The sequence below is a fragment of the Streptomyces sp. a15 genome, assembly GCF_059026085.1.
This window is the reverse complement of sequence record NZ_JBWLKM010000001.1, coordinates 56868-114538: the sequence shown is the minus strand read 5'-3', so window position 1 is coordinate 114538 and position 57671 is coordinate 56868. Positions and strand designations below refer to the sequence as shown.

Annotated in this window: 47 protein-coding genes and 2 tRNA genes (2 of these 49 cut by a window edge); 31 read left to right on the top strand and 18 right to left on the bottom strand. The window is 70.9% G+C overall.

All coding sequences use genetic code 11. From position 1 onward, the window contains the following. From AC5P09_RS00500 to moeZ, 7 genes are all read left to right on the top strand, one after another. Positions 1-947, top strand: partial view of an alpha/beta fold hydrolase gene (locus AC5P09_RS00500; protein WP_493871879.1) — the 3' portion only. 118 nt of this gene lie to the left of the window's left edge; only the last 947 of its 1065 coding nucleotides appear in the window; its start codon lies beyond the left edge, outside the window; its stop codon occupies positions 945-947. Between the two features lie 8 nt (positions 948-955). Further along, entirely contained in the window at positions 956-2470 is a 1515-nt protein-coding gene (locus tag AC5P09_RS00495; protein WP_493871878.1) for a DUF3152 domain-containing protein, read from the top strand. Between the two features lie 222 nt (positions 2471-2692). After that, entirely contained in the window at positions 2693-4396 is a 1704-nt protein-coding gene (locus tag AC5P09_RS00490; RefSeq protein WP_493871877.1) for a DUF3492 domain-containing protein, read from the top strand. After that, positions 4393-5682 (top strand): hypothetical protein, encoded by a 1290-nt coding sequence (locus AC5P09_RS00485; protein WP_493871876.1) that lies wholly within the window; start codon positions 4393-4395, stop codon positions 5680-5682. Before AC5P09_RS00490 ends, AC5P09_RS00485 begins: the two co-directional genes overlap by 4 nt. A gap of 330 nt (positions 5683-6012) precedes the next feature. Further along, positions 6013-6972 (top strand): NAD-dependent epimerase/dehydratase family protein, encoded by a 960-nt coding sequence (locus AC5P09_RS00480; protein WP_266434075.1) that lies wholly within the window; start codon positions 6013-6015, stop codon positions 6970-6972. Then, positions 6960-7709, top strand: coding sequence for a spherulation-specific family 4 protein (locus tag AC5P09_RS00475; protein ID WP_493871875.1), 750 nt, complete (start codon positions 6960-6962; stop codon positions 7707-7709). The genes AC5P09_RS00480 and AC5P09_RS00475 overlap by 13 nt, the downstream gene beginning before the upstream one ends. Positions 7710-7772: 63 nt before the next feature. Further along, on the top strand, positions 7773-8951 hold the full coding sequence (gene moeZ / locus AC5P09_RS00470) for an adenylyltransferase/sulfurtransferase MoeZ (protein WP_493871874.1): 1179 nt from the start codon (positions 7773-7775) through the stop codon (positions 8949-8951). Positions 8952-9037: 86 nt separating this feature from the next. On the opposite strand, the gene AC5P09_RS00465 is transcribed toward moeZ, so the two are convergent. From AC5P09_RS00465 to AC5P09_RS00455, 3 genes are all read right to left on the bottom strand, one after another. Beyond that, positions 9038-10588, bottom strand: coding sequence for an alpha/beta hydrolase (locus tag AC5P09_RS00465; protein ID WP_493871873.1), 1551 nt, complete (start codon positions 10586-10588; stop codon positions 9038-9040). A 139-nt stretch (positions 10589-10727) separates the two neighbouring features. Beyond that, positions 10728-12272 carry an alpha/beta hydrolase gene (locus tag AC5P09_RS00460; protein ID WP_493871872.1) on the bottom strand — a complete coding sequence of 515 codons (1545 nt, stop codon included), beginning with the start codon at positions 12270-12272 and terminating at the stop codon, positions 10728-10730. 89 nt (positions 12273-12361) lie between these two features. Then, positions 12362-15148 carry a lysylphosphatidylglycerol synthase transmembrane domain-containing protein gene (locus AC5P09_RS00455; RefSeq protein ID WP_493871871.1) on the bottom strand — a complete coding sequence of 929 codons (2787 nt, stop codon included), beginning with the start codon at positions 15146-15148 and terminating at the stop codon, positions 12362-12364. Positions 15149-15334: 186 nt separating this feature from the next. Between AC5P09_RS00455 and AC5P09_RS00450 the strand changes: the two genes are divergently transcribed. The 5 genes from AC5P09_RS00450 (at position 15335) to nudC (ending at position 25604) form a co-directional block, all read left to right on the top strand. Next, positions 15335-15721 carry an MGMT family protein gene (locus AC5P09_RS00450; protein WP_493871870.1) on the top strand — a complete coding sequence of 129 codons (387 nt, stop codon included), beginning with the start codon at positions 15335-15337 and terminating at the stop codon, positions 15719-15721. A gap of 317 nt (positions 15722-16038) precedes the next feature. Next, entirely contained in the window at positions 16039-19446 is a 3408-nt protein-coding gene (locus AC5P09_RS00445; protein ID WP_493871869.1) for an ATP-dependent helicase, read from the top strand. A 105-nt stretch (positions 19447-19551) separates the two neighbouring features. Next, complete coding sequence (locus AC5P09_RS00440) at positions 19552-23082, top strand: ATP-dependent helicase (protein WP_493871868.1); 3531 nt, start codon at positions 19552-19554, stop codon at positions 23080-23082. Between the two features lie 10 nt (positions 23083-23092). Next, on the top strand, positions 23093-24505 hold the full coding sequence (locus AC5P09_RS00435; protein WP_493871867.1) for a dipeptidase: 1413 nt from the start codon (positions 23093-23095) through the stop codon (positions 24503-24505). A gap of 154 nt (positions 24506-24659) precedes the next feature. Next, entirely contained in the window at positions 24660-25604 is a 945-nt protein-coding gene (gene nudC, locus AC5P09_RS00430) for an NAD(+) diphosphatase (protein ID WP_493871866.1), read from the top strand. A gap of 67 nt (positions 25605-25671) precedes the next feature. On the opposite strand, the gene AC5P09_RS00425 is transcribed toward nudC, so the two are convergent. Continuing rightward, positions 25672-25914: a mycoredoxin gene (locus tag AC5P09_RS00425; protein ID WP_266434053.1), complete on the bottom strand. Its 243-nt coding sequence runs from the start codon at positions 25912-25914 to the stop codon at positions 25672-25674. Between the two features lie 197 nt (positions 25915-26111). On the opposite strand from AC5P09_RS00425, the gene AC5P09_RS00420 reads away from it, so the two are divergent. The 5 genes from AC5P09_RS00420 to AC5P09_RS00400 all read left to right on the top strand — a co-directional run bounded on the left by AC5P09_RS00420 (position 26112) and on the right by AC5P09_RS00400 (position 30009). Then, on the top strand, positions 26112-28310 hold the full coding sequence (locus tag AC5P09_RS00420; RefSeq protein ID WP_493871865.1) for an ATP-dependent DNA helicase UvrD2: 2199 nt from the start codon (positions 26112-26114) through the stop codon (positions 28308-28310). A gap of 166 nt (positions 28311-28476) precedes the next feature. Further along, entirely contained in the window at positions 28477-28797 is a 321-nt protein-coding gene (locus AC5P09_RS00415; RefSeq protein WP_266434050.1) for a hypothetical protein, read from the top strand. A gap of 175 nt (positions 28798-28972) precedes the next feature. Next, on the top strand, positions 28973-29341 hold the full coding sequence (locus AC5P09_RS00410) for a WhiB family transcriptional regulator (RefSeq protein ID WP_252546277.1): 369 nt from the start codon (positions 28973-28975) through the stop codon (positions 29339-29341). After that, positions 29338-29661 carry a putative WhiB-interacting protein gene (locus tag AC5P09_RS00405; protein WP_266434045.1) on the top strand — a complete coding sequence of 108 codons (324 nt, stop codon included), beginning with the start codon at positions 29338-29340 and terminating at the stop codon, positions 29659-29661. Before AC5P09_RS00410 ends, AC5P09_RS00405 begins: the two co-directional genes overlap by 4 nt. A 138-nt stretch (positions 29662-29799) precedes the next feature. Continuing rightward, entirely contained in the window at positions 29800-30009 is a 210-nt protein-coding gene (locus tag AC5P09_RS00400) for a hypothetical protein (protein ID WP_493871864.1), read from the top strand. Between the two features lie 15 nt (positions 30010-30024). Here AC5P09_RS00400 and AC5P09_RS00395 read toward each other — a convergent pair whose 3' ends face one another. Further along, the gene (locus AC5P09_RS00395) at positions 30025-31401 is read right to left on the bottom strand and encodes an ABC1 kinase family protein (protein WP_493871863.1); all 1377 of its coding nucleotides are present in this window, start codon (positions 31399-31401) and stop codon (positions 30025-30027) included. Further along, complete coding sequence (locus AC5P09_RS00390) at positions 31394-32608, bottom strand: TOMM precursor leader peptide-binding protein (RefSeq protein WP_493872289.1); 1215 nt, start codon at positions 32606-32608, stop codon at positions 31394-31396. Before AC5P09_RS00390 ends, AC5P09_RS00395 begins: the two co-directional genes overlap by 8 nt. 276 nt (positions 32609-32884) lie before the next feature. Here AC5P09_RS00390 and AC5P09_RS00385 point away from each other — a divergent pair, with 276 nt between their 5' ends. The 4 genes from AC5P09_RS00385 (at position 32885) to AC5P09_RS00370 (ending at position 36637) form a co-directional block, all read left to right on the top strand. After that, complete coding sequence (locus AC5P09_RS00385; protein ID WP_493871862.1) at positions 32885-33481, top strand: M48 metallopeptidase family protein; 597 nt, start codon at positions 32885-32887, stop codon at positions 33479-33481. 138 nt (positions 33482-33619) lie between these two features. Continuing rightward, positions 33620-35197: a TerD family protein gene (locus tag AC5P09_RS00380; RefSeq protein ID WP_493871861.1), complete on the top strand. Its 1578-nt coding sequence runs from the start codon at positions 33620-33622 to the stop codon at positions 35195-35197. A gap of 5 nt (positions 35198-35202) precedes the next feature. Next, the gene (locus AC5P09_RS00375) at positions 35203-35880 is read left to right on the top strand and encodes an AIM24 family protein (RefSeq protein WP_493871860.1); all 678 of its coding nucleotides are present in this window, start codon (positions 35203-35205) and stop codon (positions 35878-35880) included. 19 nt (positions 35881-35899) lie between these two features. Next, positions 35900-36637 (top strand): AIM24 family protein, encoded by a 738-nt coding sequence (locus tag AC5P09_RS00370; RefSeq protein ID WP_493871859.1) that lies wholly within the window; start codon positions 35900-35902, stop codon positions 36635-36637. Between the two features lie 81 nt (positions 36638-36718). On the opposite strand, the gene AC5P09_RS00365 is transcribed toward AC5P09_RS00370, so the two are convergent. Together AC5P09_RS00365 and AC5P09_RS00360 are read right to left on the bottom strand one after the other, a co-directional pair. Next, positions 36719-37240 carry an NUDIX hydrolase gene (locus AC5P09_RS00365; protein WP_493871858.1) on the bottom strand — a complete coding sequence of 174 codons (522 nt, stop codon included), beginning with the start codon at positions 37238-37240 and terminating at the stop codon, positions 36719-36721. Then, positions 37237-38688: a zinc-dependent metalloprotease gene (locus AC5P09_RS00360; protein ID WP_493871857.1), complete on the bottom strand. Its 1452-nt coding sequence runs from the start codon at positions 38686-38688 to the stop codon at positions 37237-37239. The genes AC5P09_RS00365 and AC5P09_RS00360 overlap by 4 nt, the downstream gene beginning before the upstream one ends. A 191-nt stretch (positions 38689-38879) precedes the next feature. Between AC5P09_RS00360 and AC5P09_RS00355 the strand changes: the two genes are divergently transcribed. From AC5P09_RS00355 to AC5P09_RS00340, 4 genes are all read left to right on the top strand, one after another. Beyond that, the gene (locus AC5P09_RS00355) at positions 38880-39992 is read left to right on the top strand and encodes an SDR family oxidoreductase (RefSeq protein WP_307677200.1); all 1113 of its coding nucleotides are present in this window, start codon (positions 38880-38882) and stop codon (positions 39990-39992) included. Between the two features lie 132 nt (positions 39993-40124). Further along, a complete protein-coding gene (locus tag AC5P09_RS00350) occupies positions 40125-40586 on the top strand; it encodes a molybdenum cofactor biosynthesis protein MoaE (RefSeq protein ID WP_266434025.1) in 462 nt (153 codons plus the stop codon). A gap of 129 nt (positions 40587-40715) precedes the next feature. Continuing rightward, a complete protein-coding gene (locus AC5P09_RS00345) occupies positions 40716-40880 on the top strand; it encodes a hypothetical protein (protein WP_307677201.1) in 165 nt (54 codons plus the stop codon). Positions 40881-40933: 53 nt separating this feature from the next. After that, complete coding sequence (locus tag AC5P09_RS00340) at positions 40934-42028, top strand: YlbL family protein (protein ID WP_493871856.1); 1095 nt, start codon at positions 40934-40936, stop codon at positions 42026-42028. A gap of 9 nt (positions 42029-42037) precedes the next feature. On the opposite strand, the gene AC5P09_RS00335 is transcribed toward AC5P09_RS00340, so the two are convergent. After that, on the bottom strand, positions 42038-42580 hold the full coding sequence (locus AC5P09_RS00335; protein ID WP_266434019.1) for a PPA1309 family protein: 543 nt from the start codon (positions 42578-42580) through the stop codon (positions 42038-42040). A 163-nt stretch (positions 42581-42743) separates the two neighbouring features. On the opposite strand from AC5P09_RS00335, the gene AC5P09_RS00330 reads away from it, so the two are divergent. The 4 genes from AC5P09_RS00330 to AC5P09_RS00315 all read left to right on the top strand — a co-directional run bounded on the left by AC5P09_RS00330 (position 42744) and on the right by AC5P09_RS00315 (position 48643). Then, positions 42744-45704, top strand: coding sequence for a UPF0182 family membrane protein (locus tag AC5P09_RS00330; protein ID WP_493872288.1), 2961 nt, complete (start codon positions 42744-42746; stop codon positions 45702-45704). 109 nt (positions 45705-45813) lie between these two features. Further along, positions 45814-45887, top strand: a tRNA-Met gene (locus AC5P09_RS00325). A gap of 231 nt (positions 45888-46118) precedes the next feature. After that, positions 46119-47975 carry a tetratricopeptide repeat protein gene (locus AC5P09_RS00320; protein WP_493871855.1) on the top strand — a complete coding sequence of 619 codons (1857 nt, stop codon included), beginning with the start codon at positions 46119-46121 and terminating at the stop codon, positions 47973-47975. Between the two features lie 594 nt (positions 47976-48569). Next, positions 48570-48643, top strand: a tRNA-Met gene (locus AC5P09_RS00315). Positions 48644-48713: 70 nt separating this feature from the next. Here AC5P09_RS00315 and AC5P09_RS00310 read toward each other — a convergent pair. The 4 genes from AC5P09_RS00310 to AC5P09_RS00295 form a co-directional block, all read right to left on the bottom strand. Continuing rightward, positions 48714-49856 carry an ABC transporter substrate-binding protein gene (locus tag AC5P09_RS00310; protein WP_493871854.1) on the bottom strand — a complete coding sequence of 381 codons (1143 nt, stop codon included), beginning with the start codon at positions 49854-49856 and terminating at the stop codon, positions 48714-48716. Beyond that, positions 49853-50713, bottom strand: coding sequence for an ABC transporter permease (locus AC5P09_RS00305; RefSeq protein ID WP_493871853.1), 861 nt, complete (start codon positions 50711-50713; stop codon positions 49853-49855). Before AC5P09_RS00305 ends, AC5P09_RS00310 begins: the two co-directional genes overlap by 4 nt. Then, positions 50710-51477 carry an ABC transporter ATP-binding protein gene (locus tag AC5P09_RS00300; protein ID WP_493871852.1) on the bottom strand — a complete coding sequence of 256 codons (768 nt, stop codon included), beginning with the start codon at positions 51475-51477 and terminating at the stop codon, positions 50710-50712. The genes AC5P09_RS00305 and AC5P09_RS00300 overlap by 4 nt, the downstream gene beginning before the upstream one ends. 188 nt (positions 51478-51665) lie before the next feature. Continuing rightward, positions 51666-52082 carry a Fur family transcriptional regulator gene (locus AC5P09_RS00295; protein ID WP_266434010.1) on the bottom strand — a complete coding sequence of 139 codons (417 nt, stop codon included), beginning with the start codon at positions 52080-52082 and terminating at the stop codon, positions 51666-51668. 108 nt (positions 52083-52190) lie between these two features. Here AC5P09_RS00295 and AC5P09_RS00290 point away from each other — a divergent pair, with 108 nt between their 5' ends. Further along, positions 52191-53411 (top strand): catalase, encoded by a 1221-nt coding sequence (locus tag AC5P09_RS00290; RefSeq protein WP_493871851.1) that lies wholly within the window; start codon positions 52191-52193, stop codon positions 53409-53411. A gap of 81 nt (positions 53412-53492) precedes the next feature. Here the strand turns inward: AC5P09_RS00290 and AC5P09_RS00285 are convergent, their stop codons facing one another. Both AC5P09_RS00285 and hisN read right to left on the bottom strand, forming a co-directional pair. Continuing rightward, on the bottom strand, positions 53493-53885 hold the full coding sequence (locus tag AC5P09_RS00285; protein ID WP_493871850.1) for a CBS domain-containing protein: 393 nt from the start codon (positions 53883-53885) through the stop codon (positions 53493-53495). Between the two features lie 149 nt (positions 53886-54034). Next, positions 54035-54835, bottom strand: coding sequence for a histidinol-phosphatase (gene hisN / locus AC5P09_RS00280; protein WP_307677209.1), 801 nt, complete (start codon positions 54833-54835; stop codon positions 54035-54037). Positions 54836-55011: 176 nt separating this feature from the next. Here hisN and AC5P09_RS00275 point away from each other — a divergent pair, with 176 nt between their 5' ends. After that, positions 55012-55623: a TetR/AcrR family transcriptional regulator gene (locus tag AC5P09_RS00275; RefSeq protein WP_266434004.1), complete on the top strand. Its 612-nt coding sequence runs from the start codon at positions 55012-55014 to the stop codon at positions 55621-55623. A 34-nt stretch (positions 55624-55657) separates the two neighbouring features. Here AC5P09_RS00275 and AC5P09_RS00270 read toward each other — a convergent pair whose 3' ends face one another. The 3 genes from AC5P09_RS00270 to aroA all read right to left on the bottom strand — a co-directional run. Further along, positions 55658-55981 carry a DMT family transporter gene (locus tag AC5P09_RS00270; protein ID WP_493871849.1) on the bottom strand — a complete coding sequence of 108 codons (324 nt, stop codon included), beginning with the start codon at positions 55979-55981 and terminating at the stop codon, positions 55658-55660. Between the two features lie 170 nt (positions 55982-56151). Beyond that, complete coding sequence (gene rsgA / locus AC5P09_RS00265) at positions 56152-57162, bottom strand: ribosome small subunit-dependent GTPase A (protein ID WP_493871848.1); 1011 nt, start codon at positions 57160-57162, stop codon at positions 56152-56154. Between the two features lie 9 nt (positions 57163-57171). Then, on the bottom strand, positions 57172-57671 hold the final stretch of the coding sequence (aroA, locus tag AC5P09_RS00260; RefSeq protein ID WP_493871847.1) for a 3-phosphoshikimate 1-carboxyvinyltransferase. Its footprint extends 817 nt past the window's final position; only the last 500 of its 1317 coding nucleotides appear in the window; its start codon lies off the right edge, out of view — the gene reads right to left on this strand; its stop codon occupies positions 57172-57174.

Sequence of the window (57671 nt, the reverse complement as noted above, 5' to 3'; positions counted from 1 at the left end):
CGGTCCGGTCGAGGCCACCCGCGCGCGAGGGGCTGCCGCCCGCGCTCTACGTCCACGGCCTCGGCGGCTCCTCGCAGAACTGGTCGGCGCTGATGCAGCAGCTGGAGGACGCGGTCGACGGCGAGGCCGTCGACCTGCCCGGCTTCGGCGACTCCCCACCACCGGACGACGGCGACTACTCGATCACCGGGCACGCGCGCGCGGTGATGCGTTATCTCGACGCCTCGGGGCGCGGTCCGGTGCATCTCTTCGGGAACTCGCTCGGCGGCGCCGTCGCGACGCGCGTCGCCGCGGTACGGCCCGATCTCGTCCGCACCCTCACCCTCGTCTCGCCCGCACTGCCGGAGGTCCGCGTCCAGCGCACGGCCGTGCCGACGGGGCTGCTGGCGGTGCCCGGCGTGGCCGGGCTCTTCACCCGGTTCACCAAGGAGTGGACGGCGGAACAGCGGGTCCGGGGGGTCATGGCCCTCTGCTACGGCGATCCCGGGCGGGTCACTCCGGAAGGGTTCCGCAACGCCGTGGAGGAGATGGAGCGGCGCCTGCAACTGCCGTATTTCTGGGACGCGATGACGCGTTCCGCGCGCGGGCTGGTGAACGCGTACACCCTGGGCGGCCAGCACGCGCTGTGGCGCCAGGCCGAACGGGTCCTCGCGCCGACCCTCCTCGTCTACGGCGGCCGCGACCAACTCGTGGGCTTCCGCATGGCATCGAAGGCGACTCGCGCCTTCCGCGACTCGCGCCTCCTCACCCTGCCGGAGTCGGGGCACGTGGCGATGATGGAATACCCGGAGACGGTGGCCGGGGCGGTCCGCGAGTTGCTCGCCGATGTGGCGGCCCGTGACGGTGGGGTGCGGGGCTTCAGCGGGGGCGAGGGTACCTTTGACGCCACAGAAGGAGCCTCCGGCGGTGGGGCCGGAATGTCGGGCAGTACGAACTCGGGGAGCTGAGGGGCGAGGTGGGACGCCACAGTCGACGTGGATCTGCTCCCAAGAGTGGCCCCAAGGGGGACAGCGCCGATCCCGCCGTCCAGGGCCGGACACAGGGCCCACCGGCCGCGCGGCAGGCGACGCCGGCGCCGCAGCCGGGGTACGGAACACCGGCCCAGGGCGTTCCGAGGTACGGCGACGGGACTCCCGCGGGCGGGGTACCGAGGCTTCCTGACGGGACGCCGGCTCATGGGGTGCCCAGGTTTCCCGATGGGACGCCTGCGCACGGTGTCCCCAGGTTTTCCGACGGCACGCCCGCGCACGGTGTCCCCAGGTTTCCCGATGGCACGCCCGCTCATGGCTTCCCGCAGGTTCGTGGCGGGCATCCCGAGCAGCGGGAATCCGGTGGCGCCTGGGGGGAGTTGAGCGGGCGCGGCAGGCCGGGTGGCCCGGGCGTCGGTCTTCCGCGGCAGCGGCAGGCGCCGCCGGTGGGCACGAGGGGGCGGAGAGAGCCGCGGCAGGACTACCTCGACGCCTTCGAGCGGGACGGCGACCTCTTCGAGGGCGACGACGACGTCTTCGCGCCCCGGACGCCCGTCGCCCCGGCGCACCGCGAACCGCTCTCCGCGCACGCCTCCGATCCCTACGGCACTGTCACCGACTGGCCCGCCGAGACCGGTGTCGACCGCCCCGAGGACGACGACGCGCCTCCCACGGGCGAACCGGCGCCCGTCAAGGATGGCAAAGGGCGCGCCTTCACCGGGATCGCGGCCGCCGCCGTCACCACCGTGCTGGCCGTCGTCGTGGCCGGTCAGGTCACGAACGGGCGGGACGACAACGCCGTACAGTCGCAGTCCGCCACCGACCAGGCCCGCGACGCCCGCGACGGGGCCTCGCGCGGGGAGGGCCGGCCGACGCCTTCCGGTTCGCCGAGCGTGGCGGCGTTGACGTACGAGCAGGGGATGGACAAGAGGTACGCGCTCGGTGCCGCGTTCAAGGGGCCGGGCGAGTTCGACGCGATCAAGGGGATCGCCAAGGCGCCCGGCAAGGGGCAGAAGTACACCTACCGCGTGGACGTGGAGCAAGGGCTCGGGCTTGACGGCGGACTCTTCGCCGAGGCCGTGCAGAAGACGCTCAACGACGACCGGAGCTGGGCCCACAACGGCGCTCGCACCTTCGAGCGCGTCTACTCCGGCAAGCCCGACTTCGTGATCACCCTCGCCAGCCCGGGGACCACCGCGACCTGGTGCGCCAAGTCCGGTCTGGACACCACCGTGGACAACGTGTCGTGCGACTCGGCCTCCACCGAGCGCGTGATGATCAACGCTTATCGATGGGCGCAGGGATCGAAGACGTACGGTGATCAGATCCACGCATACCGCCAGATGCTGATCAACCACGAAGTCGGCCACCGGCTCGGCTACAGCCACGTCACCTGCGACAAGAACGGCGAACTCGCCCCGGTCATGCAGCAGCAGACCAAGTTCCTCGACCACGACGGAATCCGCTGCCGGGCCAATCCCTGGCCTTATCCGGGCAGCTGACGGGCGCCGAGCCTCGAGTGGCTCGCGAGTGACGATCCGTACGCGCATGATCTCTTAGCGCGACGGAACGCGACCCGCACGGGAAAGTTACGACCGTTCACCCCTTTTGGTGGTGCGACGGACAACCGTCCGTCGCACCACCGCCTTGTCCGCATACGTTCGTCCCGCTACGAGTCGCCGGGGCAACGGCGGCTCCCCATACGGGAGATCGGGGGTGCGCTGGTGCGCATCGGACTGCTTACGGAGGGTGGCTATCCGTATGTGAGCGGTGACGCCAGGCTCTGGTGCGACCGGCTCGTGCGCGGGCTTGAGCAGCACGAGTTCGACATCTACGCGCTCAGCAGCAGCGAGCGCCAGGAGGACGAGGGCTGGGTTCCGCTGCCGCCGCAGGTCAGCAGGGTGCGCACGGCACCGCTGTGGACGGCCGAGGAGGACGGGGTCGGATACGGACGGCGCGCGCGCCGGCGGTTCGCCGAGTGCTACGGCGAGTTGGCGGCCGCCCTGTGCGAGGGGGGCGTCGCAGAGGCCTCCGGGGAGCCGTCGGCCACCGAGGCGGACCGTTTCGCCAGCGCGCTGTACGGCCTCGCCGAACTCGCCCGCGACGAGGGCGGACTGGTGGGCGCGCTGCGCTCCGAGGCTGCCGTACGCGCCCTGGAACGCGCCTGTCGCGCTCCCGGCGCCCTGCGCACGGCGCGTGAGGCGCGCGTACCGGATCTGCTCACCGTCGCCGCGCATCTGGAACGCGCTCTGCGCCCTCTCTCGCTCGACTGGTACGAGGACGACGACCTCGGCTCCGTCGACCTGTGCCATGCCACGTCCGGTGGTGCGGCGGCCCTGCCCGGGCTGCTCGCTCGGCACTTCTGCGGCGTGCCCCTGCTGGTGACCGAGTACGGCGTGCGGCTGCGCACCCACTACCTGACCGCCACGGAGTCCTCGCCCCCTGTACGCGCCCTGCTCACCGCCTTCCACGGCAGACTCGCCGCCGAGGCATACAGCCGGGCCGCGATCGTCACGTCCGGCAACGCGCACGCGCGCCGCTGGCAGGAGCGCTGCGGCGCCGACCGCGACAAGCTCCGCACGGTCTACCCCGGCATGGACGCCTCCCGCTTCGCGGACGTCGGCGAATCGCCGGAGTGCGCCGACCCGCACACCCTGGTCTGGATCGGCCGGGTGGAACCGGCCAAGGACCTGGTCTCCCTGCTGCACGCCTTCACGGAGATCCGCAAGGAGGAGCCCAAGACGCGGCTGCGGATCGTCGGCACCCCCTCCGGCTCCGAAGGCACGGCCTACCTCGGCCACTGCAAGGCGCTGGCCGCGCAGCTCTTCCCCGACGAGGCGGACGGCCCGCACGCCGTCGGCGACAACCCCGTCTCCTTCGAGGAGATCGGCGGCCCGGAACTGCCGACCCTGGCCGACGCGTACGCCGCGGGCGCGGTGACCGTCCTGTCCAGCGTCGTCGAGGGCTTCCCGATCAGCCTGGTCGAGGCCATGTTCTGCGGCCGCGCGACGGTGTCCACGGACGTCGGTGCCGTCGTGGAGGTCATCGGCGGTACCGGTCTCGTCGTGCCCCCGCGCAATCCGCGGGCGCTCGCCGAGGCGTGCGTGGCGCTGCTGCGCGACACCGAGCGCCGCGAGCGCCTGGGCGCCGCCGCCCGTGCCCGCGCGCTCGAACTGTTCACCGTCGAGCAGAACATCATGGCATTTCACGGCATTTACCTGGACATCGTCTCGCGCACCCCGGTCCGCCGCGTCCTCCTCGACGCCACCGGCGAACCCCTGCCGTTCGCCACCCCCGCCGAGGCCCACGTACCCGGACGCTGGACCGAGCAGGGCGTACGTGTGGTGGCACGCGGCGGGCCCGGCTGGGCCGCGGGACCGCCCGTACGCGCCACGGCTCCGGCCGCGGCCACGGAGGGAGCGTCATGAGCGAACTCGGCGAACTGGACCGCCCCGGGGCCCCGAACAGCGCCGGAGCCTGGGACGAACGCTCGGAGGAGTGGCTCGTCACGGAGACCGACGCAGACCAGGGGCCCGACGCGGACGCCACCACCGACCACGGCCCAGGCCCTGACCCAAGCGCGCGCGGTAAAACCGGAGACGCCCGCTCCACCACCCCCACCCCCCGCCGCACCACAGCGGACCCGGTCAAGGCCCTGATGCACCGTCACCGGGACCTCTGTGAACGAGCTGTGGACCCTTTGGAGATCGCGGCTGGCCTGGAGGCCCACGGCGTCACCGACCGCACCGCCGCCCGCTTCCGCCACCGCGACGTCTTCTCCCTGGCCGAGGAGATGTACGCCCGGATCCCCCGCGACGGCGAAACCCCCAAACCCCGCGCTTCCGAGGCTGACTCTCGCCCACGCGCCGACTGGGTCCTCCTCACCCTCCTCCCCGGCGCCCTGTGCACGGCGACCGTGGTCGGCCTGCACCTCACGCACGGGCAGGCCCGCCCGACGGTCGCCGCCGCAGGCGCCCTCGCCGTGGCCCTGGCCCTGCGTGCGGCCCTCGCCCGAGGCCCGCTCAGCCCCAGATCCGGCACCCCCGCGACCGGCACCAGCACCTGGACGTACTGGCTCATCGCCTACGCCCTCATGGGCGACGGCCTGCTGCGAACCGCCCTGGCCGGCGGCCCCGACGGCCTGCCCGACGGCACCCCGGACGCCCCCTGGCCCCTCGCCACCGCTCCGCTCCTTGCCCTCACCTCGGCCTGCGCCCCAGCGGCCTGGACCACTCACCTCCTCACCGCACGAGCCCGCCGCAAACTGACGGCCAGCCGCGGCCTGGAGGACTTCGCCGCATCCGTACGCCCCCTGCTGCTCGGCACGTTCGCCCTGTTCCTCTGCGCCCTGACCGCCCTCCTCACCCTGACCGCCACGACCCTCGACGAACCCATCACCTACGCCCAGACCACCACCCTGGGCGCCCTTCTCCTCCTCTCCCGCCTCCTCGCCATCCACCGCTTCACCCACGCTCCCGCGGTCATCCTCACGGCCACCGCCACGGCCCAGGCAACGGCCCTGGCCACGGTCTTCGCGGCTCGCCTCCCCGGCTGCGAGGTCCTAGCCCTCCCGGTCCAGACCCTCACCGACACCTGGGGCCCGGGCAGTGTCCAGGCCCTCACCTGCGGCACAGGAGCGCTGATCCTCCTGCTCCACGCAACCCGCACGCTCACCCGGGCCTCGGCCCACGCCCCGGCGGAGAACCAGCGGTGAGGCGGCTGCGACCGGTGTTCCCGAGACGCGGCAGCCGCGTACGGCGAGCAGGGGACGTGTCGGGGGGTGTCCGCCCGCAGCGGATGGCGCGTCAACACGGTCGCCCCTGTAGGAGACCGATTCCGCGCCAGACCGAGGACGGACACCCCCCGACGCGGCCCCGACCCACGCACCCGCCGTAGGCGAAGGCGGCCCCCCCACCGAGCCCGCACCGGCCGCCGCAGGCATCCGGCCCCACCACGGGGCAACCCCACCCGCTTGTGACCTCCCCGAAGGAGACCCCCAAATGATCACCTCCCGACCCGACGCCTCGGCCCCGGGAGCCGCCCGATGAGAGTCCTGCTGATCGGAGCCAACGGCTACCTCGGCCGCTTCGTCGCCGACCGCCTGCTCGCCGACCCGGCCGTCCAGCTCACCGCCCTCGGTCGCGGCGACGACGCGGACGTCCGCTTCGACCTCGCGTCCGGCAGTCCCGGCGCCCTCACCCGCTTCCTCGACGCGGTCCACCCCGGCGTGGTCGTCAACTGCGCCGGCGCCACCCGCGGCGGCGCCCGCGAGCTCACCCGCCACAACACCGTCGCCGTCGCCACCGTCTGCGAGGCCCTGCGCCGCAGCGGCTGCGGCGCCCGTCTCGTGCAGATCGGCTGCGGCGCCGAGTACGGTCCCAGCCAGCCCGGCTCCTCCACCGCGGAGGATGCCGTGCCCCGCCCCGGCGGCCCGTACGGCGTCAGCAAACTCGCCGCCACCGAACTCGTCCTCGGCTCCGGCCTGGACGCCGTGGTTCTCCGGGTCTTCTCACCCGCGGGCCCCGGCACCCCCGCCGGCTCCCCGCTCGGCCGCCTCGCCGAAGCCATGCGCCGCGCCATGCAGTCCGGCGACGGCGAGCTCAAACTCGGCGGACTCGGAGCCCAGCGCGACTTCGTCGACGTACGCGACGTGGCCCGCGCCGTACACGCGGCCTCGCTCTCCGCCGCGCAGGGCGTCATCAACATCGGCTCGGGCCGCGCCGTCCGCCTGCGCGACGCCGCCGCGGTTCTCGCCCGCGTGGCCGGATACGGCGGCGCCCTCCACGAACTCGACGGCCACTCCGGCCCGTTGAGGGCGACCATCGGCCATCCCCGCACCGAGTCGGACCACGCGGCCCCCGTCGCGTACCCGTACCCCGACGGCTGCGGCAGCTGGCAGCAGGCCGATGTGCGCACCGCTCGCGACCGGCTGGGCTGGCGCCCCCGGATCGGCCTCGAAGAGTCCCTCGCCGACATCTGGATGGAGGCGGCATGCCGCATCTGACCCGCGCCAAACCGGGCACGGCGAGCACCGACCTGCGCACCGGCTTCGGCATCCCCAGTTTCGCCCACCCACTCGTCGCCCCGGCCGAGTGGGCCGAACTCACCCGCCCGGGCACCCCTCTGCACTGGGTCGTCCTGAACGTCGCGGACGGTCCCGGCAGCCGCCCCGACCCGCACTGTCTGGAGGCGGCCGGCCGGCTGCGCAACGCGGGCATCCGCGTCCTCGGCCGCCTCGACACCGCGTACGGCGCCCGCGCCTTCGGGGAGGTGATCTCCGAGGCGCACCGCTACATCGACTGGTACAAAGTCGACGGCTTCCTTCTGGATCGCTGTCCGACCGAACGCGCCACGCTGCCCGAGATCCGCCGCACGGTCACCACGCTCCGCGCGCTGTGTGAGGAGGCCCACGTCGTCCTCGGCCACGGCATCCACCCGTACCCCGGCTACGCCGAGAACGCCGACCAACTGGTCACCTTCTCCGGCCCTTGGAGTGACTACCGCTGGTCGCAGGTGGCGGAGTGGACCGCTGACTACCCACCCGAGCGTTTCTGCCACTTCGTCCACGGGGTGCCGCGCCCCCACCTGGAGGAGGCGCTGCGCATCGCCCGTTGGCAGGGGGCGTCGACGATCTACTTCACCGACCGAACGGACCGCGGCGGCCGCACCGATCCCTGGGAGACCATGCCCGGTTACTGGGACGAGATCGTCTCGCGGATCGGAACGGGTGTCTCGGAATGAAAAAGGCCATGGCACTGTTACGGGGAGAACAACCGTAATGATTGACCGACCAACGGAGTCCCCGTGTCGCTGCCACCCCTGGTCGAGCCCGCTGCCGAGCTCACCGTAGACGAGGTCCGCAGGTACTCCCGCCACCTGATCATCCCCGACGTCGGGATGGACGGGCAGAAGCGGCTGAAGAACGCCAAGGTGCTCTGTGTGGGCGCCGGCGGCCTGGGCTCGCCGGCGTTGATGTACCTGGCCGCCGCGGGCGTGGGCACGCTCGGCATCGTGGAGTTCGACGAGGTCGACGAGTCGAATCTGCAGCGTCAGATCATCCACAGCCAGGCCGACATCGGCCGCTCCAAGGCCGTGTCCGCGCGCGACTCCGTCCTCGGCATCAACCCGTACGTCAACGTGGTCCTTCACGAAGAGCGGCTCGAAGCCGAGAACGTGATGGACATCTTCAGCCAGTACGACCTGATCGTCGACGGCACGGACAACTTCGCGACCCGCTACCTGGTCAACGACGCGTGTGTGCTGCTGAACAAGCCCTACGTGTGGGGCTCGATCTACCGCTTCGACGGTCAGGCCTCCGTGTTCTGGTCCGAGCACGGCCCCTGCTACCGCTGCCTCTACCCCGAGCCCCCGCCGCCGGGCATGGTCCCCTCCTGCGCCGAGGGCGGTGTCCTGGGCGTGCTGTGCGCGTCCATCGGCTCCATCCAGGTCAACGAGGCCATCAAACTCCTCGCGGGCATCGGCGAGCCGCTCGTCGGCCGCCTGATGATCTACGACGCCCTGGAGATGCAGTACCGCCAGGTCAAGGTCCGCAAGGACCCGGACTGCGCGGTCTGCGGCGAGAACCCGACCGTCACCGAGCTCATCGACTACGAGGCCTTCTGCGGCGTCGTCTCCGAGGAGGCCCAGGAAGCGGCCGCCGGCTCGACGATCACTCCCAAGCAGCTCAAGGAGTGGATCGACGACGGCGAGAACATCGAGATCATCGACGTCCGTGAGATCAACGAGTACGAGATCGTCTCCATCCCGGGCGCCAAGCTGATCCCGAAGAACGAGTTCCTCATGGGCACCGCCCTGGAGACCCTCCCGCAGGACAAGAAGATTGTCTTGCACTGCAAGACGGGTGTCCGCAGTGCGGAAGTCCTCGCGGTACTGAAGTCCGCGGGCTTCTCCGACGCCGTGCACGTCGGCGGCGGCGTGATCGGCTGGGTCAACCAGATCGAGCCGAGCAAGCCGGTCTACTGACCGCACCAGCCGGTCTACCGACCCGGCATCCCGGCCTGAGCGGCGGGGGCCTCGCGCACCGACGGTGCCCGAGGCCCCCGCCGTCTTCATGAGCAGACCTTGCCGTCCCTCGGCACCGTTCCGGCCAGCAGATACGCGTTCACCGTGGAGTCCACGCAGTCGCTCCCGCTGCCGTACGCACCGTGGCCCTGGCCCTTCCAGGTGAGCACCACGCCTACGCCCTTGCCCAGCTCGTCCGCCATCTTCTGCGCGCCCTCGTACGGCGTCGCAGGGTCGCCCGTGTTGCCGACCACCAGGATCGGCGCCGCTCCGGGCGCGCTCACCTCCGGGCTCTCGTGCTGCCCGGCCACCGGCCAGTTGTGACACCAGCCGGCCGTGTCCCAGCCGAGGAAGGTTCCGAAGACGGGCGAGATCTTCTCGAACTCCGGCAGCAGCTTCTTCGTCTCCGCGGCCGTCGGCCGCTGCTTGTCGTCCAAGCACGATATGACCCGTTGCGAGTGGGTCGTCGTGCCGTAGCGACCCGACGGGTCACGCTCGTTGTAACCGTCCGCGAGCGCCAGGAGCTCCGACCCGTCGCCCTGCTCCGCCGCCTCCAGGGCGCTGGTCAGTGTGGGCCAGCTGTCCTGGCTGTACAGCGGCAGGACGATGCCCGTGACGGCGAGTGTCTGCGTCAGTTCCCGCCCGGAGGACGTCGGCAGCGGGTTCTCGTCGATCTCCTTCAGCAGGTCCGCGATCTTCTGCGAACCCTGCTCCGGGTCCTGGCCGGTGGACTTCAGGTAGTCGTCCAGAGCGCGCTGGAAGCCCCGGGCCTGGTTCTTCGCATGGCCGACCGTGTCGGCACTCGGGTCGACGACCGCGTCCAGGATCAGTCGTCCCACGTTCTTCGGGAACAAGTGGGCGTAGACGCCGCCGAGTTCGGTGCCGTACGAGATGCCGAAGTAGTGCATCTTCCGGTCGCCGAGGACCTGGCGCATCAGGTCCATGTCGCGGGCGGTGTCGGTGGTCGAGACGTGCGCCAACAGGTTTCCGGCGTCCTTCGCACAGCCCTTGCCGAAGTCGGCGGCGTCCTTGAAGTACGCCGACTCCTCGGACGGCGTGTCCGGTGAGACGTCCACCGACTCGGCGGTCTGGATCTCCTTGTCGCTGCGGCAGCGGACGCCCTCGCTGGCGCCCACTCCGCGCGGGTCCCAGCTGACCAGGTCGTACCGCTCGCGGAGGAGGGAAGTGGTGGCGGCATACGCAGGCATCGTGGACACACCGGAGCCGCCGGGGCCGCCGAAGTTGAACAGGAGCGAGCCGATGCGGTTGTCGCCCCGGGCCTTGGTGCGGATCAGTGCGAGGCCGATCGTCTCGTCGTCCGGCTTCGACCAGTCCAGCGGCACCTTGAGTGTCGCGCACTGCCAGTCGCTGCCCGGCGCGGAGGAGTCCGCGGTGGCCTTGCAGCGCGCCCAGTCGAGCTTCTGGGAGGTCAGTGAGGAGGGCAGGGCGGAGTCGGCCGTACCGGAGGATTCGGCCGACGGCTGTGCCCGGCCGGTCTTCCGGCCGCCCTTGTCATCGCTTGACGAGCCGCCGCTGCAACCCGTCACCAGCAGTGCGGCGGCGGCGCCCAGGGCCGTCCACCGTACGAAACGCGTCATTGCACTTCCCCCCTCGCAGGCCGTCCGCCCTGTGCCGCGGATGGCTGTCCGGCCATGGTAGGCGGATCTCGACTCAGCCGCTGCGGCCTGTGGATAACGTTCTGACCTGCGAGTTCTCGCCGATTCGGGGCGAGATGTGTCAGGAGCAGACGGTTTTGGCCGCGGGAATCCTCCCGTCCAGCAGATAGCCGTTCACGGCGTCCTGCACGCACTTGTTCTTGCTGTCGTACGCACCGTGCCCCTGCCCCCGGTAGGTCAGCTCGACACCGACACCCTCGCCCAGAGCGTCCACCATCCTCCTCGCACCCTCGTACGGGGTGGCCGGGTCGCCGGTGTTGCCCACGACGAGGATCGGCGCGGAGCCGGGTGCGCTCACGTCGGGATGGTCGGCGGCGCCCGGCACGGCCCAGTCGGTGCAGCTGACCATGCCCCAGGCCAGGAAGTCGCCGAAGAGGGCGGAGGCGGCCCGGAACTCGGGCAGTTTCCGCTCCACGTGCTCGGCGGTGTACCGCGGCTTGTCGTCGGCGCAGTTGATGGCGATGTTGGCGGCGGTGATGTTGCTGTACTCGCCGTCCTGGTTGCGGCCGTTCATCGAGTCGGACAGCGCCATCAGGATCTGCCCGTTCCCGTCGTACGCCTGCTCTAGGCCCTCTGTGAGGTACTCCCAGAAGTCCTGCGAGTACAGCGCCTGCGCGATGCCGTTGGTCGCGGCGGTCTGGGTCAGCTCGCGCGGGGGGATGCCGAGGATCGGCTTGCGGTCGAGGTCCTTGAGCAGTTTGGCGATGCGGTCCTTGACGTCCTGAGGGGTGTCGCCGACCGGGCAGTCCTCGGCCTTGGAGGTGCAGCCCTCGGCGTAGTTGTCGAGAGCGAGCTGGAAGCCCCTGGCCTGTCCGAGCGAGCCCTGTTCGGCGTTCTGCGTCGGGTCCACGACCGCGTCGAAGACCGCGCGGCCGACGCGCTTGGGGAACAAGTGGGCGTAGACGCCGCCGAGTTCGGTGCCGTACGAGATACCGAAGTAGTGCAGTTCGGCGTCGCCGAGGACCTGGCGCATCAGGTCCATGTCGCGGGCCGCGTCGGTGGTGCGGACATGTGGCAGCACCTTCTTGGAGTTCGTCTCGCAGTCCTCGTTGAACTCCTTGGTGTTGTCCAGGAGCGTGCTGCGCTCGGCCGCGTCGTCGGGAGTGGCGTCCTGCTGGAAGAAGGCGTCCAGTTGGAGGTCGTTCTGGCACTCCACGGGGGCGCTGCGGCCGACCCCGCGCGGGTCGAAGCTGACCAGGTCGTAGCGGGTGCGCAGTTTCGCGTAGTCCTCGCCGAAGGCGGGCAGCGTGGTGACGCCGGAGCCGCCGGGGCCGCCGAAGTTGAAGACCAGCGAGCCGATGCGTTCGCTCTCGTCGCCGCTCGCCCTCGCCCGGATCAGCGCGAGCTTGATCGTGTCGCCCTTGGGCTCGGCCCAGTCCAGGGGCGTCTTCATCGTGGCGCACTGCCACTTGTCGCCGTCCGCGAGCGAGGACGGGGCGTCACCGCCGCCTTCCGCCGGGGACGGTGCCGGACAGTCCTCCCAGCTCAGTTCCTGGGCCGACAGGTCCTCGTCCTGGGAGTCGTCGCCGCAGCCCGCCAGCACGGAGGACAGCAGAAGGGCGGTGGCGGTGAGGGCAGCGGCGCGCAGCCGGGGAGGATTCGGCATGACCCCATCCTGCGGTCGCACACGACGGGACGCTCGGGGCGCGAGCCGTACGAGGTACGCCGCCGGGACCGCCGTACCGGATGCTCGTACTACAGCGCTCCCTTGCGCGTGAGGTGGTTGAAGGCGAGCCAGCCGGGCAGCACCGGCAGCCACAGCGTCAGCAGACGGAAGAGCAGCACCGCCGGCGCGGCGACCTCCTTGGGGAGGCCGACGGCGATCAGACCGACCGTCAGCGTCGCCTCCACCGCGCCCACACCGCCCGGCGTCGGGGCCGCGGACCCCAGCGCGTTGCCGGCGAGGAAGACGACGGCGACGCTGGCGATGCTGATCGAGGTGCCCTCGGTGCCGAACGCCCGGATCGAGGCGTCCAGACACATCACGAAGCAGGCTGTCAGGAGCAGCATGCCGCCGATCCCGGTGATCAGCTTCTGCGGCCGCTGGAGCACGTCGAGCATGCGCGGCACGACACCCGCGAACAGCGACCTCACGCGCGTGACGACGAATTTCCGCAGGAACGGTACCGAGGTCACCACGAGCACGAGCACCGCCACCGTCAGCAGACCCGCGATGACCGTCCGGGACGGCGACAGCGACGGTGTCTTCTCGGTGCCGGTCAGATAGCCGAAGGAGAGCAGCATCAGGATGTGGCAGCCGAGCCCGAACAGCTGCGACGCGCCGACGCTCGCCACCGCGAGCCCGGGCCGCACGCCCGCGCGTTGCAGGAAGCGTGTGTTGAGGGCGACGCCGCCCACGGCGGCCGGCGCGACGATCTTCACGAACGAGCCGGCGACCTGGGCCGCCACGGTCCGCACGAACGGCACCCGCTCGGGCACGAAGCCCAGCAGGGCCATCGCCGCCGCCAGGTAGCTCAGCGCGGAGAAGACCACGGCGGCAGCGACCCAGCCCCACTCGGCGTTCTCGATGAGCGGGCCGAACTCGATGTGCGTGAGCTGCGTCAGCAGGAAGTACGCGCCGATCGCGCCGGCGATGAAACTGAGCAGCGTGCGCAGCCGCACCCGCTCCAGGCGGGCCGGCTCCACCGGGGCCTGCGGCCTGATCAGCAGCACCTCGTGGCGGATCTGCGTGAGCAGGTCCTCCTCGCGCGCCTCTTCCAGGGCCTCGTCGATGGCCCGCTTCTCGGCCCTGGCCTCCGCCTTCACGGCCCTCTTGTCGGGCTTTTCGAGTACGGGCCGGGTCGGGTGCGGCGCTTCCTCCAAGCGGGCCTGCTTGTCCTGCCGGGACCCCTCGAGGACCGCCTCCCGCTCGCGTTCGGCGCGCTCCCGGGCCAGTCTGCGCAGCGTCGCGCGCGTGGAGCGGCTCAGCGCGATGGGCTGCAGCATCGGCAGACAGTCGGCCACGGCGTCCGGACCTAGCACCTCCACCGCCGCGGCCACCGCGCGCTGGGCGCCCACCCTGAGACCGAGCGTCACCAGCAGCTGGGAGGTGTCCATGCGCAGCAGCAGGTCGCCGGCCGCGATCTCGCCGACGCGCAGGTCGGTGAGGATCACCGTGCCGGAACGATCCACCAAAATCGCGTCGCCGACGAGCCTTCGGTGCGCAATGCGCCGGGACTGCAGCGCCCGCACCTGGTGCCAGGTGTCGCGCAGCAGTTCATCGGTGATCTCCTCGTCCGCGAGCGAGTCGAGGGTGCGCCCGCCGGTGTGCTCGTAGACGAGCATCACCGCGTCGGGGCCGAGTTCGGAGGTCGCGATCAGCTTGGGCGCGTTGGCGCCGGCCGCGATAGCCGCGTAGGCGAGCAGCGCTTCCTGCTCCAGCGCCTGCCGCAGCGACTGGAGGCTGCTGCGGGTGGCGAAGCCGCGCAGGGTCAGATTGCGATAAGCACGGTAGAAGAAGCCCTGGGCCTGCTGCTCCCGGTCGACGACCGTGACGTCCAGCGGTGGACCGTCCTCCAGGGTGACGAAATAGCGTCGGCCGCGGTCTCCGGTCTCCGGGGTCTCCGCCACCTCCTCGCGAGCCGCGCTCACCGGGCGGAAGCCGACGTGGCTGAGGCCCGCCATCAGCGTCCGGCCGGTGGGGCGGACGTTGGGCGAGCCGACCGCGTAGAGCGTCCCGTAGGCCACGGTCCAGCCGATGAGCACCGTCAGGATGATCGAGAACGGTGTCGTGTAGCCGGTGACGAGCATCGAGAACGCGTCGAGCAGCAGCACGATCCACAGCACGGCCCGCCAGCGCGGCCGGCGCGACATGCCCACGGCCGTCATGTACGCGATGACGGGCGCCAGATAGCCGTGCACGGGGTCGGTGAGGGCGTGGATGTCGCCGGGGGAGGGCTGGGTGAGCGCCTCCTGGATCGAGTCGGGTGCGGCCTTGGCGACCCACAGGTCGGTGGCGAGGGTCACTCCGTGCGCCAGGACGGCCGCGAGGACGCCGTCGGCGATGCGCAGCCCGTCGCGTTTGATCAGCCGCTCGATCGCGAACGCGACCGGCACCAGGAGGATCGCGATGCTGGACGCCAGCCCCGCGATCTTGATCAGCAGATCCGGTGCCCGTCCGGTGCCCTTGTTGATGTCCTGCTCGAGGCCCGAGGTGGTGCCGTGGGCGAACGCGGCGATCGCGAGTAGCAGGGCCACCGCCAGCACGCCCACCAAGAGCCGCATGAGATCGTTGGGCCGGTGCACGCGCGCGGGGAGGAGAGGTTCGTCACCCTCGACCTCGTCGGCGTGTACCTCGTCAGGATCGCCGGAGTCGGGCCCGGACGGTGTCGAGGGCGCCTCCTTGTCGGCGTCTCCCGCACCCTTCTCGTCCGTCTCCCCGTCCGCCTTGTCCGTCTTCTCGTCCGCGTCGGCGGTGTCCGGGCGCGACGATGCGGCAGGGGTGCTCTCCGCGCCCTCGGGATGCACACCCTGCTGCTTCATCGTCTCTTCTTGGTCTCGTATCACCGGTCACCGCCCGCACGATGGTGGCATGCCCCACCGACACAGGGGGGTGTCAGGGTGCACAAGCGGGGGCGCACAGTCTGCCGGAAGCGCCGTCTCAGGGCGAGGGATACCCACAGTCGTGAGCGCGTCACATTGTCGGTGGGGTGGGGCAGGATGGGGCGGATGAGCGAGGAGAGCCTTCCGGACCAAGCCCGCGCGGAGTACGCGGACGCGCTGCCGGAGTACGCCGAGCGAGTCCTCGACGTCGCCGAACGGATTCCGCCCGGCCGCGTCATGACGTACGGGGACATCGCGGAGTGGCTGGAGGAGGGCGGACCCCGTCAGGTGGGACGCGTCATGGCGCTCTACGGGGGAGCCGTTCCGTGGTGGCGGGTCGTCCGCGCGGACGGTGTCCTGCTGCCGGGCCACGAGCTGGAGGCCCTCGGCCGCTACCGCGCGGAGTGCACGCCCCTGAAGGAGGCGAGCAGGGCCGCCGAGGGCCATCTCCCGCGGATCGACATGAGACGGGCGCGGTGGGACGGCGGTGAACGCGCGGAGGGTCACACCTGACAGCTTCCGCCATCGGGCGGCCTCACGGGCGGCCGGACGGCCGTACGGGCGAAACAGGGCGCGTCCGTGACATGACGGTGAAAAGGGGACACGTGCGTGATGTGCCTGGGAAAAGCAGGCATGTCCGAGGCATGCCGTACGTTCGTGGGACGAGGGGCGTACGTGTCGAGAGTGCCGTGAGGGAAGAAGAGGAAGCCCTGCTTCCGCGCCTCCCGTCGGCGTAGCGTCGGCTGCACGTGCCCCCTTCATCCCGCGATCACCGTCCTCCCCGCACGGAGGACAGCCCCACTGCACACCCACCAGGACCGGCGAACCACGTGAGCTCCTCTTCCTCCACCAAGCGCCTGTCGCACCCACAGGGGCGACAGGGGAACCGTGGCGCTTACCGACTGGTGCGTACCCCGCCGGCCCGCGTGGATCCCCCTCGTCTGGACGCCGCACAGCGCGCCGTGGTTGACCACGCCACCGGCCCGCTGCTCGTTCTCGCAGGTCCGGGCACCGGAAAGACCACCACGCTCGTCGAGTCGGTGGCGGCGAGGATCGCCCGGGGCGGTGACCCCGCGCGGGTGTTGGTGCTGACGTTCAGCCGTAAGGCGGCCGTCGAGCTGCGCGACCGCATGGCGCTGCGCATAGGGGCGGCGCGGGCGCCCCAGGCGACCACCTTCCACTCGTTCTGCTACGCCCTGGTCCGCGCCCACCAGGACACCGACCTGTTCGTGGAGCCCCTCAGGCTGCTGTCCGGTCCCGAGCAGGACGTCGCCGTCCGTGAACTGCTCGCTGGCCAGCCCGACCTGGAACGGCTCGGCCTCGCGCACGTGCGCTGGCCGGACGAACTGCGCGCCTGCCTGACCACCCGAGGCTTCGCCGACGAGGTCCGCGCGGTCCTCGCCCGCAGCCGCGAACTGGGCCTGGGCCCGGGCGCCCTGGACTCCTTCGCCCGCCGCATCGGCCGCCCCGACTGGCGTGCGGCGGCCGCCTTCCTCGCCGAGTACCTCGACGTCCTCGACCTGCAGGGCGTGCTCGACTACGCCGAACTGGTCCACCGCGCGGTCCTCCTCGCCCGCCGCCCCGAGGTCGCCGAGCGGCTCGCCGCGCAGTACGACGCCGTCTTCGTCGACGAGTACCAGGACACCGATCCGGCCCAGGTACGACTGCTGCACGCGCTCGCCGGCGGCGGCCGCACCCTCGTCGCCTTCGGCGACCCCGACCAGTCGATCTACGCGTTCCGCGGCGCCGACGTGAACGGCATCCTGGACTTCCCCCAGGCCTTCCCACGCGCGGACGGCCGTCCGGCGCCCGTCGAGGTCCTGCGCACCTCACGCCGCTCCGGAGCCTCATTGCTGGTCGCGACCCGGCTGCTGACCCAGCGCATGCCGCTGACCCGCCTTCCGGCCCACAAGGTGCGCGCCCACCGGGAGCTGACTCCCGTCCGGGACGGAGGCCGCGTCGAGGTGTACACCTACCCGACGACCGGCACCGAGCTGGACAACATCGCCGACATCCTCCGCAGGGCACACCTGGAGGACGGCGTCCCCTGGGGCGAGATGGCCGTCCTGGTGCGCGCCGGATCCCGCACCATCCCGACGGTCCGCCGCGCGCTCACCGCGGCCGGCGTGCCCCTGGACATCGACGGTGACGACCTGCCACTGCGGCACGAGCCGGCGGTGGCCCCGCTGCTGACGGCATTGCGGGCGGTGGCAGCGGCGGAAGCTACAGAGCAGGCCGCAACAGGGGAGGCCACGGAGCAGGCCGCAGAAGCCGCAGAAGCCGAAGAAGGGGAGGCCACGCAAGAGGAGGCCACGGAGCAGCCCTCGGAAGGGGCTCCCTCTGAAGAGCGGGAGCCCGAGACCTGCTGGCTCGACACCGAAACCGCCCTCACCCTCCTCGCCTCCCCCCTCGCAAGCATGGACGCCGCCGACCTGCGCCGCCTCGGCCGTGCCCTGCGCGACGAGGAGCGGGCCGCGGGCAACCCTCTGCCGCCGCCCTCGGACGAGCTGCTCGCGCGGGCGCTGGCCGAGCCGGAGCGCCTGGCCGTGCACGACCCCACGTACGCGCGGGGAGCCCAGCGGCTCGGCGCGCTGTTGAGGAAGGCCCGTGAGCGTCTCGCGGGTGGCGGTACGGCCGAAGAGGCGCTGTGGGACCTCTGGGAGGGCACGCCGTGGCCCACGCGCCTGGAGCGGTCCGCCCGTCGCGGCGGCGCCGCGGGACGCAACGCCGACCGGGACCTGGACGCCGTGTGCGCGCTGTTCGCGACCGCCGCCCGCGCGGAGGAGCGCACCGGCGGCCGGGGCGCCCTGAACTTCCTGGAGGAGATCGACGCCGAGGACATCGCCGCCGACACGCTCACGCGGCGTGCCGTGCGCCCCGACGCCGTCCGCCTGATGACCGCGCACCGCTCCAAGGGCCTGGAATGGCGGCTCGTCGTCGTCGCGGGCGCCCAGGAGGGGCTGTGGCCGGACCTGCGCCGGCGTGGCTCCCTCCTGGAGGCCGACCGCATCGGCCGCGACGGGCTCGCCGAACCGCTCACCCCGGGGGCGCTGCTCGCCGAGGAGCGCCGCCTGTTCTACGTGGCCGCCACGCGCGCGCGTGAACGCCTCGTGGTCACCGCGGTCAAGGCGCCCGCCGACGACGGCGACCAGCCCTCCCGCTTCCTGACCGAACTCGGGGTCGAACCCAGGGACGTCACAGGCCGCCCCCGCCGCCCGCTGTCGGTGGCCGCGCTGGTCGCGGAACTCCGCGCCACCACCGTCGACCCGCGCGTCTCGGACACCCTCAGGGAGGCAGCCGCCCGCCGGCTGGCCCGGCTCGCCGCACTCGCCGACGAGGACGGCCGCCCCCTGGTGCCGTCCGCCCACCCCTACCGCTGGTGGGGCATGTTCGAACCGACCGAGAGCAAGATCCCGCTGCGCGACCGCGACCAGCCCGTCGTGCTCTCCGGCAGCGCCCTCGACCAGCTTGCCAACACCTGCGCCCTGCAGTGGTTCCTGGGCCGCGAGGTGAAGGCCGACGCGCCCGCGACGGTCGCCCAGGGCTTCGGCAACGTGGTGCACGTCCTCGCCGACGAGGTCGCCTCCGGGCACACCCCGGCCGACCTGGCCGTCCTCATGGAACGCCTCGACTCCGTGTGGAACGCGCTCGCCTTCGACGCGCCGTGGAAGTCTGCGCAGGAGAAGGACAACGCGCGCGTGGCCCTCGAACGCTTCCTGAAGTGGCATGTCATGGACCGCAGCGGGCGCACACCGGTCGCCAGCGAGCACGACTTCGACGTGACCCTCGAGGCGGGCGAGGTCGAGGTGCGCATCCGCGGCCAGATGGACCGCGTGGAGGCCGACGGCGAGGGCCGCGCCTACGTCGTCGACTTCAAGACCGGCAAGCAGGCGCCCAGCGCCGCCGAGGTGGAGCACCACCCCCAGCTCGCCGTCTACCAGCTCGCCGTCCGCGAGGGCGCCGTCGACGAGGCCTTCGACGGAGTGCGCCCCGAGCCGGGCGGCGCCGAACTCGTCCAGCTCCGCCAGGGCGCCGCCAAGCGGGACGGCGGCGAGACCCTGCCCAAGGTGCAGGCCCAGGAGCCGCTGGAAGGGGAGTGGGTCGGCGATCTGCTGGCCACGGCCGCCGGCAAGGTCCTCGACGAACGGTTCACGCCGAGTGCGGGCCAGCACTGCTCGCACTGCGCGTTCCGGGCGTCGTGCAGCGCGCAGCCGGAGGGACGGCACGTGGTGGAGTGAGCACACTGGTGTGATCAGTTGCACCACGTGTGCTGACCTGCGCTTCACCCGGCCCCGAGGGCGATGTGTCCTCGACTGTCAGTGGCCGCCGCTAGCCTCTCCGTCATGCCCGCCCGTATCACCGATCCCGATCAGCTCAAGGAGCTCCTCGGCATCCCGTTCACCCCGGAGCAGACGGCCTGCATCACCGCGCCGCCCGCGCCGCAGGTGATCGTGGCCGGAGCCGGCTCGGGCAAGACGACGGTGATGGCGGCCCGCGTGGTGTGGCTGGTCGGCACCGGCCAGGTGGCTCCCGAACAGGTGCTCGGCCTCACCTTCACCAACAAGGCCGCCGGTGAGCTCGCCGAGCGGGTCCGCAAGGCGCTGATCAACGCCGGCGTCACCGACCCCGACGTCATCGACCCGGACAACCCGCCGGGCGAGCCGGTGATCTCCACCTACCACGCCTTCGCGGGCCGCCTGCTGACCGACCACGGCCTGCGTATCGGCCTCGAACCGACCTCCCGCCTGCTCGCCGACGCCACCCGCTTCCAGCTCGCCGCGCGCGTGCTGCGCGAGGCCCCCGGCCCCTACCCGGCGCTGACCCGCTCCTTCGCCGACCTGGTCAGCGACCTCCTCGCGCTCGACGCCGAGCTCGCCGAACACCTCGTACGACCCGAGGACCTGCGTGCCTACGACGCCGACCTGCTGCGTGCTCTGCAGGGCGCCAAGCTCACCAACGACGCCTTGCGCAAAGTGCCCGAGACGGCCGCCGCCCGCCGTGAACTCGCCGAACTGGTCGTCTGCTACCGCACCGCCAAGCGCGACCGCGACCTGCTGGACTTCGGCGACCAGATCGCCCTGTCCGCCCAGCTCGCCCGGATCCCCGAGGTGGGCCGCGTCCTGCGCGACGAGTTCCGGGTGGTGCTCCTGGACGAGTACCAGGACACCTCCGTGGCCCAGCGCGTCCTCCTGGCCGGCCTGTTCGGCGGCGGCACCGGCCACCCCGTGACCGCGGTCGGCGACCCCTGCCAGGCGATCTACGGCTGGCGCGGCGCCTCCGTAGCCAACCTGGACGACTTCCCGGAACACTTCGCCCATGCCGACGGCGGCCTCGCCGCCCGTCAGTCGCTCAGCGAGAACCGCCGCAGCGGCGGCCGCCTCCTCGACCTCGCCAACGGCCTCGCCGAGCCGCTGCGCGCCATGCACGCGGGCGTGGAGGCCCTGCGCCCGGCCCCGGGCGCCGAACGCGACGGCATGGTCCGCTGCGCCCTCCTGCCGACCCACGCCGAGGAGATCGACTGGCTCGCCGATTCCATCGCGCACCTGGTGAACACGGGCAAGGCACCCGGTGAGATCGCCGTCCTGTGCCGTACGGCCACCGACTTCGCCGAGATCCAGGGCGCGCTCGTCGCCCGGGACGTCCCCGTGGAGGTCGTCGGCCTGTCCGGGCTGCTGCACCTGCCCGAGATTGCCGACCTCGTCGCCGTCTGCGAGGTCCTCCAGGACCCCGGCGCCAACGCCTCCCTCGTCCGTCTGCTGACCGGCCCGCGCTGGCGCATCGGCCCGCGCGACCTCGCCCTCCTGGGGCGGCGCGCCCGGCTGCTCGTCTCCCACGCGCGCGTGGACGGCGACGACGACCCGGACCGCCGGCTCGCCGAGGCCGTCGAAGGGGTCGACCCGTCCGAGGTGATATCGCTCGCCGACGCCCTCGACACGTTCCTGGAGACGCCGCTCGACGGCGACGGGGACGACGACGGACTGCCGTTCTCGCCGGACGCGCGCGTGCGGTTCGCGCGCCTGGCCACCGAACTGCGCGACCTGCGCCGCTCGCTGTCCGACCCGCTGATGGACGTCCTGCACCGCGTCCTCGCCGTCACCGGCCTGGAGGTGGAACTGTCGGCGTCCCCGCACGCCCTGGCCGCCCGCCGCCGCGAGACCCTCTCCAACTTCCTGGACGTCGCCGCCTCGTTCGCCGCCGGCGACAACGAGACGAGCCTGCTCGCCTTCCTCGCCTTCCTGCGCACCGCCGCCCAGTACGAGAAGGGCCTCGACAACGCCCTCCCCGGCGGCGAGAACACCGTCAAGGTGCTCACCGCACACAAGTCCAAGGGCCTTGAGTGGGACGTCGTGGCCGTCCCCGGACTGGTCACGGGCACCTTCCCCAGCACCCAGGGCCGCGAGAAGTGGACCGCCCAGGGCAAGGTGGTGCCGCACGAACTGCGCGGGGACGCCGACACCCTCCCCGACGTCACCTCCTGGGACTCCCGCGGCCTGAGGGCCTTCCACGAGGACATGAAGGAGCACCAGCACACCGAGGAACTCCGCCTCGGCTACGTCACCTTCACCCGCCCCCGCTCCCTGCTGCTCGGCTCCGGCCACTGGTGGGGCCCCACCCAGAAGAAGCCCCGCGGGCCGTCCGACTTCCTCCAGGCTCTGTACGAGCACTGCGCGGCCGGGCACGGCGAGATCGAGGCCTGGGCGGACGAGCCCGCCGAGGACGAGGAGAACCCGGCCCTGCACCAGCGGACCGCCGACCAGGTGTGGCCCCTGCGCCTGGACGAGACATCCCTGGCCCGCCGCCGAGCGGCCGCCGAGACGGTCCTGACCCACCTGGAACACCTCGCCTCCCACGAGGACGGCCACCCCGCCGCCCTGCACGACCCGGACACCTTCGACGATCCGGACTGGCCCGTGCCGCCGGACGACGACGTGGTTCCCGGGGACGACGCGGTTCCCGAGCCCGACCCCTACGAGCTTGACCTCTACGAGGAGGCCCCGTTCGCCGGGGAGGACTCGGCCGACTGGGACTCCTGGAGTGCGGATCGCCCGACCGTCCCGCACCAGGCCGTGGGGCCGGGCGCCACGGAACACCCCCGTACGGAACCCGTGCGCCCCCACCCCACAGAACCGGAAAACGCGCCCCTTACCCCGGAGGAAGCCCGCACCATCGCCTCCTGGGACCGTGATCTCGACGCCCTCACCGGTGAACTCCTGCGCGCCCGCGAGAGCGTCACCGACGTCCCCTTGCCCGCGTCGCTGACTGCGTCCCAGCTGATGCGCCTGGCCGCCGACCCGGCGGGCCTCGCCCAGGAACTGGCCCGTCCCATGCCCCGCCCGCCGCAGCCGGCAGCGCGCCGTGGTACCCGCTTCCACGCCTGGATCGAGTCCCGCTTCGAGGCGCTGACGCTGCCCATGCTGGAGCCGGAGGAACTGCCCGGCAGCGAGGCCGAGGTCGCCGACGAACGCGATCTCGAAGCCCTCAAGGACGCCTTCGAGCGCACCGAGTACGCCCAGCGCACGCCCTACCGCGTGGAGGCCCCCTTCCAGCTGGCGATCGCCGGGCGCGTGGTCCGGGGCCGTATCGACGCCGTCTACAAGGAGGGCGACGGCCCGACGGCCACGTACGAGATCGTCGACTGGAAGACCAGCCGCACCCGCACCGCGGATCCGCTCCAGCTCGCCGTCTACCGGCTCGCCTGGGCCGAGCGGCAGAGCGTACCCCTGGAGTCGGTCACGGCGACCTTCCTCTACGTACGCAGCGGCGAGGTCGTACGACCGGACGACCTGCCCGGCAGAGCAGCACTGGAGCGGCTGCTGCTGGAGGAGCCGGGGGGTGAGGAACCGCACGACGAGGATGTCGGTGCGGGCCGATAGGCTCGTGACCATGAGCCAGCCCGTTGACAGTGCCGTCAGCGCCGTCCGTACGTACATCGCGCGGCACCGTGCCGCCTTCCTCGACGAGCTCGTCGAGTGGCTGCGCATCCCGTCCGTGTCGGCCCAGCCCGACCACGCGACCGACGTACGCCGCAGCGCCGACTGGCTCGCCGCCAGGCTTCAGGAGACCGGCTTCCCGACCGCCGAGGTCTGGGAGACACCGGGCGCGCCCGGTGTCTTCGCCGAATGGCCCTCCGACGACCCCGAGGCGCCCACGGTCCTGGTCTACGGCCACCACGACGTGCAGCCCGCCGCCCGCGAGGACGGCTGGGACAGCGAGCCCTTCGAGCCCGTCGTCCGGGAGAACCGTCTCTACGCGCGCGGGGCGGCCGACGACAAGGGCCAGGTGTTCTTCCACACACTCGGCGTCCGCGCCCACCTCGCCGCCACCGGCCGCACCGCGCCGGCCGTGCACCTCAAGCTGCTGATCGAGGGCGAGGAGGAGTCCGGCTCCCCGCACTTCCGCGCACTCGTCCAGGAGCACGCGGAAAGGCTCGCCGCCGACGTCGTCATCGTCTCCGACACCAGCATGTGGTCCGAGGACACCCCCACGGTATGTACCGGCATGCGCGGCCTCGCCGAGTGCGAGATACGGCTGTACGGCCCCGACCAGGACATCCACTCCGGCGCCTTCGGCGGCGCCGTCCCCAACCCGGCCACGGCCGCTGCCCGCCTCGTCGCCGCCCTGCACGACGAGCACGCGCGCGTGGCGGTCCCCGGCTTCTACGACGGCATCGTCGAGCTCACCGACCGCGAACGCGCACTCTTCGCCGAGCTGCCCTTCGACGAGCAGGAGTGGCTGCGCACGGCCAAGTCGCACGCCACCCACGGCGAATCCGGGCACACCACCCTGGAGCGCATTTGGGCCCGCCCCACCGCCGAGGTCAACGGCATCGGCGGCGGCTACCAGGGCCCCGGCAGCAAGACGATCGTCCCGTCCGCCGCCATGGTGAAGCTCTCCTTCAGGCTGGTCGCGGGCCAGGACCCCGACCACATCGAGAAGGCCGTCCGTGACTGGGCCGCCGAGCAGGTACCCGCGGGGATCCGGCAGGAGATCACCTTCACCGGATCAACGCGCCCGTGCCTGACGCCGCTGGACCACCCGGCCTTGCAGTCCGTCGTCCGCGCCATGGGCCGAGCCTTCGACAAGCCCGTCGGCTTCACTCGTGTGGGCGGCTCGGGACCGGCCGCCGATCTCGAAGAGGTCCTCGGCGCACCCGTGCTCTTCCTCGGCATCTCCGTCCCGTCCGACGGCTGGCACGCCCCGAACGAGAAGGTCGAGCTGGACCTCCTCCTCAAGGGCGTCGAGACCACCGCGTACCTCTGGGGCGATCTCGCGGAGAACCGGCGCCATGCGCCCTGACCGTCCCGCACCGCCCGGATCGGCATGGCATGCGGGGCACACTGGAAGAACCGCCCCGTACCGCCACGCCCCGCCGGACCCGGTCGCCTCCCGCCGTACGTCCCGCTGAACCGCCCGCGAAACACCCTTTTCCCCGGGGGAGTTGGAAGCACTCGTGACCACCTGGACCGACCACACCGCCGACCGCCCCATCTCGCTCACCGCTCCGAGCGGCATCGACCGGGCCGCCCACCACCGGCTCGACGAGGCCTGGCTCGCGGCGGCATGGAGCCACCCCACCACCCGTTGCTTCGTGGTCTCCGGCGGCCAGGTCCTCATCGACGAGACGGCCGAGGGCCGTACCGAACTCGTCATGACCCCGTCCTTCGAGGCACCTCTCACCGAGGCACACCGCTACTTCCTCGGCATCGACGAGGACGGCGTGCGCTACTTCGCCCTCCAGAAGGACGCGCTTCCCGGGCGTATCGACCAGTCCGCACGCGCGGCCGGCCTGCGCGAGGCCGGCCTCCTCCTGTCGCCGCGCGAGGCCGGTCTGATGGTGCACGCGGTCGGGCTGGAGAACTGGCAGCGCACGCACCGCTTCTGCTCCCGCTGCGGCGAACGCACGGTCATCGCCGCGGTCGGCCACATCCGCCGCTGCCAGGCCTGCGGTGCCGAGCACTACCCGCGCACCGACCCCGCCGTGATCATGGCCGTCACCGACGAGGACGACCGCATACTTCTGGGCCGTCAGGTCCACTGGCCCGAAGGCCGCTTCTCGACGCTCGCCGGATTCGTCGAACCCGGCGAGGCCGTCGAGCAGTCGGTGCGCCGCGAGGTCTTCGAGGAGGCCGGGATCACGATCGGCCAGGTCGAGTACGTCGCCAGCCAGCCCTGGCCCTTCCCGTCCAGTCTCATGCTGGGCTTCATGGCCCGCGCCACCTCGACCGACATCAATGTCGACGGCGACGAGATCCACGAGGCCCGCTGGTTCTCCCGCGACGAACTCGGCGCCGCCTTCGAGTCCGGCGAGGTGCTCCCGCCGTACGGCATCTCGATCGCGGCCCGCCTGATCGAGCTCTGGTACGGCAAGCCGCTGCCGACGAGGAGCTTCGTCTGACAAACCACAAGAAGGCGGTCCCTGACGCACGTCAGGGACCGCCTTCCGGAACACGTCCGCGCAGCGGTTACGCGCCGATCTTCTGCTTGACCTGAGCCAGCGAAGGGTTCGTGAGCGTCGAGCCGTCCGGGAAGAGCACGGTCGGAACCGTCTGGTTCCCGCCATTCGCCTTCTCGACGAACGCGGCGGAGTCAGGGTCCTGCTCGATGTTGATCTCGTTGTACGCGATGCCCTCGCGGTCCATCTGGCTCTTCAGCCGACGGCAGTAGCCGCACCACGTGGTGCTGTACATCGTCACAGTGCCCTGCATGTCTCTCGTGCTCCTTCGGCGGTCGGCGGATGTGCGCTCGCAGTGGGGAAACGTATGTGAAAGGACCACCATTCCCCGTGGCCGGGGTCCGCCGGACGTGACACCTGCCGCATTAGCCTGCCGCATTAGTACGACTACGAGTGCCTGCCTGTGGACAACCGGCTCACCCGTCTCCGGCGACCTGGCAGCATGGCCGTGTGACAGCAGCAACGCACTCCACCCTTTTCCCGCAGACACCGGGCTCGGCCGACGCGGTGCTCGAAGGGCTCGACCCCGAGCAGCGCGAGGTGGCCACCGCCCTGCACGGCCCGGTGTGCGTGCTGGCGGGCGCCGGCACGGGCAAGACACGGGCGATCACCCACCGCATCGCCTACGGCGTGCGCGCCGGGATCCTCCAGCCCTCCAGCGTGCTGGCCGTCACCTTCACCAACCGTGCCGCCGGGGAGATGCGCGGCCGGCTGCGCCAGCTCGGCGCCGCCGGTGTCCAGGCCCGCACCTTCCACTCGGCCGCCCTGCGCCAGCTCCAGTACTTCTGGCCGAAAGCCGTCGGCGGCTCCATGCCCCGGCTGGTCGACCGCAAGGTCCAGCTCGTCGCCGACGCTGCCGCCGCCTGCCGCATCCGCCTCGACCGGGGCGAGCTGCGGGATGTCACCGGTGAGATCGAGTGGTCCAAGGTCACCCAGACCGTCCCCGCCGACTACGCCCTCGCGGCCGCCAAGGCCGGCCGCGAGGCCCCCCGGAACCCGGCAGAGATCGCCCAGGTCTACTCCGCCTACGAGGACCTCAAGCGCGCCCGCGGGGTCATCGACTTCGAGGACGTCCTGCTGCTGACCGTCGCGGTCCTCCAGGACCGGCACGACATCGCCGAGCAGGTCCGTTCCCAGTATCAGCACTTCGTGGTCGACGAGTACCAGGACGTCAGTCCCCTCCAACAGCGCCTGCTGGAGCTGTGGTTGGGCGACCGGGAGAACCTGTGCGTGGTCGGCGACGCCAGCCAGACGATCTATTCGTTCACAGGAGCAACTCCCGACCACCTGCTCGACTTCCGCACCCGTCACCCCGGGGCCACCGTCGTCAAGCTGGTCCGCGACTACCGCTCCACTCCGCAGGTGGTCCATCTCGCCAACGGCCTGCTCGCCCAGGCCCGGGGCCGCGCCGCCGACCACCGGCTGGAGCTGATCTCCCAGCGCGCTGCCGGCCCCGAGCCCGTCTACACCGAATGCACCGACGAGCCCGCCGAGGCCGAGGGCGCCGCCCGCCGCATTCGCGAGCTCATCGACGCGGGCTGCCGGGCCAGCGAGATCGCCGTCCTGTTCCGCACCAACTCCCAGTCCGAGACCTACGAACAGGCCCTCGCCGACGCCGGAGTCCCCTACCAGCTGCGAGGCGCCGAGCGGTTCTTCGACCGCCCTGAGGTGCGCAAGGCGGGCATCGCCCTGCGGGGCGCGGCCCGCTTCGGCGGCAACGACTCCCTCCTCGACGACGCCGTCGACCTGCCCTCCCAGGTGCGTGCCGTGCTGTCGGGCGAGGGCTGGACCACCCAGCCGCCGGCCGGCTCCGGGGCCGTCCGAGAGCGCTGGGAGTCGCTGGCCGCCCTGGTGAACCTCGCGCAGGACTTCGCCGCCTCCAGAACCGGCGCCACTCTGAGCGACCTGGTGGCCGAGCTCGACGAGCGGGCGAGCGCCCAGCACGCCCCGACCGTCGAGGGCGTCACGCTCGCCTCCCTGCACTCGGCCAAGGGACTGGAGTGGGACGTCGTCTTCCTGGTCGGTGTCGCCGAGGGCATGATGCCGATCACCTACGCAAAGACCGACGAGCAGATCGAGGAGGAGCGCCGCCTCCTCTATGTCGGCGTCACCCGTGCCAGAGAGCGCCTGTACGTGTCCTGGGCGCTGTCCCGCGCGCCCGGCGGCCGCCCCAGCCGCAAGCCCAGCCGCTTCCTCGACGGTCTGCGGCCCGGCTCGGCCGGCGCCGCCGGACGGAGTGCCGCGGGCCCCGGGGGTGTCGAGCGGGGCTTCACCACCAGCAGAGCCGGCGCCGCCGTCCCACGGCGCACGCAGCGCACCCCGGCGCGCTGCCGGGTGTGCGGGCGCACGCTCACCGACGCCGGTGAGATGAAGCTGATGCGCTGTGAGGACTGCCCGTCGGACATGGACGAGGGGCTCTACGAGCGCTTGCGCGAGTGGCGTGCGGTCCAGGCGCAGCGCAGCGGGCAGCCCGCCTTCTGCGTCTTCACGGACAAGACGCTGATGGCGATCGCGGAGTCCGTCCCCGACGACGACGCGGAGCTGGCGCGGATCCCCGGGGTCGGGATGCGCAAGCTCAACCGCTACGGAGCCGATGTCCTGGCGATCTGCGCAGGCCAGGACCTCGCAGGAGAAGAAGTTGAGGACTGACGCGAACTCGTCGAAAAAATAGTTTGCGCATGCCCCAGCAATCCCCATAGGTTCGTAGCCACGAGAACGGAGGCCTTCTCGGAGGCCCCGCTTTCGTGCTGTACTTGCATATCCGTCGGACCGGTTCACCCCCGGTCCCTCTAGACGCCGAGAGGAGGCGATTCCAGTGATCAGCATCAACTTCAGCTCCATCAGCACCGCCAAAGTGACCGATCGCTCGGTCGTCTCCACGTGCATGCTCGGCGTCTCGAACCTGGGCACCGGTCTGTCCGGCATTCCTGCCGTCCGTCCGGCGTCTTCTGTGTCTCTCGCGGGCCTTCCTGTCCGGGAGCGCAATGAGCGACCGACCAAGGCACTGGAAGCAGTAGGGGCACAGGCGCACGCCTATGCCTTTGCGGCCGCCGGTGCCGGTAGCCGGAAGCAGACGACGCAGCACCACCAGATGTGGGCCTTCCGTGGGCCAGAACCCTGGAGTGATCCAGCCTGATCGACCATCAGGCCGGCGCCTTCAGGGCCGCGGAACCCCATCCGGGATCCGCGGCCCTTCTGTTTGTCCCCGAACGGGGACGGCGGAGCGAAGGGGCCTCGGGACAAGAAAAGAACCCGGTACCAGCCGCCACTCGGCCCAACAGGGCCGGAACGACAGACGAGGAAGACGAACCGTGCAACTCGAAGCGCACGCCCCGTCCGTACCGCCTTCCGAAACGATCCCCCCGCCCGGCCTCACGGAGGACTCCACCTTGACTCCGCTCACTGCGCTCACCGCGCTCGACGACGCCATCGAGAACCTCGGCGTACCCGTCCCCTGCCGTTCGTACGACCCGGAGGTCTTCTTCGCCGAGTCGCCGGCCGACGTCGAGTACGCCAAGTCGCTCTGCCGCACCTGCCCGCTGGTCGAGGCCTGCCTCGCCGGTGCCAAGGAGCGGCGCGAGCCGTGGGGCGTCTGGGGTGGCGAGCTGTTCGTCCAGGGTGTCGTCGTAGCCCGGAAGCGGCCCCGTGGTCGCCCGCGCAAGAACCCGGTCTCGGCATGAACACCGCAGGAACGATCGATCGCCCCCTCACGCACGACCCCAAGAAGCAGGCCCCGATGAAGCCGTCCATCGACGAACTCGCAGGCTCCGCGCCTGAAGACTTCACCACCAGTGGTGCGATCGACTCGCGCCAGAACAGGACCCGAGAGATGCAACTCATTCCAGAAGCCCTGGCTCGTGCGCATATGCACGAGCGCCTGCAGGACGCCGAGCGGGAACGCCGGGCCACGCGCCTGGTGACCGCTCGCCGGATGCAGCGCCGGGCGGAGCGCGCCTCGCTGCGTGCCCGCCGCGCGCTCGCCATGGCCGTCATGCAGTAATCCCGAACACACCTGAAGCGGTGGCCTCCCGGCCAGGGAGGCGAAGCTCTTCCCGCGGGGGCCGGTCCGTCCGAACGGACCGGCCCCCGCGGTGCGTTGTGTCCGCCGATCCGCAGGCCGCGGGGATATCGTCGCCGAGTGACGAGTCTGTCCGGAGGCAGTGACGACGGCGGCTCCGCCAGGGAGTCCGAGCCCCTTGTGTGCGCTCGGTGCGGCACCGCGGCCGAGGGCCCGCAGCCCACTTGGACCTGCTCCGTGGAGAACGGCGTCCGTCAGTACTTCTGCGACACCTGCTCCCGGGAGAACCTCAGGGCGATCGAGGGGCGGCTGGACTCGGCCTGGTGGTGAGGCTCCCGCGAAGCCTCACGCCTCCGCCGCCGGCTCCTCCAGGGCCTCTTCCAGGTCTTTCTCCGGCAGGAACCCCGGCAGCCACTCCTCCAGTTCGTCACGCAGGCGCACTGTCGAGCCCAGCTGGCACAGCACCCCGATCGTGCTCAGCGTCACCCTGTGGATGAGGAGATACGCCGGCGGCAGGTTGAGCTGCTTGGCCAGCTGGTAGGCGGGGGAGCGCGGGTCGCCGATGCGGGTCGCCTGGCTGCGCATCCAGCTGCGGGTGAAGGTGAACTCCTCGGCCTGGGCCGGTTCGATGATCGGCAGGAGGTAGTCGAGGACGGCGTCCGGGTCCAGCTCTATGGATTCCTTGACGAAGCCCTCGGCGCGGAGGAGTTCGTAGACGGCGTCCGCCTCGCCGTCGAGCGTCATCCGCAGGGAGATGCCGATCGGGGTCGGCAGGCCACCCGGGAGACGGTCGACCGTGCCGAAGTCCAGGACGCCCAGGCGCCAGTCGTCCTCGCCTTCCGGGCCACCGGGCAGGAGGCGGAAGTTGCCTGGGTGCGGGTCGGCGTGCAGCAGCCCGGTGCGGGCGGGGCCGGAGAACAGGAAGCGGGCCAGGAGCTGGCCGGCCCGGTCGCGCTGTTCCCGGCTGCCGTCGGCGATCACCTCGGACATCGGGATGCCGTCCATCCACTCCGTGATCAGCACCTGGTCGCACTGATGCACCACATCGGGCACCACGACGTCCGGATCGCCGGCGAACTCCTCGGCATGGGCCCGCTGGGCCTGTGCCTCCAGGCCGTAGTCCAGTTCCTCGGAGACGCGGTCCTTGAGCTCCGAGATCAGCGGCTTGATGTCCACACCGGGAATGAGGGGACCCAGTAGGCGAGCGAAACGGCTCAACTGGTTCAGGTCGGACAGCAGGGCCTCGCCCGCTCCGGGGTACTGCACCTTGACCGCCACCTCGCGGCCGTCACGCCACACCCCGCGGTGCACCTGGCCGATGGAGGCGGCCGCCGAGGGCTTGTCCTCGAACTCGAGGAACAACTCCTGCCAGTCCTGGCCGAGCCGCTCCTCCAGCACCGCGTGCACGGTGCGCGTCGGCATCGGAGGCGCCGCCTCCTGGAGCTTGGTCAGCGCCGCTCGGTAAGGGCCGGCGATCTCCTCAGGGAGCGCCGACTCGAAGACGGACAGGGCCTGGCCGAACTTCATGGCGCCGCCCTTGAGCTCGCCGAGCACCTTGAACAGTTGGTCGGCTGTGCGCTGTTGCAGCTCGCGGCCGACCAGTTCGGCGGACTCGCCGACGATCCGCTTGCCCAGTCCCCAGGTCGCCCGTCCGGCGAAACCGAGCGGCAGCGCGGCGAGCTTGGCGGTACGGGTGACCGCCTTGCGGGGAAGATCAGACATGCGCCCTCCAGGTCCCAGCAAGCCGCGCCGCGTGTGTCGTACGGCGTAACTCCTTCGACGGTTGTTGCTCCGCCATTGTCTCGTGCGACTCCTCGTACTTGGGTGTGTGTTCCCCCTTACCTTTCTCCGCTGCTCCGCACCGGCATGCGGGGTGCCCCCAGACCGGCCGCGCATGCCAGTGAAGGGTGGGCAGGGAGACCTCCCAGCGTGCGCCGACGCTCGACGGGACCTTGCCGTCCAGGAAGGCGAGCGCGTGCGCGGCGGCAAGGCCCGCGACCGTCGTGGCCAGCGCCAGATCGCAGGAACGCTCCCGGCGCGGCCCGCCGGAGCGCCACTGTGCGATCAGACGGGGCCAGACCTGGTCACGGTCGGTGCGCGCCTCGTGCAGACAGCCGGCGCAGCCCGTCTCGCCCGGCAGCACGAACGGACCGACCACCCCGGTCGCCTCCACCACGCCAACGTACAGATGGGGTGTGCCGGAGGTGATCAGGGGGTCGGCGGCGGACGGGAGTGGCGCGTGCACGTCGACGTCGTCCCGTGGGGCGAGGATCACGAGGGAGAAGCCGGGGTCGTCGCTCTCGGACGGCGTGCGGGGGCCGCGGCGCGGTGGGCGGTCCGGCGCCGACCGTCGCACGGCGCGCCGCGCCGCCTCCTGCCTGCGGTCGCCGACGGACTCGGCGGGCAGCCCGCCCGGCGCGACGTCCCCCGGCTCGACCGAGCCCACATCGCGCACGTCGACCTCGCCCACCCCGGCCCCCGACAGCAGCGAGGCCAGGACCGCGCCCACCCGGCCTGCTCCTCTCACCTGGACGCGCAGGGAGCGGCGGGCGGCCAGGAGCCTGATCGCCTCGCCCGGTTCCGACGTGGTCAGGGAGAGCGAGGCCAGGTCGGGACGCAGCCGGTCGAGGACCTCCTTCTTCGTGCGCAGGGCCTCGGCGGCCGGCCCGCCGCCTTTGGCGTCGTCGACCAACCCGGCCCGCGCGAGCCGTTCCACCAGCGCGTCGACATGCCCGTCCGGCAGGTCCATGCGACGGCCCTCCTCCCGCAGGAGCGGCAGTCCGCGCGTGCCGTTGAGCAGGTCGAGGAAACTGCCCGTCGCCGTGTCCATCGGACCCAGCGTCATCGCGTGCGCCGGGGTCATCCCGAACTGCACGGTGTTGAGATCACGCCAGCCGCGCCGGAGTGCGGGCTTCACAAGCGGAACCAACGAAACCGTCGGATGCGGATCCATCGACTGCATGACAGGCCCCCGTAGCCCTCGTAGAACATCCCCGAACGTCCCCGCCTGCCGGTGGAGGTCGTCTCGCAGCTCCGCCGGCAGGAGCCAGCATGCCCGGGCCTGGCGCCGGGTGCCCAAAGTTGTCCACAGGCAGGGGGTGTTAGTCGTACAAGTCAGTCGTATGAATCAAACGCATGTGGGGGATCGGAACGGAACCGACCCGGAGTCGGGACTTCCCCTGTGCGCAACGGGTAACGTCGGGGCGTGTCCGCCGACCCACTGCACCGCGCCGGAACGCCACAGCGCAGTACGACGAGCCTGCCGCCGAGCGGCTCGGGGGCGAGCGCGATCGAGGTGCGCAGGAGTTCCCGTCGACGCCGGACGGTCTCCGCGTACCGCGAGGGCGATCGCACCGTCGTGCTCATCCCTGCCCGGATGTCCGAGGCCGAGGAGCAGCGCTGGGTGAGCGTCATGCTCGACAAACTGGCCGCCCAGGAGAGCAAACGGGTTCTCGGCGACGCCGAGCTGGCCGAGCGTGCCGAGCGCCTGTCGGCCCAGTACTTCGACGGCCGGGCCCGGCCGAACTCGGTGCGCTGGGTCACCAACCAGAACACCCGCTGGGGCTCGTGCACCCCGTCCGAGGGCAGCATCCGGCTGTCCCACCGCCTGCAGGGCATGCCCGAGTACGTCGTCGACTACGTCCTCCTCCACGAGCTGGCGCATCTGCTCGTCCCCGGGCACGGCCCCCGCTTCTGGCGGCTGCTGGAGGCGTATCCGCGCACCGAGCGGGCCCGCGGCTATCTCGAAGGAGTGGTCGCCGCCGAGCGGTTGCCCCACCTTCCGGCCGCGCGCGGAGAGTGACGGCCGCCCTGACGGCAGGTCGTATCGGGAGCCGCGCGGGATTTTGTACCGGATCTGTACCGACTTCCTCCGGTGTCCGACTTTGCCGTTAGCCTGTCGCGACGCACTCACATTCGGGATGGGGGACGGTCGTTACGCATGGCCAGGGAATTCCAACGCGGCCACAAGGCCAAGATCAGTGACCTCACCGCGGGCACGGATCTGTACGTAGGCGTACAGATCTCCGGCCCCGGGCTGACCTTCGACATCAGCTGCTTCGGGCTCGACGCCGACGAACAGCTCTCGGACGACCGGTACTTCGTCTTCTTCAACCAGCCGAAGTCCCCCGAGGAATCCATCCAGCTCCTGGGCGCGCAGGCGGGTGACACAGAGGCCTTCAGGGTCACGCTCGACAAGATCCCGCCGCAGATCCAGAAGCTGTCGTTCACGGCGACGATCGACGGCGCCGGCCAGATGTCGCAGATCGCTCCCGGATACGTCCGTATCGTCGCGGGCGGCGAGGAGGTCGCCCGGTATTCCTTCGCCGGCGGCGAGTTCTCCACGGAACGTGCCGTCATGCTGGGCGACCTGTACCTGAAGGACGTCTGGCGGTTCGCCGCGGTCGGGCAGGGCTTCGACGGCGGCCTCGACGCGCTGCTGAAGAACTTCGGCGGCGAGGTCGCCGAGGAGGAGCCCGCACCCGCACCGGCCGCCCCGGCGCAGACCCAGGCACCGGCGTTCGCGCCGCCGCAGGCCGCCGCGCCCTCGGCACCTCCCGCACCCGCGCCGGCTCCCTCCTTCGGAGCCCCCGCCCCCGCGGCCCCGTCCGTCCACACGGCACCGACGATCGCCGGGACCGCCCCGCCCGCCGGATTCGGTACCCCGCCCGGCGTCCCACCGCAGGCGGCCCCCGCGCCCACGAGCCCGCAGATGTTCACGCCCCCCGGAGCACCCGCCGGCCAGTTCACGCCCCCTGGGGCACCCGCCGGCCAGTTCACGCCTCCGGGCGCCCCCGGCGCCTTCCCGGGCCAGGCCCAGCCCTTCGGCGGCGCCACAACGCTGGCGCCGGTGCCGCCCGAGGCGAACGTCCGTGTCGTCCTCACGAAGTACGCGGAAGCCCCCGTGGGGGACCGCTGGACCGAGCAGAACCCGCAGCTGGTGCGGGCCACGCTCACCAAGGGTGCCAACATCCTCGCCAAGCAGGGCAGCATGGTCGCCTACCAGGGCGACATCGACTTCGCCCACAAGGGCTCCGGTCTGCTCGGCAAGCTCACCGGAGCGCTCACCGGCCAGGGCATGTCCCTGATGCGCTGTTCCGGTGACGGCGAGGTCTTCCTCGCCGACGAGGCCAGTCGGGTGTTCGTCATCCGCCTCCAGGGGGAGCAGCTCTACACCAGCGCGCAGGGTGTGCTCGCCTTCGACGAGGCCCTGGACACCGAGGTGCGCCGCATCGAGGGCGCGGGTCTGCCGGGCGGCGGGCTGTTCAGCATGCTCTTCTCGGGGACCGGAGCGGTCGCCGTGAAGACACGCGGCGTGCCGGTCGTGATCCCCGTGGGTCCGGCCACCTACGTCGACGGGAACGCCGTCATCGCCTGGTCCGCCGGTGCGCAGGCCGTCACCACGACCGCGCTCAGGCTGCGCCGTTCCGGGTACTCCCGGCAGACCTCGGAGGCCGTGAACCTCCAGTTCCGCGGCGCCCCCGGCAACTTCGTCGTCGTACAGCCCTTCGAGGTGTGAGGCCCATGGACACCCAGACTCTCAGCGCTCACCGCGCCGCTTCGACCGGCGTCCGGATGACTGTGCACAGCTCCAAGACGCTCAAGGTCACCATGGCCAGCGGCCACGATCTGCTGGCCAAGGCCGGCTCGATGATCGCGTACGAGGGCTATGTGCAGTTCGACGGGGCGCCGGCCAGCCTGCGCCGTTCGGCGGAGGAGATGGTCAGCGGCGAGGGTGGCAGGCTGATGCTCTGCCGCGGTGACGGCGACCTCTATCTCGCCGACTACGGCGGCGACGTCATCGTCCTCCACCTGAACGGCGAGGCGCTCTCGGTCAACGGAGCCACGCTGCTGGCCTGCGACGCCTCGCTCGAGCTGACCATCGAGCCGGTCAAGGGTCTCGCCAAGCTGTCCGGCTCGGGCCTGACCAACCTCGTCGTACGGGGCACGGGCTGGGTCGCGCTGGTCAGCCGCGGCATTCCGATGGCCCTGGACTGCGCCGAACGCGAGACGTACGTCGACCCGGACGCGCTGATCGCCTGGACGACCGGCATGGACATGAAGGCGCGCCGCACGGTCAAGGCGAGCGCCCTCATCGGCCGGGGCAGTGGTGAGGCCTTCCAGATCGGCTTCAAGGGACAGGGCTTCGTGGTCGTCCAGCCGAGCGAGGACACCGGCGACCGATTCAAGATCCGGGGCTGAAGGGAGCACCACGCACATCATGCACAGCACACTCTTCGCACACGTCCCGGTGGAGTCCACCGGCCGCTACACCCTGCAGAACCCGCAGCTCCTGAAGACCGACGTCACCCGCGGCAGCAGCCCCATACTCGCCCGCCAGGGCGCCATGGTGGCCTTCGAGGGGCAGATCGAGTTCGACAGCCAGTACCGCAACCGCAGCTGGCGCAACGTCGAGCGGATGACCGGCGAGCGCCTGGAACTCATGCGCTGCAAGGGCAACGGCATCGTCTATCTCGCCAACCTCGCCCAGCACCTGCACATCATGGAGGTCGGCCGCGGCCTGACCGTCGACAGCTCCTACGTCCTTGCCTTCGACGGCTCCCTGGGCGTCGGCATCGTCGCGGTCGACAGTGCCGTGGAGATCGCCTCGGCGGGTGCCTACAACCTGGAGCTGACCGGGTCCGGGCAGGTCGTGCTCATGACCTCGGGCGAGCCGCTGGTGATGGAGGTGACCCCGGAGAAGAACGTCTGCTGCGACGCGGACGCCGTGGTCGCCTGGTCCACGTCCCTGCGGACCCAGCTCCAGGCCCCCACCTCCACGTCCGCCGTGTGGCGCCGCAAGGGCTCCACCGGCGAGGGCTGGGAGATGCAGTTCTCCGGCACGGGGCACGTCCTGGTGCAGCCCAGCGAGCTGCTGCCGCCGCAGCACCTTCGCTCGTCGGGGATGCTCGGCCAGTTCGGCATGCGGGGGAACTCCCTCGGGGCAAGCAACGCCTGAGCCTCCGGCATCGCCGGAGACGAACGTAAGGGGCGATCGCCAGGGCAGTCGCCCCTTACACACGTTCACAGCCCCACACGTTCACAGCCTCGCGCGGGTCGCTTCCAGCAGCCGTACGACCGACTCGTCCGCCACGGACGCCACCTCGTCGTATGCGAACCAGCGCACGTCGAGCGACTCGTCGCTGACCGCGTGCGCCGCGTCGGGCGGGGCCACGGCCGCGTACTGGACGTCGAAGTGCCAGTGGCACGGCGCCGGGATCGCATGCCGGTCGAGGGACACCGGGCCGCCCGGAAGCAGCGTCAGCCCCTCGACGCCGGACTCCTCTGTCGCCTCACGCAGGGCCGCCGCCTCCAGGGAGGCGTCCTGCGGCTCGCAGTGGCCGCCCATCTGGAGCCACATGCGCAGCTTCTTGTGGAGCGTGAGCAGCACCCGGCCGCGCTCCGGGTCGATCACCAGGGCGCTCGCCGTGAGATGACCGGCCCGGCACGCCTTCCACATGCCGTCCGGATGTGCGGCGAGGTGGTCCAGGTAGGCCTGGCGCAGCTCTTCCTGGCCCTCGTAGCTCTTCAGTACGAGGACCGCGTCGTCGTACAGGCTCACTCGGTGTCGTCGCCCTTGTCGGTGTCCTTGGCGTCGTTGGAGCCGTTGCCCTTCTTCTTGAGGTCGGGCTTGTCCGCGGCCTCGCCGAGCATCTTGTCCAGCTCGGAGAAGTCCAGCTGCTCGCGGTGCACGAAGCCGTCCGGGTCGTCCAGGTCGGAGGCCGTCGGCAGCATGTCCGGGTGCGCCCACAGGGCGTCCCGGCCGTCGACACCGCGCGCGTCGGTGAGCGAGGCCCACAGACGGGAGGCATCGCGCAGGCGGCGCGGGCGCAGCTCCAGGCCGATCAGCGTGGCGAACGTCTGCTCGGCGGGGCCGCCCGAGGCACGGCGGCGGCGCAGCGTCTCGCGCAGCGCGTCCGCGGACGACAGCCGCGGCTTGGCGGCCGCGTGCACCACCGCGTCCACCCAGCCCTCGACGAGCGCCAGGGCCGTCTCCAGACGGGCCAGGGCGGCCTTCTGCTCGGGCGTGTCCTCGGGCTGGAACATGCCCTGCTGAAGGGCGTCCTGCAGCTGCTCGGGGTTCTGCGGGTCGAACTGGCCGACCACGTCCTCCAGCTTGGCGGTGTCGACCTTGATCCCGCGCGCGTAGCCGTCGACCGCGCCGAACAGGTGCGAGCGCAGCCACGGCACGTGTGCGAACAGGCGCTGGTGGGCAGCCTCGCGCAGGGCGAGATACAGCCGCACCTCCTCCTTCGACACGCCGAGGTCCTTGCCCAACGCCTCCATGTTCACCGGCAGCAGCGCGGCCTTGCCGGCCGGGCCCAGCGGCAGGCCGATGTCGGTGGAACCGACGACCTCGCCCGCGAGCACGCCGACGGCCTGCCCGATCTGCGTGCCGAACATGGCGCCGCCCATCGAGCGCATCATGCCGATCAGCGGGCCGGCCATGGCCTGCATCTCCTCCGGCAGGACGTCGCCCATGGCCGCGCCGACGCGCTCGGCGACCGGGTCCACGAGCTCCTTCCACGCGGGCAGGGTCGCCTCGACCCACTCCGCGCGGCTCCATGCCACCGCGGAGCCCGCGCCGGACGGCAGGGACGTCGCGTCGTCGAGCCACAGGTCGGCCAGCCGGACGGCCTCCTCGACCGCGGTGCGATCGGCGGGGCCGACGCTCGCGTCCTTGGTGCCGTCGGCCGTGCCCTGGGAGACCGTCTGGCGGGCGATCTGCTTGGCCATGTCCCAGTTCACCGGGCCGCCCTCGTACGAGAGCATCTGGCCCAGCTGCTGGAAGGCGGCGCCCAGGTCGTTGGGGTTCAGCGAACCGAACATGGCAGCGAGCGGATTGTCCGCACCGGGGCCGCCAAAGCCACCGGCGCCGGGCAGCCCGCCGAAACCGAACGGGTTGGCCGGGCCCTGACCACCGCCGCTCTGCGGGTCCTTCTTCTTGCCCTCGTCGCCGTCGTCCGGCTCCTCCGGCGGAAGGCCGAATCCGAATGGGGTGTCACTCACGGGATTCCTCGGCTGGTAAGGCCGCCGGTTGTCTCCGACGGCTGACTGCCCGATAACACCACCCAGCGTAGACACCCGAGGCGCTTGGGGCCTCGGTGCTTCGCCGACTCTCGGCCTGCGGCAGGATGGATGCCACCTGGTACGTACGCGTCACTCGCGTGCGTACTGAAGACAACCGCTGGAGACGCCCGGTGAGTTCCCCAGATCCGCAGGTTCGCGCAGCGCGAAACCACTCAACCACGCCCGGTGCGCGCGGGCCCGTCGTCGCGGTCACCGGTGCCGCGTCCGGTGTCGGCGCGCTGCTCGTCGAGCGGCTCGCCGCCTCGGACGAGATCAAGCAGGTCATCGCCATCGACGAGCGGCGCGGCGAGTGCGCGGCGGCGCAGTGGCACATCCTGGATGTACGGGATCCGGCCATCGCGGAGAAGCTGCGCGGGGCAGACGCGGTCGTGCATCTGGCGCTCGACCTGGATCTGGAGACCGACGCGGCCGCCCGTACGGCTTACAACGTACGGGGGACACAGACCGTGCTGACGGCTGCCGCGGCGGCCGGCGTGCACCGGGTCGTGCTGTGCACGTCCGCCATGGTCTACGGGGCCCTGCCGGACAACGAGCTGCCGCTCTCCGAGGACGCGGAGCTGCGGGCCACGGCGGAGGCGACCGGAGTCGGGGATCTGCTGGAGATCGAGCGACTCGCCCGGCGCGCGCCGCGGGCGCATCCGGGGCTCAACGTCACCGTGGTCCGGCCGGCGGTGCTGGTCGGGGAGACGGACACCGCGCTGACCAGGTACTTCGAGTCACCTCGGCTGCTGGTGGTGGCCGGGTCGCGGCCCGCCTGGCAGTTCTGTCACGTCGAGGACCTGTGCAGTGCCCTGGAGTACGCCGTCCTGGAGAAGGTCGACGGGGAACTCGCCGTCGGGTGCGACGGGTGGCTGGAGCAGGAGGAGGTCGAGGAACTCAGCGGGATCCGGCGGATGGAACTGCCGTCCACCGTCGCGCTGGGCGCGGCGGCCCGGCTGCACCGGATCGGGCTGACGCCGTCCCCGGCGGGCGACCTGGCCTACACGATGTACCCCTGGGTGGTCAGCGGGAGCCGGCTGCACGACGCGGGGTGGCGGCCGCAGTGGACCAACGAGGAGGTGCTCGCGGAGCTGCTGGACGAGGTCTCCGGGAGACACACCGTGGCGGGCCGGCGACTCGGGCGCAAGGACGCGACCGCGGCCGGGGCCGCGGGGGCGACGGTGGCTCTGCTGGGTGCGGCGGCGGTCGTACGGCGGGCCCGGAAGGCTCGGCGCCGGATCTGACGGAAGGGCGTGCCGCACACCGCCTTCAGTCGGTCGCGGCGCGCCGTCTGTAGGAGGCTCCAAGCAGGCACGCGTGCGTACCGGTCGATGACGCTGTTCCTCGTCCTCGTCGGCGTGCGGCAGGATGGAGGCATGGCACCCACACACGACCACCCCGGTGAGCAGGCCGCCCAGGATCCCGTCAAGCTCCTCGCCATCCGGGAGACGGCGCTCTCCCTGGACGAGGTCTTCCGGGCCGTCGGGGACGAGGCCGCGGGCGGGACCGCGTTGTTCGTCGGGACCGTGCGGAACCATGACGGGGGTGCCGATGTCGATGAGCTCGGGTACTCGTGCCACCCCAGCGCCGAGGCCGAGATGCGGCGGATCGCCGAGAAGGTCGTCGCCGAGTACCCGGTGCGGGCCCTCGCGGCCGTGCATCGCGTGGGTGACCTGAAGGTCGGGGACCTCGCCGTCGTGGTGGCCGTCTCCTGTCCGCACCGGGGCGAGGCCTTCGAGGCGTGCCGGAAGCTGATCGACGACCTCAAGCACGAAGTGCCCATCTGGAAGCATCAGAAGTTCTCCGACGGCACCGAGGAGTGGGTCGGCGCCTGCTGAGCCCGCCTCCCCCTGCGTGACTCCCCTTCCGGTTGCGTAACCGCACCCCTGGCGTGAGCGTTGTCGGTGCGGACGGTTAGTCTGCTGACCAGTCAGTTTGCGGTCGCTCATCGGGGTTGGGAGGACGGCATGGCGGCGCTCGCCTGGTTGTTGATTCCGCTTGTGGCTGCGATCGGCGCCGGTCTCTGGGGCAGTTGGGCCAATCGGACCCGCAAGGTCCGCAGCGACGGCCCCGAGCTCGACGGGTACGCCCGCTTCCGCGCCGCCATGGAGAAGCCCCGCTCCGGCACATGACCCGGACGCGGCCCTCACGGTGTGCTGACAGAGGCGTCCCGTACTGTCGTGCCATGCCACGCCGCACCGCGACGATGCTCGCCTCCACCCTGATGCTGATCGCGCTCCTGTGCGCGGGAGTCTTCATCAATGTGCCCTATTCGGAGATGTCACCGGGTCCGACGGTGAACACGCTCGGGGACCACGACGGCGAGCCGGTGCTGCAGATCTCGGGGCGGAAGACGTACGGGACGACTGGGAACCTGAACATGACCACCGTCCGGGTCACCAGCGCCGACTACAAGATGAACCTCGTCGAGGCCGTCTACGGGTGGCTCGCGCACGACAACAAGGTCGTGCCGCACGACACCCTCTATCCGGACGGCAAGACCGAGGAGCAGTCGACCCAGGAGAACGCCGAGGAGTTCAGCCAGTCCCAGGAGAGCGCCAAGGTCGCGGCCCTCAAGGAACTGGACGTCCCGGTGCGGTCCTGGGTGATCGTCTCGACGGTCGTCAAGGACACCCCGGCCCAGGGCAGGCTGCACGCCGGGGATGTGATCAAGGCCGTCGACGGTACGGCGGTGAAGGAGCCCGCCGACGTCGCCGAGCTGGTGACCAAGCACAAGCCCGGCGAGGACGTCGTCTTCACGATCGTGCCCGCCAAGGAACAGGCCGCCGCTGAGAAGGAGAACAAGACGGCGACCCGGACCGAGGACGTCACCATCACGACGAAGGCCTCCGACGACGGCGGCGAGAAGCGCGCCATCGTCGGGATCTCGGCGGGGACGGACCACACGTTCCCGTTCGCCATCGACATCAAGCTCGCCGACGTCGGCGGGCCGAGTGCCGGGCTGATGTTCGCGCTCGGCATCTACGACAAGCTCACCCCGGGCAGCCTCACCGGCGGCAAGTTCGTCGCCGGCACCGGGACGATCGACGACGACGGCAAGGTCGGCCCGATCGGCGGCATCGAGATGAAGACCGTCGGCGCGCGCAGCAAGGGCGCCCAGTACTTCCTCACGCCGGCCGACAACTGCGCGGCCGCCGCGAGCGACGCCCCCGACGGGCTCACCCTCGTCAAGGTGAAGACCATCGACGACGCCCTCGGCGCTCTCAAGGACATCCGCTCGGGCGACACCGCCGACCTGACGAAATGCACGACGCAGTAGCCCGCAGGGCTACTCCTCGAACGTCGCCGCCAGCGCCTCCGCAAGGCCCGGCACCAGAGCACCGCCCGTGAGGACCTCCGTCGGGGAGTCCTTCTCGCGCAGCCGCAGGGCCGAGTCGCGGGCGCCGTCGCGCAGGACCGCGACGGTCATACGGACCTCCTGGCGGTCCGGGTGCTCGGCCACCCACTGGGCGAGCTTCTTCTCGGTCAGCCCTTCCGGGACGGACGCCTCCGCGGACGGCGGCAGCATCAGGCGCTCCACGGTGAGCGCGCAGCCGACCACGGCGTCGGGCCAGGCGATCGTGCCGAGGAACTCGTCGAGCGGCTTGCCCGCGGGGATCTCCTCCTGCTCGATCGGGGTGAGGCCGGTGGTCTGCTGCTCCGCGTCGAGGCCGAGCTGGGCCGCGAGGGCGGGTTCCTGAGTGCGCAGCCGTGCGGTGTCTACGAGGGCGAAGAGGCGGGCGGGCTGGTCCCAGCCGAGGCCGGAGGCGTACTCGTCGATCTCGAGAACGGCCCGGGTCAGCGGGCTCGCCGCCATGGGAGTGTTGGACATGGTCACAATCCTCTCTCGTTCAGGGCCGGAATCGGGAACCGAGTAAAGCGTGAGTAAGTTGCATAGGTGGGGGCCTACGATCACGAGGCCCACGGACGGCCCGTGACGACGCGGGTCTGACATACCAACAGCGAACTTCGAGGTGCGCACCTTGGCTTTCCAGATGCCGGACCGCGGCGGAGGCCCGACGGGGCCACGGATCAGAGTGGGCCGCCCGTCCCGGCGTGTCCGGACCCTGCTCATGACACTGGGCGTCCTTGCCGTCCTCGGCATGGCGTTCACCATGTTCGCCGGGTTCTGGACGGACTGGCTCTGGTACCGGTCGGTGAACTACTCGTCGGTCTTCACGACCACCCTGTGGACCAAGATCGGGCTGTTCTTCGTCTTCGGTCTGCTGATGGCCCTGGCGGTCGGCCTCAACATCTGGCTGGCCCACCGGCTGCGTCCGCCGCTGAGCGCCATGTCGATGGAGCAGCAGAGCCTGGACCGCTACCGGATGGGCATCGCGCCCTACAAGAGGTGGCTGCTCCTGGGAATCACCGCCCTGGTGGGCCTCATCGCCGGCGCCTCGGCGTCGAGCCAGTGGCGGACCTGGCTGATGTGGGTCAATGGCGTGCCCTTCAACCAGAAGGACCCGCAGTTCCACCTCGACGTCTCCTTCTACGCCTTCGACCTGCCCTGGTACCGGTTCCTGCTCGGCTTCGGCTTCGCCGCCGCGATCCTCTCCGTGATCGCCGCCGCGCTGACCCACTACCTGTACGGCGGGCTCAGGGTCACCTCTCCGGGCGCGCGTGCCACGTCCGCCGCGACTGGGCACCTGTCGGTGCTGCTGGGCATCTTCGTCGCCCTCAAGGCGGTCGCGTACTGGCTCGACCGGTACGGACTGGCCGTGAAGTCCAGCGACTTCAAGGCCACCGACAGCTGGACCGGCCTCAGGTACGTCGACGCCAACGCCTATCTGCCGGCCAAGACGATCCTGTTCTGCATCGCCGTCATCTGCGCCGTGCTGTTCTTCGCCACCCTGTGGCGGCGCACCTGGCAGCTGCCCGTCATCGGCTTCGGTCTGATGGTGCTCTCGGCGATCCTCATCGGCGGTCTGTACCCGGCGATCGTCCAGAAGTTCCAGGTCCAGCCCAACGAGCAGGCCAAGGAAGCGCCGTACGTCGCCAAGAACCTCAAGGCGACGCGTGACGCGTACGGCATCGACGACACCAAGGTCACCGACTACGCGGGCAAGTCCACCACCACGGACAAGACCAAGCTGCGCGACGACGTCGACGGCACGGCCAGCATCCGCGTCATGGACCCGAACATCGTCTCGCCGACGTTCCAGCAGCTCCAGCAGATGCGTAACTACTACGCGTTCCCGACCAACCTGGACGTCGACCGCTACAGCAAGGACGGCAAGGACCAGGACACGGTCATCGGTCTACGTGAGCTGAACCTCAACGGCATTCCGAAGAACAACTGGATCAACGACCACTTCCGCTACACCCACGGGTACGGCGTGGTCGCCGCCAAGGGCACCACGGCCGACGCCGAGGGCCGCCCGGTCTTCACCGAGTCCGACCTGCCGTCCCAGGGTGACCTCGGGACGTACCAGCAGCGGATCTACTACGGCGAGAAGACCACCACGTACTCGATCGTCGGCGGTCCCCAGAAGGAGATCGACTACTCCGACGACAGCGGAGAGAAGACCTTCAGCTACACGGCCAACAGTGGGGTCAACCTCTCCAACCCGGTCAACCGGGCCGCGTACGCGCTGGCGTTCAGCGAACCGCAGATCATGTACTCCGGGGCGATCGGCGAGGGATCGCGGATCCTCTACAACCGCACGCCCAAGCAGCGCGTCGAGGCGGTGGCGCCCTGGCTGACCATCGACGGCGACGCCTACCCGGCGGTCGTGGACGGCAAGATCCAGTGGATCGTCGACGCGTACACGACGACGAACGGCTACCCGTACTCCTCGCGTACGACGCTTGGTGACACGACGGCCGACTCGCTGACCGCGACGAACAACTCGCGTGCGGTGGTGGCCCAGCAGAACCAGGTCAACTACATCCGCAACTCGGTGAAGGCGACCGTCGACGCCTACACCGGCCAGGTCAAGCTCTATCAGTGGGACACCCAGGACCCGGTCCTTAAGACCTGGATGAAGGCGTTCCCGGGCACGGTGAAGGCCAAGGGCGACATCTCCGCATCACTGATGGCCCATCTCCGGTACCCGCAGGACCTGTTCAAGGTCCAGCGCGAGCTGCTCAGCCGCTACCACGTCGAGGACGCGGACACGTTCCTCAGCGGCAGCGAGGTGTGGCAGGTGCCGGACGACCCGACCAACAAGTCGGGTGACGCGGTGCCGCCGTACTACCTGAGCATGAAGATGCCCGACCAGTCGGCACAGGCGTTCTCGCTGACGACCACCTTCACGCCCAACGGGCGGGACAACCTCAGTGCGTTCATGGCGGTCGACGCGGAGGCGGGCACTCCCGACTACGGCAAGATCAGAATCCTGAAACTGCCGACCAGTACGACCGTCAACGGGCCCAAACAGGTGCAGAGCCAGTTCAACTCCGAACAGGACATCGCCGAGTCCATCAGACTTCTGCAGGGCGGCGACTCCGAGGTGGAGTACGGCAACCTGCTGACGGTGCCACTCGACGGAGGACTGCTCTACGTGGAGCCGGTCTACGTACGCGGTGGTGGACTCAAGTACCCGCTGCTGCGGAAGGTGTTGGTGAGCTACGGAGGCAACACCGCCTTCGAGGACACCCTCGACCAAGCCCTCAACAAGGTCTTCGGAGCGGACGTTTCGACTCCCGAGCCACCGGACGAGGGCGAGGACCCGGGCACGACCCCACCACCGACGTCCAGTAACCCCACGGTCCAAAAGGCCCTGGACGACGCCCAGAAGGCCTTCGACGCCGGCCAGGAAGCCCTGAAGAAGGGTGACTGGGAGGCGTACGGCCGGGCCCAGGCGGACCTGGAGGCCGCGCTGCGGCGGGCCGAGGACGCGCAGGCCGCGGCCGACAAGACCGGTGGTGGCGGCACCAGCAGTCCCAGTCCCAGCGGCAGTCCGAGCCCGGGCGGCAGTCCGAGCCCGACCGGCAGTCCGGACAGCGGATGATCGACAGTCCCGACAGCGGCTGATCGGTAGTCCTGACAGCCGCTGATCGGCAGTCCAAAGCAGCTGGTCAAAGCCCACCCCGCGCCGTGATACGGTTGCAGAACAACGGCGCGGGGTGGAGCAGCTCGGTAGCTCGCTGGGCTCATAACCCAGAGGTCGCAGGTTCAAATCCTGTCCCCGCTACTCAAGGTCGACGACGTGAGTCACAGACCAACGAAGGCCCGGATCCTGAAAAGGATCCGGGCCTTCGTGATGTGCGAACGCATGTGCCGACATCAGGGACGGCCGTGCCGCCGAGGGGAGTTGGGGACTTCTGTGTTTGACTTGTCTCTCTGTGGGCATGTCGACAAAACGCTGAAGTGACCTCACTGGCTGCGGTATACCAGGTGTACCCAGGTTGCAGGTGGTGCGACGATGGACGTTATGGGGGACAAGGCAACTCTGTTCGAGACAGGGCGTTTTGTGCAACCTTCCCAGCCGGACGAGGCCGGGGAGGCGGTCGAGGGTGTCGCCGAGGACGCGGCCGAAGAGATCCGTCGGCGGATCGCCGCCGAGACCGGCGACGTCGAGGCGATGAGCGTCCTCGGGGCCATGCTGCTGCGCCGCGGTGATCTCGACGGAGCCGAGCCCCATCTGCGTGCCGCCACCGCGGCCGGTGACCGGGCCGCCGCCAACAACCTGGGAGTCCTCCTCCATCAGCGCGGGTACGCCGACGACGCCGCCGGATGGTGGCGGATCGCCGCCGTCGCCGGGTCCGCCGCGGCCGCACACGCGCTGGGCCGGCACCACCGGGAGCGGGGCGACGAGCCGGCCGCGGAGTACTGGCTGCGGCAGTCCGCCGAACAGGGGCACGCGCTGGGCGCGTACGCCCTCGCCGATCTGCTGGAGCATCGCGGGGACGCCGGGGCCGAGCTTTGGATGCGGTCCGCGGCCGAGCGGGGGCATCGGGAGGCGGCGTACCGGCTGGCCCGTGCGCTTGATCGCAAGACGGTGGGCGAGGTGGATGCCGGGGGTGACAGCGCTGTCTCCGGTGCTGGTGCTGGTACTGCTGCTGGTTCCGGTGCGACGGACGAGGCCGAGCAGTGGTACCGGCAGGCCGCCGCGCGCGGGCACCGGCGGGCCGCGCTGCACCTCGGGGCGACCTTGGAGAAGCGCGGCGAGCTCAAGGAGGCCGGGCGCTGGTACCTGACCTCCGCCAAGGACGGGGAGGCGCGGGCCGCCTGCGCGCTCGGGTTCCTGCTGCGGGACGCCGGGGACACCGAGAGTGCCGCCGTGTGGTGGCTGCGGGCCGCGCAGGACGGCGACGGCAACGCGGCCAACGCGCTGGGCGCGCTGCATGCCGAGCGCGGGGAGCCGCAGACCGCCGAGCGGTGGTACCGGGCGGCGATGGACGCCGGTGACGACAACGGGGCGTACAACCTCGGGCTGCTCTGCGCCGAGCAGGGGCGGACCGCGCAGGCCGAGCAGTGGTACCGGCGGGCTGCGTACGCCGGACACCGCGAGGCGGCGAACGCGCTGGCGATCCTGTTGCTGCAGGGCGGGGACGCGCGGGGGGCGGAGCCGTGGTTCTCCAAGGCCGCGGAGGCCGGGAGCGTCGATGCCGCGTTCAACCTGGGGATTCTGTTCGCCGGGCGGGGCGAGGACGCCGTCGCGCTGCGGTGGTACGAGCGGGCTGCGGGCGCCGGGCATACGGAAGCGGCGCTTCAGGTCGGGATCGCGCGGCTGCGGGACGGGGACGACCGGGAGGCGGAGCGGTACCTGCGGTGTGCGGCGGGGGGTGGCAGTGCGGAGGCCGCGTACCGGCTGGCGACTGTCCTGGATGCTCGGCGGCCGCCGGTGCCTTCGCATGAGCTCGGGGAGACGGTGCACGAGAAGAGCGAGTGCGAGGAGTGGTACGAGCGGGCGGCTTCGCTCGGGCATCGGCGGGCGCAGGTTCGGGTCGGGATGCTGGCCGCTGCGCGGGGCGATGTCGTGGAGGCCGCGCGGTGGTATCGGGAGGCTGCCGAGGCCGGGTCTCGTAACGGTGCGTTCAATCTTGGGCTGTTGCTGGCTCGGGAGGGGAGTGAGCCGGAGGCTGCGGTGTGGTGGACTCGGGCGGCTGATGCGGGGCATGGGCGAGCGGCGTTGCGGCTTGCCCTCGTCTACGCGCGTCGGGGGGAGCTGGCCGAGGGGCAACGGTGGGCTGATCGGGCGGTGGTGCTTGGGCCGGGGGAGGTTGCGGAGCGGGCGGCTCGGTTGCGGGATGCGCTGCGGCAGGAGCTGTCGGCGTGAGTCTTTCGCTGGGCTGAGGCCGGGGGGGCTCGGGGTTGGGGTTGCTGCCGGGGTGTTCCTCGCCCCCGCCGCCCCTACCCGTCCCATCCCCAGGGGCTCCGCCCCTTCGACCCCACCAGGGGCTCCGCCCCTGGACCCCGACGGGGAGTGCGTCCCCTGCATCTCACGCGAGGCTTTCGCCCCCACTCCATGCGTGGCTGCGCCCCTGGGACCCCGCTGGGACTGCGTCCCCTGCACGCCTGGCGGGGCTGCGCCCCGTGCGCCCACGCGGCTTCGTCCCTGGGCCCCGCCGGGGCTCCGTCCCCTGCACGCCTGGTGGAGCTCCGCCCCCGGATCCAGGCGGGGACTGCGCCCCCTGGATCCGGGAGGCTTCGCTCCCGCACTCCACGGGAGGCTCCGCCCCCGCACCCCGCCGGAGCTGCGCCCCAGACCCTTCAGCCCGAAGGGCCTCGTCCTCGAACGCCCGACGGGCTGAAGGATGCGGATCGGAGTCGAGGGTGAGAGGGGTGTGGGGTGGCGCTGACCTGGGCTGATGAGGGGATGGTAATCGATTTGCCTCTGCTGGTCTCCTTGACGTAGTGTTCCATTCATCGACGCGGGGTGGAGCAGCTCGGTAGCTCGCTGGGCTCATAACCCAGAGGTCGCAGGTTCAAATCCTGTCCCCGCTACTGAAGGCCGAGGGCCGGAATCCAGAAATGGGTTCCGGCCCTTGATGTTTGTCGGTGATGGGCGTGTTTGTCAGGAGCGGTGGCCTGTCGCCTCCTCGTACAAGGCTCTGTTCACCGTCTTCGACTCTGGTAGCGGGTCGCCCTCTGTGACGCCCTGGGCGCGGTAGGCGGTCTGGAGGCGGTCCGTGGTGCCGGTGCGGATTTCCCAGTCCATGCGGAGGGACGGGGTGGACGTGAGGATCGCCTCGTCGGCCTTCAGGAGCTTGGCCAGGTAGGAGACGAAGGCCGCATCCCGCTTGTAGTCGGACGTGAAGTACGTGTTGATCGTGCGGATGTAGGCCCGGAGCAGGGCAACTCCCGCGTCCACGTCGTCGTTCAGCAGACTCGGGCCGTACAGCATGCCGCCCAGGGGCTCGCCCAGAGGCTGGCCGCCGAGGAATGCGTATCCGGGCTCGCCGTCGACCCTGCGCCAGACGGGATCGAGGAGCCAGGCCGAGTCGACGCCTCCGTTCTGGAGGGCGGTGAGGACGTCGGCGGAGCCCAGTTGGGCGTACTGGATCTTGTCGAGGCCGCCGCCGTGCTTCTCCAGCGCCTTCTCCATGGGGTAGGCGATCACGGAACCCTTGCCGATCATCGTGCCCATCCTGCGCCCGGCCATGGCCACCCGGTCCGCGCTCTCGCCCTTCTTCAGCCGCACCCACAGGCCGCTCTTCGACTCCGGGTCGGGTGAGAAGTTGCCCGCGACCCACCTGATGTCGAAACCGCCGCGGATGCCGTTCATGACGGCCGCCTCCGGGGCCGCCCACTGCGCGTCGATGTCCCCCTTGGCGAGGAGGGGGAGGGCGTCCGGCGTGGGCAGTACCTTCAGGGTGACATCCAGGCCCTCCTTCTTGAACTCGCCCTTGTCGAGGGCTACTTGGAGCGGTGCCACGTACTCGGCGCTCAGTGTCCCCGTCGCGATCGTCAGTTTCCGGGTCTTGGGGAGGGGCTGTGGCGGAGGGGCCCCGGCCTGGCAGCGGGCCGGCAGGCGGGTGGGGGAGAGGTCTGCGGGGTCGGTCCAGGATGTGTCGCCGCAGCCCTCCACCGGGCGGATCGTGCGGTTGTTCGCGCCTGCCTTCGGCTCCGAGTCCGACTCGTACGGCGACGAACAGGCCGCCGACGCCAGCAGGACACCCACGGCGATCACGGCACCGTAGGCACGTCGTCCCCTCATGACTGCCCCCGTCCGCGGTCCCGGGGCGCCCACGGAGTGAGCAACCGTCCCACGATCCGTACCAGTTCGGAGAACAGGACGCCCAGTACGGCTACACAGACGATGCCGACGAACATCACGTCGTTCTGGAACAGCGCGCGCGAGTCGAAGATCAGGTGGCCCAGGCCGTTCGTGGCGGCGATCTGTTCCGAGGCGACGATCACCAGGACCGCCACGCCCGCCGCTATCCGCGCGCCCACCAGGACGGACGGCAACGAGGCCGGCAGCAGGACGTGGCGGAACATCTGCCGCCAGGAGGCGCCGAAGACCCGGCCCGCGTCGCGGTGGCCCGTCGGGACGGCGATCACCGCCGACATGGTCGAGATCCATACGAAGAAGAAGACCGTGGCCGCCACCAGGGCCACCTGCGGGCCCTCACCCAGGCCGAACATGTTCAGGAAGATCGGGAGCAGGGCCAGTTTCGGTACGACGTACAGGGCGTCGAGCAACGGCTCCAGCGCCGCTCTCACCAGGGAGAGGGAGCCCATCAGGAGGCCCAGCGCATAGCCCGCAGCCGTGCCGATCGCGTAGCCGGCCAGGACGCGTTTGAGGGTCGCCCACACGTCCGGCCACAGGTCACCGGCCGCCGCCCGGTCCCAGCCGTCGGCGAGGATCGTGGACGGGGCCGGGTAGACGCGGTCGTCGATCCAGGCCTGGGCGGCGGCCAGTTGCCACAGCAGGATCAGTACCAACGGGACGGCCGCGGCGAGCGACAGTTCCAGAGCGCGCCTGCGGCGGTGGGTGCGTACGGGGTGGAGTTCTTGGGGGCCGGGGCGGCGGACCAGGACCGAGGTCCGGTCCGGAGTGAGCGTGGTCATGCCGGCACCGCCTCCTTCCTGAGGAGGTCCCACAGGTCGCTCTTGAGGGATGTGAACTCGGGCGTGGAGCGGATGTCGCCGGTGCGCGGGCGCGGGAAGGGCGGGTGGTGCTCGGCGATGATCCGGCCCGGGCGGGCGGACATCACCAGGACGCGGTCGCCGAGGACGATCGCCTCCTCCAGGCTGTGGGTGACGAAGAGGGTGGTGGTGCGGGTGGCTTGAGTGAGCTCCAGCAGCTCCTCCTGGAGGATCATGCGGAGTTGGGCGTCCAGGGCGGCGAACGGCTCATCCATGAGGAGGAGTTCGGGCTCGACCGCGAGGGCACGGGCTATCGCCACGCGCTGGCGCATGCCGCCGGAGAGGGCCGCCGGGTAGGCGTGCGCGAAGTCGGCGAGGCCCATGCGGGTGAGCCACTCGTCGGCGCGTGCGTTCGCCTCGCGGCGGGGGACGCGCTGGATGTCCAGTCCGAAGCGGACGTTCGCGCGGACCGTCTTCCAGTCGTAGATGCCGTAGTCCTGGAAGATCATGGCGGCCGGGCGGGGGCTGGACGTACGGATCTCCAGGCGGCCCGTGCTCGGGCGGAGCAGGCCCGCCGCGATGCGCAGGAGCGTGGACTTGCCGCAGCCCGACGGGCCCACCAGGCAGACGAACTCGCCCGGGGTGACGGTGAGGTCGACGGGGCCCAGGGCGTCGACGGCACGGGGTGCGCGGCCGAAGGTGCGGGTCAGATCGGTGGCGTGGAGTTTTGGGTGCGGATCTCCCACGGTTGCTCCTCGCGGAGTTCGGTACGGGGTGGGGGGTGTGCCGCCCGACGATATGACGGACCGTCAGATACGGGAAGGGTGCGGGAAGGTCGTACACGGCAGAAGGCGCGGCAGGGAGCGCTGTGGAGAGCGCGGCAGAAAGCCCCGGCATCCACTGATGCCGGGGCTTTCCGAAGGCAGAGAGAGCGCTACGCCGCCGCGCAGTTCGGGCACACGCCCCGGTACGTCACCTCGACGTCCGACACCGTGAAGCCGAAGCGCTCGGTGTCGGGGAGGTCGGCCAGCGGGTTGCCTCCGGGGTGGACGTCCCGGATGGTGCCGCACTGGGCGCAGACCAGGTGGTGGTGCGGCCGGTGCGCGTTCGGGTCGTAGCGCTTGGCGCGCTTGTCCGTGGCGACCTCGAGGACCTCGCCGAGGGAGACCAGTTCGCCCAGCGTGTTGTAGACGGTCGCCCGGGAGATCTCGGGCAGCTTGGCGACGGCCCGCGAGTGGACCTCGTCGGCCGTCAGGTGGACGTGTTCGCCGTCGAGCACCTCGGCCACGACACGCCGCTGCGCGGTCATCCGCCATCCGCGTCCGCGCAGCCGTTCCAGAAGGTCGCTCATGCGCACCAGCCTAACAGTAAGGGGGACCAGGTCGCGACCAGGTGTGACTTTGGATCTCTGCTTGACTTAGATATTGTCTATTATAGGATTGAGTTCGACGTTGGTTCAGTGACTGGGACGGCAAGGAATGGCGCCGCGGGCGTCGGCGGCCCGGTACTCGTACAGGACCAGCTCCTCCTGGGGAAGCTCGCCCACTTCAACCGCGAGCGCATTCCGGAGCGCGTCGTCCACGCCCGCGGCGCGGGGGCGTACGGCACCTTCCCCGTCACCGCCGACGTCACCCGCTACACGCGTGCCAAGTTCCTCTCCGAGGTCGGCAAGCAGACCGAGACCTTCCTGCGCTTCTCCATCAGGGACGCCATCAAGTTCCCCGACTTCATCCACACCCAGAAGCGCGACCCTTATACAGGCAGCCAGGAGGCGGACAACGTCTGGGACTTCTGGGGGCTGTCGCCCGAGTCCACGCACCAGGTGACCTGGCTGTTCGGCGACCGCGGCATCCCGGCCTCGTACCGCCACATGAATGGCTACGGCTCGCACACCTACCAGTGGAACAACGAGGCCGGCGAGGTCTTCTGGGTCAAGTACCACTTCAAGACCGACCAGGGCATCAGGAACCTGACCTCGGCCGAGGCCGCCAGGCTCGCCGGTGAGGACCCCGACTCCCACCAGCGCGACTGCGCTTCAACCCGTTCGACCTCACCAAGGTGTGGCCGCCACGAGGGCTACCCGCCGATGGAGATCGGGAAGCTGGGGCTCAACCGGAACCCGCAGAACATCTTCGCGGAGGTGGAGCAGAGCATCTTCTCGCCCGCGCACTTCGTGCCGGGTGTCGGCCCGTCGCCCGACAAGATGCTCCAGGGCCGGCTCTTCGCGTACGGCGACGCCCACCGCTATCGCGTCGGCATCAACGCCGACCACCTGCCGGTGAACCGCCCGCACGCGACCGAGGTGCGCACCAACTCCCGGGACGGTTTCCTGTACGACGGCCGGCGCGGCGGTGCGAAGAACTACGAGCCGAACAGCTTCGGCGGGCCCGTCCAGACGGATCGTCCGCTGTGGTCCGCCACCGCCGTGACCGGCGGCACCGGCAACCACTCGGCGCCGGTGCACGCCGAGGACGACGACTTCGTGCAGGCGGGCAACCTCTACCGTCTGATGTCGGAGGACGAGAAGGAGCGCCTGATCGCCAACCTGGCGGGCTTCATCGCCAAGGTCTCGCGGGTCTCGCGCGAGGACATCGTCGAGCGCGCGATCGACAACTTCCGTCAGGCCGACGGAGACTACGGCAAGCGGCTGGAGGCCGCGGTCCAGGCCCTGCGCGGCTGAACGGACCACCAGCACTGGATCGCTTGTCGTGAGCGGACGGGCCGGACTTCCCCGGACGGGGGGTCCGGCCCGTCCGCGTGCTCAGACGGGCGCGTGCTGCCGGACCGGGGCCCAGCAGCGGATGATGTCGCGGACCGAGACGATGCCGACGGGCTCGTCGCGGTCGAGCACGATGAGGTGGCGGAAGCCTCCGTGCGCCATGGCGAGGGCCGCCTCCTCCAGGGTCCAGGTCGGGGCGGCGAAGACGACGTCGGTGGTGGTGTGGGCGTGGACGGGTTCCGAGTCCGGGCTCTGGCCGAGGCCGACGGAGTTGAGGACGTCGCGTTCGGTGAGGATGCCGATGCCATCGGCGTCGGGGTCGTTGACGATGGCCGCGCCGACCCGGCGGGCGGACATCAGGGCGGCGGCCTGGCGGAGGGTGTGGGTGGGGCCGATGGTGAGAACCACCGTGCTCATGGCGTCGCGGACCAGCATGGGTTCCGAGTCACCTCCTAGGAACCGCTGCGATAGTTCAGCGGTTCACAAGTTCACAAATGAGGGTGTCCTCAGAGTGGCAGGTAAAGCGGAGGTCAACAAGAGGGCGCGTGCGGCCGATTGAGGGCGTGCGCGCTCAATCGTGCCGCTCAGTAGCGCTCGTTCAGATAGCCCAGGAACTCGTCGTGGAGCAGGCCGTTCGACGCGGCCGCGTTGCCGCTGTGCGGGCCGGGGCGGCCGTCGAGGCCGGTGAAGGTGCCGCCGGCCTCCGTCACGACGATCGCGTTCGCGGCCATGTCCCAGAGCGAGAGCTCGGGCTCGGCGCACAGGTCGACCGAGCCCTCGGCGACCATCATGTACGGCCAGAAGTCGCCGTACGCGCGTGTGCGCCACACCTCGCGGCTCAGGTCCAGGAAGCCGCCCAGGCGGCCCTGGTCCTCCCAGCCGGTGAGCGAGGAGTACGCGAAGGAGGCGTCGGAGAGCTTCGAGACGCGGGAGACGTGCAGACGGGAAGCCGAGGTGAGGCTGCGCCCCGAGAAGGCGCCGTGGCCCTTCGCGGCCCACCAGCGGCGGCCGAGGGCGGGGGCGGAGACGACGCCGACGACGGGCTGGTAGCCGCCCTCCGCCGCCTCCATGAGGGAGATGAGGGTCGCCCACACGGGGACGCCCCGTACGTAGTTCTTGGTGCCGTCGATGGGGTCGATCACCCAGCGGCGGGGTCCGGTGCCCTCGATGCCGTACTCCTCGCCGAGGATCGCGTCGCGGGGGCGGGCGCGCTGGAGCTGGCCGCGGATGACCTCCTCCGCGGCCTTGTCCGCCTCGCTGACCGGCGTCATGTCCGGCTTCGTCTCCACCTTGAGGTCGAGGGCCTTGAAGCGGGCCATGGTCGCCGCGTCGGCGGCGTCCGCGAGGACGTGGGCGAGGCGGAGGTCGTCGTGGTAGTCCGGCATGTGATGAACGCTATCTGCCGGGAGTGGTACCGGGCTACAGGGGGCCAGGGTGCGGACAGCGGCCGGTCAGGCGGCTCGCGGGGACCCGAGGGCGCTCCCCAGTGCTCCCGCGACCCCTTGACAGTGCCCCGGTGCGCGTCAAATCTGGGCGCAGTGCCGCTCGCCCTCGGGAGGCGATGATGCCTGCAGCGCGGGAATCCCTGCTGGACGCCGCTTACACGGCGCTGGCCCGTAGGCCGTGGTCCGCTGTCCGAATGGTGGACGTGGCGGCGGCGGCCGGAGTGTCCCGGCAGACGCTGTACAACGAGTTCGGGAGCAAGGAAGGGCTGGCCCGTGCCCTCGTCAGGAGAGAGGCGGACGGCTATCTCGTCGGGGTCGAGCGCGCGCTCACCGCGAACGGCGACGCCCGCGAGCGGCTGACCGCCACCGCCGAGTGGACCGCGTCGACGGCCCGGGAGAACGCGCTCGTACGGGCCATGCTCACCGGCTGCTGGAGCGAACGGCTGCCCTCGCCGACCCTGTCGGCGGTGCCGTCCTCCTCGGCCGTACCGGCGCAGCGCCGGGCGGACGGTCCGCTGCCGTCACCCGGCGACTTCGTGGCCCTGGTGCGCGACCGGGCCGTGACGGTGCTCTCCGGACCGGGTGCGCTCAAGTCGGACACCGCCGAACTGGCCCGCTCCTGCGAGCTCGTCGTCCGTCTCGCGCTGTCCTGCGTGGCGGCCCCGCCCGGCGAGGGCGGCGTCGCGGATCTCGTACGCGGCGCGCTCCAGCGTCAGTTGGTGTTCTAGGGCAGGCCCCGGGAAGGGCCCACCCCGGGCCCCGTCAGTGGGACGACCCCGACAGCTGGAGGCCGATCACCCCGATGATCACGAGGCTGATCGAGACGATCTTCAGCGTCGAGACGAGGTCCCCGAGGAAGATCATTCCGTAGATCGCCGTGCCCGCCGCGCCGATGCCCGTCCACACCGCGTACGCCGGGCCCACGTCGAGTTTCCTCAGTGCCAGCGTCAGCAGACCGAAGCTGCCGAGGGCGAAGACGGCGAATGCGATGGTTGGCCAGAGTCTGGTGAAGCCGTGCGACAGCTTCAGACAGACGGCGAATCCGGTCTCGAGCAACCCGGCCACGACGACCAGCAGCCACGCCATGTGCTGTCCTCCCGTAGATGTCCACGTGTCCCAGCGTTTTGTGACCGTCGTTGTGTGACCGCTCATCAGGCTTTGGTCAGGCCTGGATCCGGCTCGGTGCGATTATGCCCTTACCGGACCTACCCAGAGACAAACAACGCGGAGGTCAGTCGCCTTCCTGGATTCGCGTCCTAGTCGCCTTCCGTCCGCTCGCGCGTCGCCAGCATCCGGCGCAGCGAGTACAGGCGGGCCGGATCCGCGTGACCGTCGGCCACCCACTGGTCCAGCGCGCAGTCCGGCTCGTCGTGACTGCACGCGCGCGGGCAGCCCTCGGTGCCGGGCTCCAGGTCGGGGAAGGCGTGGATCACCCGGGACGGATCCACGTGGTGCAGTCCGAACGACCGCAGGCCCGGGGTGTCGACCACCCAGCCCGCGTCGCCCGCGAGCGGCAGGGCCAGTGCCGAGGTCGTGGTGTGGCGGCCGCGGCCTGTCACCGCGTTCACATGGCCGGTCAGCCGGCGGCGGTCCTCCGGGACCAGCGAGTTGACCAGGGTCGTCTTGCCGACACCCGAGTGGCCCACGAAGGCGGTGATCCGTCCGTCGAGCTGCTCGAGGACCCGGCCCACGGCCTCGCCGTTCTCCAGTTCCTCCCGGCTGGTGACGACGTACGGGATGTCCAGGTGGCCGTAGAGCTCCAACAGCTTGTCGGGCGAGGCGAGGTCCGACTTGGTCATGACCAGGAGGGGTTCCAGGCCTGCGTCGAACGCCGCCACCAGGCAGCGGTCGATCAGGCGCGGGCGGGGTTCCGGGTCGGCGAGGGCCGTGACGATGGCGAGCTGGTCGGCGTTGGCGACAACCACGCGCTCGTACGGGTCGTCGTCGTCCGCCGTGCGGCGCAGGACCGACTTGCGTTCCTCGATGCGGACGATGCGGGCGAGGGTGTCCTTCTTGCCGGTCAGGTCACCGACGATCATCACCTGGTCGCCGACCACCGCCGCCTTGCGGCCCAGCTCGCGGGCCTTCATCGCCATCACGATCCGGTCGTCGACGAGACAGGTCAGGCGGCCCCGGTCGACGGTGAGGACCATGCCCTCGACCGCGTCCTCGTGCTTGGGGCGGGTGTGCGTGCGGGGTCGGTTGCCCTTGCGGTTCGGGCGGGAGCGGATGTCGTCCTCGTCGGTGTGCTTGCCGTAGCGGCGCATGGTGTGTCCCTACGCCCCGAGCATCCCGGTCCACAGGTCGGGGAAGTCCGGGAGGGTCTTCGCCGTCGTCGCCACGTTCTCGATCCGCACGCCCTCCACCGCGAGGCCGATGATCGCGCCGGCCGTCGCCATGCGGTGGTCCTCGTACGTGTGGAAGGTCCCGCCGTGCAGCGGGCGCGGGCGGATGTGCAGCCCGTCGGCGGTCTCCGTCACGTCACCTCCGAGTTCGTTGATCTCCTTGGTGAGCGCGGCCAGGCGGTCCGTCTCGTGCATGCGCAGGTGCGCGACGCCCCGGAGCGTGGAGGGGGAGTCCGCGAGGGCCGCGACCGCCGCGATGCCCGGGGTCAGTTCGCCGACCTCGCTCAGGTCCACGTCGATGCCGTGGATCGCGCCCGAGCCGGTGAACACCAGGCCGTACTCGGTCAGTTCGCAGGAACCGCCCATCTCGGTGAAGATCTCCCGCAGCCGGTCGCCGGGCTGGGTGGTGCGGGCCGGCCAGTCGGGGACGA

Excerpts from the sequence above, each read along its gene's own strand:
- AC5P09_RS00455 (WP_493871871.1), bottom strand. The coding sequence starts at position 15,148 with ATGAAGCAGCAGGGTGTGCATCCCGAGGGCGCGGAGAGCACCCCTGCC.
- AC5P09_RS00460 (WP_493871872.1), bottom strand. The coding sequence starts at position 12,272 with ATGCCGAATCCTCCCCGGCTGCGCGCCGCTGCCCTCACCGCCACCGCC.
- AC5P09_RS00450 (WP_493871870.1), top strand. The coding sequence starts at position 15,335 with ATGAGCGAGGAGAGCCTTCCGGACCAAGCCCGCGCGGAGTACGCGGAC.
- AC5P09_RS00395 (WP_493871863.1), bottom strand. The coding sequence starts at position 31,401 with ATGTCTGATCTTCCCCGCAAGGCGGTCACCCGTACCGCCAAGCTCGCC.
- AC5P09_RS00345 (WP_307677201.1), top strand. The coding sequence starts at position 40,716 with ATGGCGGCGCTCGCCTGGTTGTTGATTCCGCTTGTGGCTGCGATCGGC.
- AC5P09_RS00275 (WP_266434004.1), top strand. The coding sequence starts at position 55,012 with ATGATGCCTGCAGCGCGGGAATCCCTGCTGGACGCCGCTTACACGGCG.
- AC5P09_RS00405 (WP_266434045.1), top strand. The coding sequence starts at position 29,338 with ATGAACACCGCAGGAACGATCGATCGCCCCCTCACGCACGACCCCAAG.
- AC5P09_RS00350 (WP_266434025.1), top strand. The coding sequence starts at position 40,125 with ATGGCACCCACACACGACCACCCCGGTGAGCAGGCCGCCCAGGATCCC.
- hisN (WP_307677209.1), bottom strand. The coding sequence starts at position 54,835 with ATGCCGGACTACCACGACGACCTCCGCCTCGCCCACGTCCTCGCGGAC.
- AC5P09_RS00335 (WP_266434019.1), bottom strand. The coding sequence starts at position 42,580 with ATGTCCAACACTCCCATGGCGGCGAGCCCGCTGACCCGGGCCGTTCTC.
- AC5P09_RS00475 (WP_493871875.1), top strand. The coding sequence starts at position 6,960 with ATGCCGCATCTGACCCGCGCCAAACCGGGCACGGCGAGCACCGACCTG.
- AC5P09_RS00465 (WP_493871873.1), bottom strand. The coding sequence starts at position 10,588 with ATGACGCGTTTCGTACGGTGGACGGCCCTGGGCGCCGCCGCCGCACTG.
- AC5P09_RS00375 (WP_493871860.1), top strand. The coding sequence starts at position 35,203 with ATGGACACCCAGACTCTCAGCGCTCACCGCGCCGCTTCGACCGGCGTC.
- AC5P09_RS00270 (WP_493871849.1), bottom strand. The coding sequence starts at position 55,981 with ATGGCGTGGCTGCTGGTCGTCGTGGCCGGGTTGCTCGAGACCGGATTC.
- AC5P09_RS00370 (WP_493871859.1), top strand. The coding sequence starts at position 35,900 with ATGCACAGCACACTCTTCGCACACGTCCCGGTGGAGTCCACCGGCCGC.
- AC5P09_RS00310 (WP_493871854.1), bottom strand. The coding sequence starts at position 49,856 with ATGAGGGGACGACGTGCCTACGGTGCCGTGATCGCCGTGGGTGTCCTG.
- AC5P09_RS00485 (WP_493871876.1), top strand. The coding sequence starts at position 4,393 with ATGAGCGAACTCGGCGAACTGGACCGCCCCGGGGCCCCGAACAGCGCC.
- AC5P09_RS00295 (WP_266434010.1), bottom strand. The coding sequence starts at position 52,082 with ATGAGCGACCTTCTGGAACGGCTGCGCGGACGCGGATGGCGGATGACC.
- rsgA (WP_493871848.1), bottom strand. The coding sequence starts at position 57,162 with ATGCGCCGCTACGGCAAGCACACCGACGAGGACGACATCCGCTCCCGC.
- AC5P09_RS00305 (WP_493871853.1), bottom strand. The coding sequence starts at position 50,713 with ATGACCACGCTCACTCCGGACCGGACCTCGGTCCTGGTCCGCCGCCCC.
- AC5P09_RS00330 (WP_493872288.1), top strand. The coding sequence starts at position 42,744 with ATGCCGGACCGCGGCGGAGGCCCGACGGGGCCACGGATCAGAGTGGGC.
- AC5P09_RS00285 (WP_493871850.1), bottom strand. The coding sequence starts at position 53,885 with ATGCTGGTCCGCGACGCCATGAGCACGGTGGTTCTCACCATCGGCCCC.
- AC5P09_RS00425 (WP_266434053.1), bottom strand. The coding sequence starts at position 25,914 with ATGCAGGGCACTGTGACGATGTACAGCACCACGTGGTGCGGCTACTGC.
- AC5P09_RS00320 (WP_493871855.1), top strand. The coding sequence starts at position 46,119 with ATGGACGTTATGGGGGACAAGGCAACTCTGTTCGAGACAGGGCGTTTT.
- AC5P09_RS00435 (WP_493871867.1), top strand. The coding sequence starts at position 23,093 with ATGAGCCAGCCCGTTGACAGTGCCGTCAGCGCCGTCCGTACGTACATC.
- AC5P09_RS00380 (WP_493871861.1), top strand. The coding sequence starts at position 33,620 with ATGGCCAGGGAATTCCAACGCGGCCACAAGGCCAAGATCAGTGACCTC.
- AC5P09_RS00480 (WP_266434075.1), top strand. The coding sequence starts at position 6,013 with ATGAGAGTCCTGCTGATCGGAGCCAACGGCTACCTCGGCCGCTTCGTC.
- AC5P09_RS00340 (WP_493871856.1), top strand. The coding sequence starts at position 40,934 with ATGCCACGCCGCACCGCGACGATGCTCGCCTCCACCCTGATGCTGATC.
- AC5P09_RS00440 (WP_493871868.1), top strand. The coding sequence starts at position 19,552 with ATGCCCGCCCGTATCACCGATCCCGATCAGCTCAAGGAGCTCCTCGGC.